The following is a 55225-nucleotide window of genomic DNA, read 5'->3' as shown; positions in this document are numbered from 1 at the left end:
ACGCTCAGGGACGACGGCGTCATCGCCGTTCCGAAGGCGGCGAAGGCCTCCCATGTGCGCGAGAACCAGGCCGCACTCGAGATCCGGCTGGCCGAGGAGGACCTGCTCGTGCTGGACACGGCGTTCCCGCCTCCGCGCGCCGGGCAGCCGCTTGAGATGCTCTGACTCCCGACACGCGATCCCGATCGGCACCCCTGCCCTTCGCCGCGACATCGGCAATGCCATGCTGAGATGTCCCGGCGCCGGTCGATGACCGGCCACGACACACGAAGGAGCACTCCGGATGGCCGACCGTACGGCGCGACCCGCGGACCCGTCCACCGTCAAGCGACGCCTCGGCCGCACGGGAGTGTGGCTGGCCTCGTTCTCCTCTGTGCCCGCGGAGACGGTACGCCGGGCAGCCGCCGAGATCGAGGGCCTCGGCTACGAGGCGCTGTGGTTCGGCGAGACCCCGACGAGCCGGGATGCCCTGACGCAGGCCGCACTCCTGCTGTCGGCCACGCAACGCCTTCAGATCGCGACCGGCATCGCCAACATCTACGCGCGTGACGCGGTGTCGGCGGCCAACGGGGCGAAGACCCTGACGGAGGCGTGGGGAGATCGGTTCGTCCTCGGCCTGGGGGTGAGCCACGCCCCGCTCGTGACCACTCGGGGCCACGACTACAGCCAGCCGGTGGCCACCATGCGCGCCTACCTCGACGCCATGGACGCCACCTCGTTCGGTCTGCCCTCGGTGCCCGAACCGCCGCGGGTCCTCGCGGCACTGCGGCGCAAGATGCTCGAACTGGCGGCCACCAGGGCGCAGGGAGCACACCCGTACTTCACCACCCCGGAGCACACCGCGATGGCGCGTGAGGTCCTCGGGCCCGACCCCGTCCTCGCCCCCGAGCAGGCCGTCGTGGTGACCACCGACGTCGACCACGGCCGGCCCATCGCGCGAAAGTACGCCGCGGTCTACCTGGCCATGCCCAACTACCTCAACAACCTGCGCGAACTCGGCTTCTCCGATCGCGACTTCGAGGGCGGCGGCAGCGACGCGCTCATCGACGCCGTCATCCCCAGTGGAGATCCGGAGACCATCGGCGAGCACGTCCGCGCCCATCACCAGGCAGGAGCCGACCACGTCTGCGTTCAACCAATCGCCGGCACACTCGCGGAGCAACTCGAGCACCTGCGCCTGCTCGCCCCCGTCATCACCGGCTGATCCTGTGAGTACGGCACGGCCTGATGCGGCACCGCACGACCAGGACAGCGAGACGCCGGGCCTCACCCCACCGGACCCGACGGGACTCGAGACGTGGATCCGGCAGGTCCTGGGCCTGGCCGGCCCCCACGTCTCGTCGTTCGCTCCGCTGTTGCCCGAACCCCCCAGACCATCGGCGGAGACGGCGGATCCGCCGTCTCCGCCGGACGGACGGTAGCACCGCCTGTTCTCGGACGGCGGCGGATCCCGCTCAGCCTGTCCGCCCGCGCACCTGCTCCTCCAGCCGCGCCAGGCTCTCGTCGAGGGACTTCTCCACGAGAGCGGCGGGCGGCGTGTGCCCCCGGCCGAAGAACGACAGGTGGACCGTCGCCTCGCTCCCCCGGTCGTCGATTCCGGCCACCTGCAGCCATCCGGCGTACCGGTCGTCGTCACGGGTGCCCCACTCGAGCCGGAGCTGGTCACGGTCCTCCCGGAGCAGCGCGCGGGCGTCGTGTCCGGTCCTGTCCTCGTGGACGGTCACGGCGGGCAGTTCCTCCGGGTGGACGTGCAGGTCGCCTGGCAGCCACTCGTCGAGCCGGTCGAGGTCGCACGCCTGGTCGAACACCTGCTCGGCGGAGGCCGGCATCCTGCGCGACCGCTCGAATTCGCTCATCGGTTCGTCCTCCTCACTCTGGCACGTACCGCGCCCTTACCCTCCGAGGGCCACTCCATCCGGCCCCAGATATTCACGCTTGACTTATATAAGTAGCGGCAACTTCATCGGCCTGTTCCGGGCGCAGGCGCGGGGACCCGCTCGGGAGGGGGCGGGAAGCAGCCGACCTCCGCACTCACCGGCCGGGGACACGGCACCAGGCCCGAGGGACCGCCCGCCATGACCCCGACGCCCGGCGGCACGCCCAGGACGTACTCGGCGCGGCATCCCGTCTCACAGTTCGTTCCGACGTCCAGCATGCTTCCGTCCCGCCAGGACTCCTCGAAACGGCGCCCCGTCTCGCGCCAGGTGAGCGTGCGCTTGATGGACAGCCGTCCGGGCGTGCCCGGCACCAGTTTGACCTCGACGTTCCCGATCGTCCTGACGACGATCATCGGCGTGGAGATCTCGTAGGCGTACGTGGTGATCTCGGTGGTCGGGCCGACGGGACCGTACGCCGAGGACGCGCGGAAGAGGTCGCCGTCGGGCTGGACGCGGATGTCGGTCAGCACCGCGAGGGCCATCGCGACCACGACGACGGCGGTGAACGCGCCGCCCACGACGATCCAGGCGGCTCTGACACTGCTTCGCATCTGCACGCGCCTTTCAGACCTTCAGGAATCGCAGTACGGCCAGGACCCGGCGATGGTCCTTGTCGGCGCTGGGCAGGTCGAGCTTGGTGAAGATGTTGTTGATGTGTTTGCCGACCGCACTCTCCGACACGACCAGGGCCTCGGCGATCCCGGCGTTCGACCTGCCCTCCGCGATCAGCGCCAGCACCTCGTGCTCGCGGGGCGTCAGCCGTTCCAGCGGGTCGCTGTTCCTGCGCAGGAGAAGCTGGGCGACCACCTCCGGGTCGAGGGCGGTGCCTCCGCCCGCCACCCTGCGCAGCGCGTCGTAGAACTCGGTGACGTCGGCCACCCGGTCCTTGAGCAGGTATCCGATGCCGCTCGTCGCCGTGGACAACAGCCGGCTCGCGTAGCGTTCCTCGACCCATTGGGACAACACGACGATCGCGAGATCCGGCCGCTGGCGGCGCAGGACGAGCGCCGCGCGCAGGCCCTCGTCGGTGTGCGACGGCGGCATGCGGACGTCGGTGACGACCAAGTCGGGCTCGTGCCCGTCGACCGCGCGCAGCAGGCCCTCGGCGTCGCCGACCGCCGCCACCACCTCCATGCCTCCGGCGCCGAGCAATCGGATGAGCCCCTCCCGGAGCAGTACGGAGTCCTCCGCCAGGACTACGCGCACGGAAGCTCCGCCTCGATCCTGGTCGGACCGCCGGGCGGACTGTCGATGCGCAACGCCCCGTCGACCGAGCCGACTCTCTGCGCCAGGCCGCGCAGCCCCGTGCCGCCTCCCGCGTCCGGCGCGGCTCCTCCCCTGCCGTCGTCGAGGACCGTGAGGTGAAGGCGGTCGCCCGCACGCCGTACGACGATCTCCGCACTGTTCGCCTGAGCGTGCTTGGAGATGTTGGTCAGGGCCTCGGACACGACGAAGAACGCCACGGCCTCCACCGTAGGCGAGACTCGTTCCGTCACGTCGACGTGGAGCCGTACGGGGAAGGACGCCCGCGCGGCCAGTCCGGACAGCGCGGCGTCGAGACCCTCCTCGGTGAGCACGGCCGGGTGGAGACCACGCACGACGTCCCGCAACTCCTTCAGGACGAGCTTGGAGTCCTCGTGCGCCTGGGCGATCACTTCCCTGACCGGTTCGGGCAGGTCAGTGAGGGTGGCGCGGGCCATGCCCAGGTTCATGGCCAGCCCGAGGAGCCGCTGCTGGGTGCCGTCGTGCAGGTCGCGCTCGATCCGGCGGCGTTCGGCGTCCGCCGCCTCGACCACCTCGGCACGGCTCTCCCGGAGGCTCTCCACCCGCTCGGCGAGCTGGTCGTTGAGGCTGGGCCCGAGCAGCGCCTCCGCCGCGACGACGTCGAGCGAGGTGACACCCTGCACCACCCAGGGGACGACCACGAACACCGCGAACGCGAGCAGGGCGAGCAGGGACCCCGTCCATCCGCTTCCCACCAGCCACAGACGGAGGGCGAGCCCCGCCGCGACCAGGCACGCGGACCAGGCCACGATCACCGCGACGAACCCGGCCACGCTGATCATCGGCGCGATGACGTGGTAGGCGACCTGCCGCCACACACTCCTCGACCGCATGTCGCGGAACAGGCGCCGCACCGGATCGCGGCCGGCGGCGGGGCGCGGCACCGGGGCGATCTCCACACCCAGATAGGCCGCGAAGCGTTTGCGCTGCAACCGGGTGAAGACCGTCACCGACCAGAAGAGCAGCGGCAGGCCGACCAGCGGCGCCACCACGGTCCAGGAGAACACCACCGACACGACGGCCAGCCCACCGATCACACCGACGGCGGCGAGCGCGATCGGAAGACCCGTAGCCACGTGGACGGTGCGAAGCCAGGTCGGTGCGGACCAGTGGACGCGGACCCTGTCCCAAGGAGTGCTCAGGTCGGTGGCGGTCATGATGACAACGGTAGAGATCGCGTCCGCCCGGCGACATGGGCCGACCATCCGAATCCATGGTGGGGTAAACCCCACCATTCGGCGACCGCGTGCAACGTTCTCCGGTGATGAGACGTCTCTGATGTCATGGACGACACCTTCGACGACTTCGTCCGGGGACGCGGCAATGCGTTGTTCCGATACGGATTCGTCCTGACGGGCGACGTGGACGACGCGGCGGACCTCGTACAGGAGGCGCTGCTTCGCCTGGGCGACTCCTGGCACCGGGTGATCCGCAAGGACGACCCGGAAGGCTACGTCCGGACGATCATGGCCCGGCAGCACATCAGCTGGTGGCGCCGCCGTCGGCGTGAGCGTCTGATGGCGGACGCACCGGATCGCGGCTACACCGACGTGCGGCTCGACGGGGACGACGCGTTGTGGGCCGAGCTCGCAACCCTCCCGCCCCGGCAGCGGGCCGTGCTGGTCCTGCGCTACTACGAGGACCTGCCGGACGCGGAGATCGCCGCGATCCTCGGCGTCTCGACCGGAACCGTGCGGAGCCAGGCCTCGCGGGCCCTCGACAAGCTGCGCGTCGGCAGGCGTGCGGCACTGATGGAGGAAGTGTGAGAACCGAACAGGACTTGAGAGCGGCCCTCCAGGAGGCCGCCGCGCGGGCTGTGGATCCTGCCGACATCGCCGACGCCGTGCGCGTCCGGCGCAGAAGGCGGACACACCGTCGCCACCAGGCCGCACTGGCCTCCGCAGTGGTGGTCATCGTCGTGGCCGGGGGATCGGCCGTCCTCCGCGGGGGCGGGGGCGGTTCGACGGACGCCGGAACCACGGCCGCCCCGACCACGCACGCCACGACCGCCTCGCCCGCTTCCGCACCGCCCTCCGCAGGGCCCGCAGGGCCGGACCTCAGAAAGTTCCTGCCGGCGCGCACGGTGTGGCCGGATGCCGTGTTCACGATTCCGGCGGAGGCGCCGGACGGTTCCGGCTACTCCCCTCTCACGGCTCTCAGCCCGACGGAGTTGCTCATGATCGCCAGAACGAAGTTCTCGAAGATCGACCGGCTCGACGTCTACGACACGGGGACGGGCGAGAGCCGCGTCATCACGCGGATGCCCGCCTCCAAGAAGGATTACCACCAGTGGCGCTTCGAGGTGGGTGCGGACTACATCGGCTGGTACGGCACGATGCTCAACGGCAGGAAGGGCGGGTGGGCGGACTTCTGGGTCGCACCGCGCGCGGGCGGTGCGGCGATCAAGGTCGGCGAGGTGACCGGCGACCTGTCCGGTGTCAGCGCGATCGGGGTGTCGTCGGACTCCTTCGTCTGGTCGATCCGGCCCGGCGGGGTCTACCGCATGCCGATCACCGGGGGCTCCCCGGAGAAGCTGGCGGGCACCGACGGCCTGTGGTTGCAGTCCTGGCCGTGGGCCGTGGACGTGCCCCCCATCCGGATCGGCCAGGTGCAGGACCGCAACCAGAGCAAGCTCGTCAACCTGGAGACGGGTGAGACGAGGACCATCATTCCCCCTGCCGGCGTGAAGGGGTTGGGCTGCTCGATCGAATGGTGCCTCGGCCGGATGGGTAACGCGGTCATCGTCATGCGGCCCGACGGCTCGGGGCTCAGCCGGATTCCGGTGCCGTCGTCGTACTTGCTGCCGCCTCTCGGTTCGCACTTCGCCCAGATGTCGGGAGCGGTCGTGTACGACCTGAACACCGGGAAGAAGGCCATCGTCGGAGTGCGTCCCGTCGGGTACTCATGGAGAGCCACCTCGTCGTCCCCGCTGCTCTCCTGGGAGGCCGGGCGCGGCAAGCTCGACGTGCTCAACCTGCTCGCCGTGGACGGATGAGGCTCGCCGTCGGCCGATGACACTCGCCCAGTACGGGCGAGACAGACACGACGGACACGACAGAAGGGCCCGCACCGGCACAGGTGCGGGCCCTTCCTTCAGGTGACCTTCTTCAGGAAGAGATCACTTGTGGTGGGTGAGCGAGGCCACCGCGCCCGTGGTCGGGTTGAGGATGACGGTGTCCGCCTTCGGCTTGCCGAAGTCGAACATGCCCTTCAGCGAGCCCGCGCGCGAGTCGTAGGAGGAGTCGCCGATCCGGCCGAGGTTCCAGTTGTCCTCGATGAACTTCAGGACCGAGGTCTGGTCGGTGAGGGTGTGGTCGACGTGGTTCACCTTGCTGTAAGGCGAGATCACGAGCAGCGGCGTCCGGGGGCCGTAGCCACAACGGTCGTCGTAGCCACCGGCCACCTTGGCCTTGCCGCAGAGCGCGGCGCTGTCCTGCGCCGGGTCGGCGGAGCCGTTGACGATCGGAGCGGCCTTGTGGTCGTACCAGCCGTCCGAGTCGTCGTAGGCGATGATGATCGCGGTCGACGCCCAGTCCTTCGACTTCTGGATCTTGTTGATCGTGTTGACCACGAAGTTCTGCTCGTCCAGAGGGTCGGAGTTGCCCGGGTGACCGTCCTGGTAGGCACTGGCCTTGAGGAAGCTGACCGCCGGCAGGTTGCCCGCGCCGAGGGCGGCATCGAAGTCCGTCAGGTCGTAGTTGTGGTTCGCCTGGTCGGTGTGCCCGATCGCCGCGACCGAGGACGGCGGCAGGTGCTTCGGGTTCGCCGTCGACGCGTAGTACTGGAACGGCGAGTGGTGCGGGCTGTAGTCCACGACCGAGTTGCCGCCGACGTTCTGGTGCGTGGCACCGCACACCACGTAGTTGCCCGACGCGTCGGTCGGCTTGAAGCCGCCCTGGAACCAGCCCCACGTCACGTGGTTCCGGTTCATCAGGTCACCGACGTTGGGGCCGGTGGCCTGCGCGAGGTTGTTCTTCGAGGTGTGGTTGTTGTCCGAGCAGTCGTCGAACGCGGGGTCGGGGTCGTTGATGACCGTGCCGGTGCCGACGCCGTTGGGCGAGGACACCACGCTCGGGTCGCTGACCGCCGTGTGCGTCACCGGGTCGACGGGGTAGACGCCGCTCGTGTTGCCGGAGATGAGGTTCAGCGCACCGGGGGTCGACGGACCGAAGTTGGTGTTGTAGGAGTTGTCGCTCAGCGCGTAGTACTGGGCGTAGTTCCACATACCGGTGACGGTGTTGCCGTCGTAGTAGTCCATGACAATGCCGGGCGTGGTGAAGATGTTGTTGCCACCGCACGTGCTGTGCTCGGTGTTCTCGACGAACTTGTCCATCTTGCCGCCGTTGTAGGCAAGCTGCTCCGCACCGTACGCGTGGCCCTGGCTGCAGGTGAGGGCCTGCTCGTGCGTCAGGCGCTTCGGGTTGTACTGGTTCGGGTTCTTGGTGAGCAGCTTGTTGGTCAGCCCGTCGACGGACGGAGTGCCCTTGGCGGCCTTGAACGTGGTGCCGTCGGTGTTCGCCGCGCTGGGGTACGTGCCGAAGTAGTGGTCGAACGACACGTTCTCGTCGAAGAGCACCACGACGTGCTTGATGGGGGTCGTGGTCTTCGTGTCGTTCTTGTACAGGGCGACCGGAGTCCCCTTGGTCTTGGGAGCCGCCGTCCCGGTGGCGGCGGAGCCGGGCGACATGGTCGTGACGACCAGGACCCCGGCGGCCACCACGCTGGTCGCGACCGCGGACCAGCGCAGTGCCGTCTTCTTGTCTGGGCGAATGCCCACAATGCCTCCTACTGACGATGCCCGAACCAGGTTTCGGCTCGGATGGCACCGGAGACACGCGGCCCCCAGGGTGCCTACGAAATCCCATCGGAGGCGATCGACAAGTATCAGCCAAAAAGGTGACATCCACCTAAACAGCGGATAAAAATGGTCAAACCTTCACAAATCCTGCAAATGACCTGAATGAATCCTGTACGCCCGGAAGTGCGAAGAAATACCCGCCGCCGAACGGCGAGATGTAGTCGACGAGCGGCTCGTCCGCCAGCCGCTTCTGGGTCGCCTCGAACTGCCGCTGGAGATCCTGCTGATAGCAGGTGAAGATCAGGCCGACGTCGAGGTTGCCGACGGAGTCCATGCCCCGGTCGTAGTTGAAGCCCCGCCGCAGGATCCGGCTGTCGTCCGTCTGGGGCGTACGCGGGTTCGCCCGCCGGATGTGGCTGTCGAGCGGGATGACCAAGCCCTCGGGGTCGTTCTGGTACTGGGGTGCGTCCTGCTCGTGAGCGCCGTCCAGCGGGGCACCGGTGTCCTTGGCGCGGCCGAACATCTTCTCCTGCTCGTCGAGCCCGACGCGGTCCCAGAACTCCACGAGCATCCGGATGAGCCGGACGACGAGGTAGCTGCCGCCCGCCGTCCAGGCCGGCTCGGGCGCTTTGCCGCTCGCCCAGACGCGCCGGTCCATCTCGGCGGCCTTCGTGGCGTCCGGGTTGGCGATGCCGTCCTTGAAGCCCAGAAGGTTCCGCTGAGTTCCGGTCGGTCTGGACGGGTTGGAGAACCCGTTCATGCGCCAGCGGACCTGCATCCCGCCGCGCGTGTGCTTGGCGATGTCGCGCAGCGCGTGCAGCAGCGTGTCGTCGTCGTCCGCCTCCAACTGCAGGCTCAGGTCGCCGTGACACCACGCGGGGTCGAGATCGTCGTTGGGGAACGTCGGCATCCGCGTCAGCCGGGACGGCTTGCGCGAGGCCAGGCCGTACCGGTCGTCGAACAGGGAGGCGCCGACGCCCACCGTGAGCATCAGGTCGCCACCCGGGATGTCCGGCCCGAGGATGCCGGAGTCGGACGGCGGTGCGGTGATACCGACCTGCTCAGGTGTTCCCCCCGACGTGAGGGCGCGCGCCCGATCGGTCAGTGTGTGCAACAGGTCCGTGAGCTCGTCGCGGCCGTCCGCCATGACGTCGAAGGCAGCGACGATCGTCCTGCGCCGGGCGGGCGCCAGGATCCCCGCCTGGTGTGGGCCGTGGAAGGGAGGGATCGGCGGCGCACCGGCCTCGGGAGTCGTGGAGGTCTCCGCGAGGGCCTTCCCCGCGGCCACTCCGGCCACGGAGCCGGCGATCCCGGTCGCGAGGGCGCCGCGAAGGAACATCCTGCGGTCGTAGCCGCTCATGAGGTCCGCCTTGGGTAGCAGATGGAGGCGATCGGGGCCAGGCGTTCGAGCAGCTCGCCCACCGCGCCGTCGATGGACTCGCGGTCCGACGTGGCGAGACCCGCGACGGGCGTCCACGAGTCGCCGTGCTTCTGCGCGTCGAGCAGCTTCTGGACCCGGTCCAGATCCGCGTCCATCTGCGGCAGCCCGGTGTAGCGGGACTTGAGCAGCGGCCGCAGGACCTCGACCGCCTGGCGTGTGCCATCGAGGTTCGCCGAAGCCGTGGCCAGCGAGGTGCCGCTGCCCTGGTCGGCCTTCTCGGTGAGCTCGAACTGGAGGGTGTTCTCCATGATCTCGTGCGCGCGCAGCGGGAGGTCGCCGGGCTCCATGTCCTCGTTGGGCAGGTCGGCCTTCAGGCCCTTGACGTCCTTGAGCAGGCGATCGGCCGGCGACCGCAGCGAGGCCGCGGACTCGCCGTGCCACAGGCCGTACTCCACGCGGTGGAAACCGGCGAAGTCCGGATCGTGCACGCCCTTCGCCAGACCCTGCGGAAGGCCGTCGATCGCGTCGCCGAAGTCGCCGAAGGTGTCGTAGGCCGCGCCCAGCTTCTCGTAGGCCAGATGGGCGGGCAGCCAGGCCTTTTTGGCGGCCTTGAGGTCCTTGCGATCGACGGCCGCCACCAGCGTCTTCGTCTTGGCCAGGAGCGTCTTCACTCCGCCGGCCACGTAGTCCTGGTACTCGCGCGTCGGGCCGTACAGGTCGTTGTAGGTGACGGGGACCGCGGCCGGACCGGACTTCGCGGATCCCGCGATGTGGACCGAGGGACCGACAATGGGGTCGCCGTCCTCGGGCTGGCACCGGATGGCGTACGTGCCCTGACCGAGCGTGATGGGCAGGGACCTTGTGACACCGGGCGCCAGCCCTTCGAGCTCGCCGTAGACAGCGCCGCCGGGCACGGCGATCACGTCGGCGTCCGCCGCCGTGGTGCCGGTGTTGGTGATCGACAGTGTCTGCGGGCCGGCGGTGGGATGGGCCCACCCCTCGCCGCAGTGACTGGTCGATAGCTGGATGGGAGGATCGGCCGCCGACTGAGCGGGCGCCGCATTGACACCGGAATTCGAGCATCCGGCCACGAAGAGGAGCGACGATGCGATCACCGCGCTCACCCGCCTGACGTGCACTGATCTCCCCTTACGGAGGACCTGAAAAGGGCAAAAATAGACTAGTCACGCGATCAACCGTAGAAGCCCTAGTAGCTGACATAAGCCACCTTGTTCACGAAGTTCTCACCTGGCGTTCCCTTTTGAAGGGCCGTCCGTGAACTGCGGGCGTGGTCGCGCACGCGCGACACGACCTGACAGCACGTGACCAGGCAGGACGCGACCTCCGGGCCGGGGTCGTCGAGGCCACGCGCATATCCGCGGGCCGAACTCAGCCGTCTCGTCCGGCCTGGTGGAGCCGGTGGTGCCGCTCGGCGCGCACCCGGTCCCCGCAGGTCGTGGAGCACCAGATGCGCCGGGCGTGCTGGCGCAGGAAGATCCGTACGCAACCGGGCGACTCGCAGCGGCGGATCGTCGGCGCGCGCGGTCCGGTGACGACGTCGACGGCGTCGCGGGCGATATGCGCGAGAACCGCGTCGAAACCGCCTGCCCGCTCGGCATGCCAGACCTTCACGGGACCGGTGGACGCCCCACTGCCAGGGGTGGAATACCAGGAGTTGATCAGCGCGAGCGCCACGGAAGCGTCCTCGCCGGGAGCCGGATGCCATGACGTCATCGCCTGATCATCCCCCGCTCCGTGGCGGCCCGTCCTCCGTTCCGCGTCCGTAGCCGATCGGTCGTGCGGTCTCGGCTTTTTCGTTTCTCACGGAAGCCGTCCGAGATTCCATGAGAAACGAAAAAGAAGCCCATTGCCGCCGCATCCACGAGCCTCGGCCTCCTGTGCGATGAGTGGACACGAACACACAGACCCGCCGGGCGTCACGGCGTCAGGACCACGATGCCGAAGTACCGGGGCTCCGTCTCTCCCGTGCGGGTGACCTGGAAGGTCATCTTGTCGAGGCCCTGCGGGGAGAGCTCGACCGTGCCCGGATAGCACCCGGCGGGGCCGCTGACCCGGCCGAGCCGCATGGTCACGGTCGTGGCCGTCTCGCGCACCCGGCTCAGCCGTCCTGAGCACTGAATGTTGGCCCCCCACCTCATGGAGCCTGCCTTGGCCGTGTCCTCGGCAAGGAGCAGTTCCACGGAGAACACCAGGTCGGACGAGGGGTACTCGGCGCTCCCTGTCCACCTGCCCTCGTACGAGAACGCTCCCGGCGAGGAGGGGGTGATGGAGGGGGACACGTAGGCGGGGACGGAGGCGGGCGTGGAGGGGGTGGGGCTCGTCCGGCCGTGGTCCGCCCACCACAGGGTCGCCCCGATGACACCTGCCACCAGGACGCCGACCCCCGCCACGACGGCGGGCCTCCGCAGGAACCATCGCGGGACGACGGCGGGTCGGGTGAGCTCGATCCTCTCCGGATCCGACGGGGCCGCCGCCTCGCCGTCCTCCGCGTTCAGGGGATCGGTGACGGCGTCCGGGGAGACGGCCGCCACCGCTGAGGACTCGCCCGGGGAGACGGCTGCCACCGCTGAGGGCTCGCCGCTCGGTCGTGTGCTGCCGGCCAGGATCGCTCCGGCCTCGAGCACATCGCCGGGCGTCTTGTCCCGAAGGGCGAGCTCTCCGCGGCCGATGAGGTGACGCAGCACCTCGTCCGCCGTCGGACGGCCGGACGGGTCCGCCGCGAGGCAGGCGACGACGATCTCGCGTAACCGCCCGGAGAGAGGTCCGAGGTCGGCGGTGCCGAACAGGATGCGGCCGAGGATCGCCTCGAAGGATTCACCGCTGTATGCGTGGCGCCCGCTCGCGGTGTAGGCGACCGTGAGCGCCCAGCCGAACATGTCGGCCGCGGGACTCGCCCTTTCTCCTCTGAGCTGCTCGGGAGAGATGTACGCAGGCGTGCCGACGGGCGTCAGCGTCACGGTCTCCGTCTTGTCCAGGAACCGGGAGATGCCGAAGTCGATCACGCGCGGCCCGTCGGGGCCGAGCAGGACGTTGCCCGGTTTGAAGTCCCGGTGGACCACGCCGGCCTCGTGTATCGCCGCGAGCGCGGTGGCCGTGCCCACGGCGACCCGATCGAGCGATCCTCCTGAGCGGGGACCCGAGGTCGCGATGTCCTCGCGGAGGGACGGCCCGTCGATGTACTCGCTGACGATGTAGGGACGCTCTTCGTCGAGATCGGCGTCGAGCACCTGCGCCGTGCAGAAGGGCGCGACCCGCCGCACCGCCTCCACCTCGGCGATGAACCGTTTTCTGGCCTTCTCGCCGTCCAACTCCAGGTGCATGCGCTTCACCGCGACCTGGGCGCCGCCGGGGGCGGTGCCGAGGAACACCACTCCCTGTCCCCCCTGGCCGACCCGCCCGGCCAGACGATAAACGCCGAGGCGCCGGGGGTCATCGGCGCGCAGGGGGGCGGGTGGTGCCATGTGCCATGCCTACCACGACCGTGATCGATGTGGCTCGGCCCGGGACCTCAGAGCACGTCTTCGATACGGATCGGCAACCGTCGGTGGCGCCGGCCTGTGGCGTGGAAGACGGCGTTCGCGATGGCCGCGGCCACGCCCACCATGGACACCTCGCCGAGGCCCTTGACGCCGACCGGATTCAGCAGCGGGTCAGGCTCGTCCACGAAACCGACCTCGACCTCGCCGATGTCGGCGTTGACCGGAATCGGATACTCCTCCATGGTCGCGTTGGCGAACCCTCCGTATCGGGGGTCGACCTCGCTCCGTTCCCGCAACGCCCCCCCGATTCCCCACACCACGGCGCCGCGGACCTGGCTCACGGCGGTCACCGGACTGGCGACCCTGCCGCAGTCGACCACGCTGACCACGCGCGGAACCCGGATGCGCCGGGTCGTCGGCTCGATCCGCACCTCGGCGAAGTGCGCGATGAAACTGAAGGCGGTGAAGCCGGGGTAGACCGGGCCGGCGAAGGCGACCAGTCCCGCGCGCGACTGTTCGATGATCTCGGGTGGCTGCCCTGGTGCGACGGTGGTCGCCTCCACGTCGACCGCCGCCTGCCCGGTCGCCGCGACCGCCGCCTCCACGTCGACGGGATCGGAGTCCGCCACGTCGAGGCGCTTGCGCAGGTCGCGCAGCGCGGCGTGGACGGCCTGCAGCGCCGTGGCCGTACCCCACGAGCCGGCGGTGAGATGTTGCGGCGCGACCCTGGTGTCGCCGACGTACACGATCACGTCTTCGGCCGCGATGGACAGGTCTTCGGAGACCAGCCGGACGATCGCGGTGCGGATGCCCTGGCCCATCTCGTGGCCGTCCACCCCGACGGTGACCTTTCCGTCCGCGGCGGCGGACAACCGGGCGACGGCCGGGGCGACTGAAGCGGGGTAGGCACCGGACGCGACGCCCCAGCCGACCTGCGTTCCGTCCGCCCCGCGCATCGAACCGGGCTCGGGGGTACGGCCGGCCCAGCCGAACATGTCGGCCCCGCGCCGCAGGCACTCGGCGAGATGCCGGGACGAGAAGGGCTGGCCGGTGACCGGGTCGACGTCGGCGTCGTTGGCCAGGCGCAGCGCCACGGGGTCCTGCCCCAGGGCGTAGGCGACCTCGTCGACGGCCGACTCGAACGCGAACGCGGCGGGGTGCTCGAACGGAGCACGCATGAAGCCGGGAGTCTGCACGTCGGTGCGGATCAGGCGCTGGCGGCCCCGGAAGTGTTCGATTCCGTAGAGACGACTGGTGATCTCGGTGTATATGGCGGGGAACAGGTCGTGCCGGGAGGTCTGCTGGTCCACCTCGTGGACGGCGGCCAGCAGCCGGCCCGTCTCGTCGGCGCCGAGCCGTACGCGATGGCGGCTCGCCGGCCGGAAGCTGGCCTGATGGAACGTCTGAGTCCGGGGCATGACGAACTTGATCGGCCGGCCGAGCCGGCGTGCGGCCAGGGCGAGTGGCCCCACGTGGGGCTGGAGGGAGTTCTTCTGGCCGAACCCGCCTCCCGTGTAGGGAGAGATGATCTCGATCCTCGCGGGGTCGAGGCCGAGTTGCCGGGCCAGGCCACCGCGCAGCGCGCCGGCGTTCTGCGTGCCCTCGTGCACCACCAGCGTCTCGCCGCGCCAGCCCACCACGCCGCCGATCAGCTCCATCGGCACCTGGTGCTGCTGAGGCAGGTCGTAGGTCGCCTCGATCCGCACCGGGCTCTCGGCGAAGGCGGCGTCGGCGTCGCCCATGACGATGTCGGCGAGGAACGGCAGCGGGATGGCCTCCTGCTGGACGAGTGTCTCGGCGGCTTCCGCGTCGAGACCCACCGCGATCGGCTCGACCTCGTAGTCAGCGCGGACGAGGTTCGCCGCCTCGGTCGCGGCGATGAGCGTGTCCGCCACCACAAGGGCGATGGGTTGCCCGCGATAGGCGATGCGGTCGTCGAGCAACGGCTGCAGGCTCTGGAAGCCGTAGCCGCCGCCCATGACGAAGCCGGGCGAGCCCAGTTCGGACGCGTCGACGCGGGTCAGAACCATCAGCACGCCGGGAACGGCCTCGGCGGCGGCGGTGTCGATGTTCACGACGCGGCCCTTGCCGACGGTGGAGACGGCGAACACGGCGTGCGCGAGGTTCGGAGACGTCAAGTCCGCCCCGTAGCGGACCGTACCGGTGACCTTGTCGTGGGCGTCGACCCGCCGAGTGGGAGCGTTCATCGGACCGCTCGCTCTCCGGCGATCCGCAGCGCGTCGGCCACCGTGCGGACGCCAAGCTCGATCTTGAAAACGTTGTGGGCTCCCGGGCGGGCGCCCGCGAAAGCCGCCTCACCGGCCCGGAGGGCGGACTCCTCGGTCAGCCGTTCGCCGGTCAGGACCATTTCGGCGGCCGGGCACCGCCACGGCAGGGTGGCGACCCCGCCCAGTGCGATACGGCAGTCCTCGACCGCACCCTGATCGTCGAAGGCCACCCCGGCCGCGACCGACACGAGCGCGAAGGCGTACGACTCCCGGTCGCGGATCTTGTGATACGTGGAGCCACGGCCGGCGGACGTGACCGGAACGCGGATCCGGACGATGAGCTCGTCCCCCGCGAGGGTGTGCTCCCGCTGCGGAGTGTCGCCCGGCTCCACATGGAGGTCCGCGATCGCCACGGTGCGCTCACCACGAGGACCGATGACGTCGACCACGGCGTCGAACGCGCGCAGGGCGACCGCCCAGTCACCCGGATAGGTGGCGACGCAGGTGTCACTGCCGCCGAAGATGGCATGGCCACGGTCGAGTCCGCCGAAGGCGGCGCATCCGCTCCCCGGCTCCCGCTTGTTGCACGGGAACGCCGGCCCGCCGCGGAAGTAGCCGCAACGGGTGCGCTGAAGCAGGTTGCCCCCGACCGTGGCCATGTTGCGCAGTTGCTGGGAGGCGGCCTTGGCCAGCGACTCGGCCAGTGCCGGGAAGTCGCGCCGCAGCACCGGGTCGTCGGCCACGTCGGCCATCCGGGCGGCGGCGCCGAAGGAGAACTCGCCGGGACCGGTCGTGTCGATGGCGGCGAGCTCGGTGAGGCGGTGGACGTCGACGACCGCCGTAGGCGCCTCGATGTCGAGCTTCATCAGGTCGTACAGCGTGGTGCCGCCGGCGAGGATCTTCGTGCCGGGGCCGGACGCGGCGAGGACGTCGACGGCCTCGGCGACGGTGGCGGGCGCCGTGTAGCTGAAGGGTCGCATCGGTCAGCCCTCCCCCACGCGCGAGTCCGTGCGGCGGGCCGTCTCCCGGACGGCGGCCAGGATCCCGGCGTACGCGCCGCAGCGGCACAGGTTGCCGCTGAGGTACTCACGGATCTCATCGTCGTCCCCCGCGTGGCCCTCGGCGATGCAGGCGAGCCCGGACATCACCTGGCCGGGCGTGCAGTAACCGCACTGCAGCGCGTCGTTGTCGATGAACGCCTCCTGGAGCGGGTGGAGCGTCCCGTCAGGGGCCGCCACCCCTTCGATCGTGGTCACGGCCTGACCGTTCACCTGGACGGCCGGCGTCAGGCAGGACACGATCCTGCGCCCGTCCAGATGGACCGTGCATGCACCGCACTGGCCGTGGTCACAGCCCTTCTTGGTCCCGGTCAGACCCAGCCGCTCCCGCAGTACGTCGAGCAGCGACTCGCGCGGGTCGAGTTCCATCTGCACGCGCCGGCCGTTGACCGTGAACGTCGTCTCCGTGCGGATGGCGGACGAGAGTGTCGCTTCAGAACTCCCCATGTCGCTCAACGCTAGGCAGAGGCCGCCATCTGGCGCATTCGTAGGATTGCCGCCGGACCGTCGAACAATTGCGGTCATCGCGCGCTCCTCCGTTCAGTCGTCCCGCCCGTGGAGGCCCGGGTCCCGTCCCTGGGCGCAGCGACGGTATGCCGAGGGCGACATCCCCATCTCCCGGGTGAAGACCGCGGACAGGTGCGAGGGGCTGCTGAACCCGCAGATCTGGGCGATCTCACTGATCGAGCGGGTTCCACGAGCCAGTTGCCGGCACGCCGCCTGGATACGCAGCCGGGTGAGATAGCGATGCGGGGTCTCCCCCGTGGTCGCCTTGAAGACCCGCACGAAGTGGAAGGTGCTCAGCCAGACCTGGCTCGCGATGTCGGTCAAGGTCAGCGGCAGGTGCAGGCCGTCCCGCATGATCTCGATGGCCTGCCGTATCCGGGCGTCCTCATGCCGGGACGATCGCGGGACGGGCATCCCGCAGTGCCGGGTCAGCAAGTGGACGGCGAGGAAGTGCGCGGCGGACTCGGCGTAGAGGTCGTCCATGGCCGCAGCGGCCGCGGCGTCCAGAGCCAGCATGACCTGCTCGACGACGGGATCGGTGAGCGCCAGCGCGTCCAGCCGGCTCGACGCGGCCTCCTCGCTCCCCCACAACTCCCGCCCGGCGCGGGCCATCAGGCGGGCGGGCAGGTGAAGGTGGAGTGTTCGCGGGGAGACGTCCGACCGCCATCGCAACCGGGTCGGCACGCCCGGCGGAGTGAGCCCGATCTGCCCCGGGACGTACTGGGCTCGGCGCCGGCCGCCCACCCCGAACGACTCGATCGTGGATTCGCCCGCGGTGACGAGGACGAGATGCTGGTCGTCCGTGGGGGGGAGATAGACGTCGTCGGCGACGGGATGATCGTCGAAGCGCCGTAGCAGGATCGACCGCCAGCCGGCCTCGTACCAGCTGCAGAATGTACGGTCCGCGTAGGCGCTCTGATCGAGATCGAGCGACTGGAACGGGTGGGTCTCGTTCACGACACCGGTCAGCCGAGGAGCGTCTCGGCGCGCTCTCTCTTGGCCGCGTCGCTCATGATCGGGACGGGTGGGTCGATTCGGATCATCACCGTCTCCCTGTCACGGCGTGTCGGCTACCTGCCACTTCTGTATTCAACCCGCCTCCCCCTGGCCGCCCCACAGGGGGTCGCGACTTCGGTCAGGATCCGCGCTCAGGCCGTTCGTGCGGGCACGGCGAATCCCGGCGGCTCCGCTCAGTCCCGGCCCTCAGGCGAAGGCGGTGCGGTCGCCGCGAGGACGATCTCATCGATCACGTGCAGCGGTGCGACCGCCTCGGCGGTCAGCCCGAAGGCGGCGGCGAGCAGTTCCGGCCGCCGGTACTCGACCAGCACCTCCGGACCGGCCTCACGGACCAGGACCCTCAGGGGCAGGTCGTAGGCGGCCGCCGGGGCGCTCTGCATGATCAGCGTGCCGCCCCGCGGGTTGCCGAAGATCAGCACCACGGTCGGCGGCATCCGCATCCCCGCGGAGACCGCGTTGGCGGCGTGATCGACACGTCCGTAGATCGTCGCACCGCGGCTCCCGATCTCCTGTTCCAGCCGCCGCACCGTCTCGGCGTGGCCGTACGCACTGATCCGCTTCTCGAGATCGCTCATCACATGCCCTGCCCATCTGTCCGGGGCCGCCAGGTAGTGGGGCGACCACTCTCCGCGACACTATTCATTCGCCGTGGGGCCGCAGGTCATCGACCATAGGCAGGCGTGTCGCGGCGGCGAATCCCGTGAAACGTCGCAGTCGCCCGTGAGCCGCCCGCCTGCGGACACCCACCCAGCGTGTACGGACCACGTCGGGCGAAGGCGGTGCCAGGGGACCTAGCTGCGCAGGTAGGACGCGCCGTTCAAGTCGATGATCGTGCCGCTGGCCCACTCGGCCGCGGGCGAGGCCAGGTACACGACGGCGGCGGCGATCTCCTCGGGCATCGCGACCCGTCCGAACGGGCTCTGTGCCCGGATGGCGTCGCCTCGCGGCGCTTTGAGGTGCTCGTTCGTCATGTCGGTCTCGACGAAGCCCGGCGCCACGGTGCCCACGGTGATGCCGTGCGGAGCCAGGGCGATCGCGAGCGACTGGCCCATGGCGTTCATGCCGGCCTTGCTCGCGCCGTAGGCGGGGCTGTCCGGCTCACCGCGGAAGGCGCCGCGCGAGGAGACGTTGACGATCCTGCCGCCACGGGTCATGTGCTGCACGGCACACCATGCGACGTTGGCCGCGCCCAGGAGATTGATGTCGAGGGTGTCGTGCCACGCGGTCTGCCACTCCTCGTAGGAGACCTCGGTTATCGCATGGTGGAAGAAGACGCCCGCGTTGTTGACCACGACGTCGAGCCCGCCCAGCGCGTCGGCGGCCTCGTCGACCATGCGGCGTACCGCGGCGGGGTCGGCGATGTCGGCCTGGACGACCACGTGGCCCTGTCCGGGCAGCTCGGCGTGCAGGCCTTCGGCGAGGTCCGGCGAGGACCGATGGTGGATGGCGACGCGATCGCCCTCGGCCGCGAACGCCGTCGCGACCGCCCGTCCGATTCCCCGCGACGCCCCGGTGACCAGCACTGCTCGTCCACTCACGTGCGGGAGACTAACAGGTGCGAATGCCGCGTATTCGCCCCGTCCCTCGGACGTCCGGGAAAGGCGCCAGACCAGACATGGTCCGCCACGTCGGCGAAGACGCCGCGGCCCGGCCCCGCCCTTCCCTTCGGCGGGGGTGAGAGCGAGACTCAGGAGACATGAGCCTCGACATTTCACGCATTCGTGCTCTCTATCCCGCCCTTTCTGACGGATATGCCTGGCTGGACGCGGCCGCGGGCACCCAGGTGCCCCAGCCGGTGATCGATGCCATCGGCGCCGCGTACGCCCATGGCATCGGCAACACGCATGGGGCCTTCCCGGCCAGCGCCAGGTCCGACGAGATCGTCTCGAAGGCCCGCCAGGCCGTCGCCGACCTCGTGGGTGGCGACCCGGGCGGCGTGGTCTTCGGCCCCAACATGACCACCTTGACCTACCGGTTCGCCTACGCCCTGGCGAAGGACTGGGGGCCGGAAGACGAGATCGTGGTCTCCCAGCTCGACCACGACGCGAACGTCAGGCCGTGGGTGCAGGCGGCGACCCGCGCCGGCGCCCGCATCCGGTGGGCGACCGTCGAGGTGCCGAGCGGCGAGTTGCCCGCCGGCCAGTACGACGAACTCGTGAACGAGCGCACGCGGCTCGTGGCCGTCAGCGCGGCGAGCAACGTGCTGGGGACCATGCCCGACGTCCGGCGGATCACCGACCGGGCGCACGCGGTGGGGGCCCTCGCCTACGTCGACGGCGTCCACGCCACCCCGCACACCCCGATCGACATGGTCGCGCTCGGCGCGGATTTCTACGCGACCAGCGCGTACAAGTGGTCGGGCCCGCACATCGGAACCGTCATCGCCCGGCCTGAGCTGCTGGAACGGCTCTCGCCCGACAAGCTCGCCTCCTCCTCGGACGAGGTGCCGGACCGGTTCGAGACGGGGACGCCGCCGTTCGCGGACCTGGCCGGGGTCGCGGCCGCCGTCGACCACCTCGCCGGCCTGGACTCCGAGGCGACGGGCGACCGGCGCGCACGACTGCTCACCTCGATGACGGCGGTCGAGGCCCACGAACAGGCCGAGCTCGCCTACCTGCTCAAGGGGCTGTCGTCCCTGCCCTACGTTGACCTCGTCGGCTCACCCGCCCGTCGTACGGCCACCGCCTACTTCAGGGTGACCGGGCACTCGCCGCAGCAGGTAGCCGAGCACCTCGCGGCCCAGCAGGTCAACGTCTGGGACGGCCACTGCTACGCGTGGGAGCTCACCAAGGCTCTCGGCATCCGCGAGTCCGGCTCGGCCGTACGCGCCGGGCTCGTCCACTACAACGACCGTTCGGATGTCGACCGTCTCCTCAACGGGCTCGAGGAGTTGTCGCCTCGCCGCTCCGAATGACGGCCGGCACCGCCACGGCCCGCTCCGGCGCGGGGGGACCTCAGGCGCTGCGCCAGCGGGCCTGGTCCCGGCCGCGCGAGGTGCAGCGCATCGGCGTGCCCTTGCTCGTCGTGCCGTAGGCGCCTTCCGGCGAGCAGAACGCGCCGGGATGGACGCCGGCTCGCACGGCCGGCGGCTTCTTGGCGGGCTTGGGTACCGGCTTCCTCGTCGGCTTCGGCACCGGCTTTCTGACCGGCTTCTTCGTCACCTGCGGCTTCGGAGCCGTCTTCTTGCTCACCGGCGGGGTGACGGACGGGGTGGCCGAGGGAGTGGCCGACGGGGTGGGCGTGGCGGACGCGTCTGTGGGCTGCGCGGCGGCCTCGGCGGTCGTCGTCTCCGGCGTGGGCGTCGCCGAGTCCGAGGAGAGTGCTGAGAGCGAGGCGGGTTCCGTCGTCGCTCCGCAGGCGGTGGCGAGGGCCAACGCGGCGACGAGCGCGGCGCGTGCGAGGTATCGGGGCATGAGGGCCTCCGGTGGCTGACTGTGTCGCACGAGAAGACGACCGGTGCGGTGACGGGGATGACTCACCGCCACAGGTCGATGCCGGATCGTTAGTCCCGGCTCTTCAGGTCTCCGTCGTCCACACCAAGTGCGTCGACGTCGGCGCCGGGCTTGACGGCTCCGCGGGACGGGTGATGAGGTTCTCGTCAGCGTCGCGGTGCACCCGGTGAAGAGACCGCCGAGGGCATGGAGGCGCCGGACCATGGGAAGCCCATGGAATCACCCATAGAGCCGGACGACCGTGTCAGGGCGTTCGGCAATCAGTTGATCGGCGTGCACCTCTGGCTCCGCGAGGAGCTCGCCCGGCTCCGCGAAGACGTCGACTCCCACCTCGACGGTCACTCCGAACGGCCTCGGGAGCTGCGGGCCCACTGCCTGACCTTCTGCTCGGCGCTGAGCCGGCACCACGAGGGCGAGGACGAGGGGGCGTTCCCCGTTCTCGCGGAGCGTTTTCCAGAACTGCGCCCCGTCCTCGACGAGCTGCGGCACGACCACCAGGTGGTGGCCGACATCCTGCGCAGGCTGGAGGAACTGATCGGCGGCGTCGACGCCGCCGATCCCGCCGAGGCCGGGCGCGTGCGAGCCGAGCTGGACGGCCTGTCCGCCCTGCTGGAGTCGCACTTCGTCTACGAGGAGAAACGGATCGTGGAGGCGCTCAACGGCCTCGACGTCCCGGGCTGGAGCGGCTCAGTTCCCCCCTTCCTGTCGACCACCGCGGATGGCGAGCCGAGCGGCTGACGTCACGGAATCACCGGATCCCGTGTGGTCACCTCCGGGAGGTGCCCAGCGCCAGGAGGCGGCTGACCCGGCCGACGCGCAGTGGCGAACGCCCCGCATCTCCTAGAGATGCGGGGCGCTTCCTGCGTCAGGTATTCGCTTGACCAGCGACTTACCCGATCGCTTTGAACGAAACAATAAGCTCGGTTTCCAGAGCGCGGGCCAGCCGGTCCAGCAGTTTGAAGGTAGGCGAGACACCGCCGGCCTCCAGTCGGGAGAGCTGGGGCTGAGTCATTCCCGCTCGGGCCGCAAGGTCTGCCTGAGACAAGCGCAGCTCCAGGCGTCTATGCCGTACGAGCTCAGCGAGTTCGTACGCGCGCTTGGCCTCTTGATATTCCGGGCTGTTCCGATCTTCATCTGTGATGCGGAACTGGGAGTGGGTCATGCTCGGTCCAATTTTTTCGATCGCTGGTGGGCGATCTAGGCACGGAGGGTCGCCGAGTCTTCGCCGATATCAGGGAGGGATGCACCTGATATTCGCGTAGTTCCCGAAGTTTTCCTCCCAAGTGCCGCGTGTACGGCTCGGCCAGCGTTTCGGCGTTATCTGCTAGCAGGTCGGCATAGAACATCACGCGTCGGTAGTCCTCAAGCGACAGAGAGCCGAGCCAGTCCTTGACTTCGGACTCGAGCTCGATGTCGTAGCGCGTGCCGTGCATGCCCCGGACGCTATATGCATTCCATGGTATGTGACGTTAGAAACATCACAGAACCCGGGGTGCCAACTCTGGCCTATGCGCGCGCACGCCCCGCACCTCCGCCGGGAGGTGCGGGACTCTCGGCGTTTCTGCGGAGTCCGCGGGTCTCCTGTGTCACTTCCGGGAGGCGAGCACGCAGAATTCGTTGCCTTCCGGATCGGCGAGCACCACCCACGACGAGGCGCCCTGACCCACGTCGGCGTGGCTGGCGCCCAGCGCCAGAAGGCGGCTGACCTCGGCCTCCTGGTCGTCCGGACGGAAGTCGAGATGGAGGCGGTCCTTCACCTTCTTCTCATCGCCGACCGAGACGAAGATGATGCCGGGCAGGATGTCGGGAGCCATCCGGATCTCGTACTCATCCTCGGCGTCGTTGACGACGGTCCAGCCGAGCGCCTTGGTCCACCACTGCCCGAGCCGTACCGGGTCGGCCGCGTCGATCACTACTTGTTCCCATATGAGAGTCATGACGGCCACCTACCCAGCGAGGCGCGCGTAGGCCCTCCACGAGACCGAGCCGTTATCGGCGGCGGGAACGCGGCGTCGGCGAGCAGTATCGGGCCGAGGGGGGAATCAGCGGCCGCGTTTCCGGCACTGAATCGCCCCTGGCAATCGACTCTCATCGCGCCGGACGGGTGAATGCGGATTGCCTCGGCACCGCGATGGCATTACTGTGATGATCGTGACTGCCGGGTCGGCCATGGGCCAAGAGCGAGTGGGGCACCCGGCCACGGCGTGAGCGCCTGGCGGGCGAGAGGCCCGCCTTTGCTTTTCATCCGCCGTATCCGTGCGTTTCGTGTGACGTTTCCACGCGCTTCTTTCCGCCGGTCGGCACATCTTGGACATTCACGAACCGGCCCCGCCTTTCGCCATTCCCGAATCATGGTCGCGGCCGTCCTGTGCACATTTCGTCCGGCACGCCGGACGATTCTTCGCCATGCCCGAAAATCCGTGCCACCCGAACAATCATGGAGTAGAAAAAACAATGCCGAACGATTTCAACCGGCAGATCATCGAGGAGTTCCGCGCCAACGACGGGCGGGTCGGCGGTCCCTTCGAAGGAGCCCGCCTGCTCCTGCTGACCACCACCGGAGCGCGATCCGGCGCCCCGCACACGACGCCGGTCGGCTACCTTCCCGACGGCGGCGAACGGGTCCTGGTCATCGCCTCGGCCGGCGGCGGGCCGAATCATCCGGACTGGTTCCACAATCTGCTGGCCGACCCCCACGTCCAGGTCGAGGACGGCACCTTCACCTACGACGCGGAGGCCGTCGTACTGGAGGGCGACGAGCGAGACCACGCCTTCGCCCGCGCGGTCGAGGCCGACCCCGGATGGGCCGCCTATCAGGCCAGGACGGCGCGGGTGATCCCCGTGGTCGCTCTCCGCGCGGTCACGGGTGGACCGCCACGAGCGGCGTCCCTGGGCGCGGCCCTCAAGATGATCCACGACGCGTTCCGGCGGGAGCTCACTCTGATCCGCAAGGAGATCGCCGAGTCGGGTCCCGGTCTGGGCGCCCAACTCCGGGTGAACTGCCTGACCGTCTGCAACGGACTGCATCTCCACCACACCTATGAGGACCGCGGCATGTTCTCTGCCCTCGGGGACAGTCGCCCCGAACTCGCCCCGACTCTGGACCGGCTGGGCCGGGAGCACCGGACGATCGCGGCGCTCGTCGACGAGTTGCGGAAGGTCGTCTCGGCCGAGGGGGCGGATCCCCTCCTCGTGCTCCCCCAGGTCGAACGGCTCACCGACGAACTCGAACTCCACCTGACCTATGAGGAGGAACAGTTGATCCCGATCCTTGACGCGTCGGCCTGACCCCGCTCCTCATACTCAGGCCGGCGTGGGCGTGCCGCGGCGGAGGCGCGGCACGAACAGGACGACGCCGCTGGCCAGGCCGATCGCCGCGAAGACCCACCATGTGCGGTGGAAGGCGTCCAGTGCCGTACCAGGCGCGGGCGCTCCCAGCACCGCGACGAAGACGCTGATGCCGAGCACGGCGCCCAACTGCCTGAAACTCGAGGAGACGGCCGAGCCGATGGCGTAGTGGGCCGGTGGCAGCGACTCGACGGCCGCACTGGACTGGACGGGAAGGGTCAGGCCGATGCCGAGCCCGACGAGCAGGTTCCAGGGGAGCCAGTGGGTGGCCCAGTGCGGCGCCGAGCCGACCATGAGCGCGTAGGCCACCGAGCCTGCCGCCCAGCAGACGGCTCCCGCGAGCAGGACGGGACGGTACCCGATCCGGGCCGCCAGCCTGCTCGCGGGACGGGCGACCAGGGTGACCACCAGGGGGCCGGGAGTGCTCGCGAGCGCGGCCGTCAGCACTGAGTAGTGCCACACGGTCTGCAGGAAGATGATGTTGCCGAGCATCAGCCCGTAGAACGCGATCGCGAACAGCAGGGTGGCGGCGTTGGCCAGGCGGAACTGCCTGACCCTGAACAGGGCGAGGTCCATCACCGGTTGAGCGGCGGCCGACGAACGCCACAGGAATGCGGGCAGCAGCACCGCGGCCAGGACGAACCCACCGATCACCCAGGGGTCCGACCAGCCCCAGGCCGGCCCCTCGATGATGGCGAAGCTCAGCAGCGCGGGAACGGCGGCGACGAGCACGACGCCGAGGGGGTCGGGGAGTCCGTCGGCGTGCTGGTCGCGGGATTCCCGCAGCAGACGCACGCCGAAGCCGACGACCACCGCGCAGATCGGGACGTTGACCAGGAAGATCCACCGCCACGAGGCGTACTCGGTGAGCAGGGCGCCGAGAGTTGGACCGCAGGTGGCCGCCGCCGCTCCCATCGCCCCCCACGTGCCGACCGCGACGTGGCGCCTCGCGGCCGAGAACTCGGGAAGGATCAGGGCCAGCGAGGTCGGCACGATCAGAGCCGCGAAGACCGCCTGCAGCGCCCGGCCGGCGATCAGCACGCCGGTCTCCGGCGCCGCGCCGCACAACGCACTCGTCACGGCGAACCCGGCCAGCCCGATCAGGAACACCCGCTTCCTGCCGTATCGGTCGGCCACCCGTCCCGCCGGGATCAGCATCGCCGCGAAGACCAGGCTGTAGGCGTTCAGCACCCAGGCCAGATGGCCGGTCGTGGTGTGGAAGCTCCGGCTGATCGTCTCGAAGGCGACGTTGACGATGGTGGTGTCGAGGAACACCACGAAAGCGCCGAGACTCCCGAGCATCAGCACCCACAGCGCACGCCGTCCGGCCGTGGACGGGTCAGGCGCACCCGGCGCGCCAGGCGCGCCTCGCTCCGCCTGGCCGGCGGCGGCCGGCTCTGAGATGGACATACGTCTCCCGATCGAGTGAGTTGTGACTTCCAACTGACCGGATGACGCTAACAGTAGCGTGTAGTGAAAGACAACCGACTAGGCTGGGAGGCATATGGAGAACAACGTTGGGCTGTCCGTCATGGCGGACCAGCCGGTCAAGGTACGGCCCTGCTCGCTCGCCGCCTCGCTCGAGATCCTGGGCGAACGGTGGTCCCTGCTGGCGATCCGGGAGATGGGGTACGGCGTGCACCGCTTCGCGCAGATCGCCGGCTTCACCGGTGTGTCGCGCGACATCCTCGCCGACCGGCTGCGCAAGCTCGAAGCCGCCGGAGTCGTCGAGCGGCGGCAGTACAGCGAGCACCCCCCGCGGTTCGAGTACCACCTCACCGAGGCCGGCCGAGACCTGCTTCCCGTGCTGCTCGCGCTGAGGCAGTGGGGCGACAAGTGGGCCGTGGAGCGACCCGCGCTGGTCCTCCGGCACGACTGCGGGCACCGGCTGGAGGTCGACCACGTCTGCCATCACTGCGGTCGCGCCGTGAACCGCGAGGACCTCGAGGTGATGCCCCCAGTCGGCCGTTAAGCCGCCGCAGGCTCGGCGGACAGCAGATCGAGTAGTCGCGCGTGCAGAGCGGGCGGCGCGGCGAGAAAGCTGTCCGAATCCGGCCGCCAAGGCTCGCCTGCGACGTCGGTGACGACCACTCCTGCCTCGCGGGCGACGAGGGAGGGGGCCAGCAGGTTGCCGCCGTCGCGGCCGTACTGCCAGAGGGCGTCGATCCGTCCCGCTGCCACGTCGGCCACCTGCCAGGACGTCGGCCCGAAGTTGCGGACGGCTCCGACGACGGGCAGGAGCAGGGCCATGGCCCGGACGGCTCCCGTGACCGCGTCCGGCTGCCGTCCGACGAAGGGCGGGTGGCTCGTGGCCACGAGCGTCACCCCGATGTCGGACTTGGCCGAAGGTGCGACCGGGACCCCGTCGCGGAAGGCGCCGCCGCCCAGTGCCGCGGTGTAGGTCTCGCCGAGCGGCGCACTGTGGAGGGCGGCGAGGACCGGCGCTCCGTCCCGGATGGCGAACTCGATCATCCGATCGACGAGCCCGTCCCGATCCGCGGCGGGCAGTTCGTAGCCGTCGAGGAACAGCCTCAGCTGCCCGGCACGAGTCGCCCCGTCAGGCAGGTCGTTGCGCTCCGCGACGGTGTCGCCGTGCAGTTGCGCGTGCCACCACGCGCAGGCCACGACCTCGTCCAGACGGTCGACCGGCCCGGCGAGGGTCCAATCGATTAACGCCACGGGCAGGCCGTCGCGAACCACGGTGTGCCACGCCGTCAGGGGCTCGAAGGACGATGGGGAATCCACGATTTCTCCTCGTGTCAGCACGGTGTGATGACACCGGCACCACGGGACGGCGCCGGTGACGGCCGCGGAACATCCGCGGCAGGCAGACCGCTACGAAGCGAGAAGTGACGTCCTGCGCCGGTCATTACCGGCGCCGGCATAGGGACGAATCCGGCTCGTCCGCAAGCGACTCGACGCGCTCAAGAGGCTCCTCGAGCCCTGATCGACACGCCCGGACCTCGATTCCGCCCCTCCAGGCTCATGCCGTAAAACTGTGACGTGAAACTCAGTGAAGAACTGCTCGAACTGCTGCGCAGGCCGAGCCTCTGCTATCTCGCCACCTCGATGGCCGACGGTTCACCGCAGCTGACGCAGACGTGGGTCGACACCGACGGCGAGCACGTGCTCATCAACAGCGTGCAGACCCACGTGAAGACACGGAACATCGAGCGGGACCCACGGGTGGCCCTGACCGTCTCCGACCCGGGCGACCCCACCCGCTACGTCCAGGTGCGCGGCCGGGTCCTCGAGGTCACCACCGACGGAGCGGCGGAGCACATCGACGCGCTCGCCAAGAAGTACCTCGGCACGCCCTACCCCTGGTACGGAGGCCGTGACCAGGTGCGGGTGATCTTCGTCATCGAGCCCGAGAGGGTCGTCGGCATGCGCTGACCCGCCGCAGGCGGGGACGTTCCCCTCCGCGTCCCCGCCGCCCGGCGCCTGGCCAGGACTTGGCGCGGGCGCCGGGAGACCACAGACTGGGGCCTGTCACGGACGGCGGCGGAGGCGGGATGACGGCAACGCCCATCGATCCATCACAGGCGACCAGGCCCGAGCGACGGCCCGAACTGGACGCGATCCGAGCGCTGGTCGTGCTCGGCCTGGTGTTCTTCCATTCCGGGCTGGTCTTCGACTCCCGCGACGACTTCTACGTGAAGAACGCGGAGACGACCGACGCGACCACGATCGTGGCCGGTTTCTGCGTGGTGTGGGCGATGCCGGCGTTGTTCCTCATCGCCGGCCTCGGCTCGTGGTTCTCGCTGCGCCGCCGCGGCGCCGGCGGGTTCGCCGGGGAACGGCTGCTCCGGCTCGGTGTGCCCCTCGTCTTCGCGACCCTGGCGCTGCTGCCGGTGGCTCCGTGGATCCGGCTGCGGGCCGATCCCGCGTACCACGAGTCCTACCTGGAGTTCCTGCCGCGCTTCCTGGCCGTCCGCCTCGATCTGTCCGAGTTCCCCTTCATCCTGCAGGGCGAGCATTTCGAGTCCGGGCACCTGTGGTTCGTCGTGATGCTGCTCGCGTACGCGCTTCTGCTGGCCCTGCTGGTCCTGCTGGTCCGCCGGCTTCCCCGCGACCTCGGCCGCCGGATCCGCGAGCGTCTCGCGGTGACGGCACAGCGGCGCGGCGCCGTGGTGCTGCTGCCCGCCGTGCCGATCGCGCTGATCACCGCCCTCCACGGCATGGAGGAGGCGTTCGCCGGCTGGAGCCGCTGGGCCTACCTGCTGTTCTTCCTGTACGGCTTCGTGCTCGCCTCGGACGAGAGGTTCCGTACGGCGATGCGCCGCGACGCGATCATCGCCCTGGGGTGCGCCCTCGTCCTGCTCGCGATCGGCATGCCGGGCTTCCTGATCGTGGCCGGCGACCCGGGCGCGGACCCCTTCACCGACATGACCGCGTTCGCGATCGGCGTCCGCGTCCTGTACGGCGCGGCTGGGTGGTGCTGCCTGGTCGCCATCCTCGGCCTTCTCGACCGCCGCCGGTCGGCACGCCGGGCCGGCCCGGAGGTCACGTCGGACGCCGGCTCGGGTTCGCGGGGCGGTGTGGGGAAGCGGTTGTACGGTTACCTGGCCGCCGCGGTGTTGCCGCTGTACATCCTGCACCAGCCGATCGTCGTCGCCGTCGCGTACGGCGTGGTCCGCTGGGACGCGCCGATCGGGGTCAAGTACCTCGCGATCGTCGGAGCCTCGCTCATCCTGACCGTCGCCGCATACGACCTGCTGGTCCGCCGCACCCGACCGACCCGCTTCCTGTTCGGCATGCGCGGCCGGCCTGCTCCGGAAAGGGTTCGAACGCGGTCCGGGACGGCGATTCAGAGGGGCGAGCTCTGATTCGCCGGCCGGACCGCGTTCGAGATCTCGGGTGACCCCCGTTCCTCTCCCCACCGGATGACGTCACGAACATCCGGTGGGGCCCCTGTCAGAGGAGTTCACCCCGTCTGATCGCCCCCGCTTCACGAGCCGGGAGCCTGCCTCGGACCTGTTACGGCTTGACGGGCTTCTCGTCCGTCCACGCGGCCTTGGTGATCGCGTTGTAGTTGACGACGGTGCCCGGCTTCAGACCGGCCCACTGGCCGCCGGGGTGGACGGCCACGATCTGGTCGGTCAGCAGAACGCCGGTCTGCGGGTCGACGATGAGCTGCCGCTCGTACTGACCGTTGGGCCAGCTCTCCGACCGGCTGATGCCCTGACCCTTGCGGCCGAGGGCGTCGGTCACCTCGCCCAGCGAGCGCACGTCGCCCAGGCCGGCGAGCACCTGGTAGGCCGCGGCCCGGACCGCCGGCTTCACCGGCATGTCGCTCAGCACGCCGGCGGTCACCTGGAAGAGCCAGGCGTCCGCGTCCTGCGGCTCGTCGGACTCGGTGCCGTGACCGGCGTACCCCTGCATCAGACGCGCCTTCAGCGCGGCCGCGGTCGTGGGCAGCTTCTGGAGCTCGGCGAACGACACGTTCTTCCCGGCCAGGTCGACGATCTTGTCACCGACGTTGATCGTGTTGCCGAAGGGCTTGCCGGCCTTGGAGTCGATCAACAGCTTGCCGGTGGCGCCCCTCTTCGCCACCTTCACCGACCACGTGGTCGGTGAGCCGTCCTGCTTCCAGGCGGCCTCATCGCCGGGGGCGGGCTTGGTGCCCAGGTTCTGCGAGACCCACCAGCTGTCGACCTTCGCCGAACGGGCGAACCACGTGTCGCTGCGGCCCAGGCTGTTCACCGTGTAGTGAACCTTGGTGCCCACCAGCTGGGCGTCGCCGCTCTGGCTCTCGATGTGCCAGTACGCGCCGCTGCCCGCCTTGGCCTTCAGCGACGACTCGGCCGCGACGAGAAGGACCTGCTTGGCGGAAAGCTTGACGGCGGCGGGCTTCGTGCCCTGGGCGACGGCCGGCGCGCTCGGCGCCGAGGTCGTTCCACCGGTCGCGGTGACCCCGACCGCGACGGCGGTCGCCGCGGCGACGCCGGCCAGGCCGAGTCCCCACACGGGCTTGGCGATCTTCCGGGCGCGGGCAGGCTTGGTCTGCCTGAACTGCGCCATTGCGTGGGTGAGCTCGGCGGCCCTCGTTCCCTCGTCCACCGGGGTGTCGAGGTGAGCCGGGCGCGCCGACCGCAGCTGATCCATCGGGTTCATGACCACTCCTCACTGAGATTGCGCACTCGGGACTGGGAACGGGCCACCGGGGCCGTCTTCATCGCCTGGACCAGCCGCTTGCGGGCACGGTGCAGGCGCACGCGAAACGCCGCCGGTGAACAGCCGATGACACGTGCCGCGTCGCGGGGGGTGAGCCCCTGCCAGGCCACGAGAATCAGGAGCTCCCGCTCCTCCTGGGTCAAGGCGGCCAGCGCGTTGACGACGGCCAGTCGTTCGGCCACCAGCTCGGCGTGGTCCTCTTCGGTCCAGGCCCGCAGCTCGGCGGCGAGCGACTCGCGCCTGATCTCGGCGCGGATGTTGTCACGCAGCACGTTGCGGGCGACGCCGAGCAGCCACGGCAGAGCGGGATCGGGCACGTCGTCGAACCGCCGCCAGGCGATCGCGAACGTCTCGCTCACCACCTCGTCCGCGACTTGCCGGCCCGCTTGGCTGACCACGTAGGCCCATACTCGCTGGCGGCACTCGTCATAGATGGTGGTGAACCGTTGAGAATCGTCCGTCACCGCCTGCCCCCTTCGTCCCGGTATTTGTTCCGACAGGAGGAAGTGGGCCGAGACCCCTAAGTGTTACAAACAACTCCAAAAAAGATTTTCGGTCCGGTCACTGACGTGCGCCGATCGCGTCCGCGGGCCGCTGCCGGAGGACGAGCCTCGCCGGGATCGCGGTGGCGGCCAGCGCCAGGATCGCCGCGACGGCGACCACCGCCAGGTAGGTGAACGGCGGAACGTACGGCACGGCCGACCCGGTCATGCCCGAACTGAACGCCGACAGCGTGACCAGTGAGATCCCGGTCCCGAGCGCCACGGCGACCACGACCGCCATGAGCGTCTCCAGCCTCAGCATCCGGAGCACCTGGCGCCGGGTGGTTCCGACCAGGCGGAGCAGCGCGAGCTCACGCGCTCTGTCCGACGTCGACATCGCCAGGGTGTTGACCACGGCGATCGCGGTGAACGCGATGATCAGGCCCATGGCCACGTAGTTGACCTCGGCGTTGGGCGCGGCCGCGTCCGCCGCCTGAGCCTGGTCGAGCACGGCGGCCCCCGGAACGGCCGCGATGATCGCGGCCCGCGGGAGCGTGGGTGCTGAGACGAGCAGGGTGCCGAGCGCGTCGTCCACGTGCGGCGCGACCAGCGCGTGGGCGAGCGTGAGGTCTCCGTATCCCAGACCCCGGGCGTAGATCGCCACGACGGTCGGCGCCACGGGCGTGCCGTCGCCCAGGGCGAGGTGGATCCGCCCGCCCACCGCGACGCCCAGACGGGCGGCCGCGGTCTCGCTCACCGCTACGCCGTCCTGGCCGAGATCCCTGAGCGAGCCCGCCACCACACCCAGGTCGACGGTCCGGTCCAGCCCTTCCGGGGTGACCGCCTGTGCGCCGTACTTCTCCAGGCCGACCCGCACCGACGTGCGCAGCACCTCGGTGACCGCAAGCACACCGGGCGTCTCGCGCAGTGCCTGCGCGGCGGCGCCCGGCAGGTGGGGGCCGAGGACGTAGTCGGCGCGGCCCCCGGCTGCGGCCTCCCGCTCGGCGGCGTGCCCCATCGTGGTCTGGACGAACAGGATCGTGCCGGTCATCGCCACCAGCAGACTGAGCGGCGTGATGACGGACGCCACCCGCCTGGACCCGGTGCGGAGGTTCGCGGCGGCCAGGTGGCCCCCGACCCCGGACAGCCGCAACGGCACCCCGAGCAGAGCGATCGCGGCACGGGCGATGACCGGGCCGAGCAGCGCCACGGCGGTCGTCCAGACCAGTGCGGTGAGCAGGGTCACTGGACTCGACGCGGCCTCCACCGACAACGCCGACAACACGATGGTCAGCGCCACGCCGCCGCCCACACAGACCAGACCGGCGATCATCCGCCCCCAGGACGGCCTGGTCCCCGGCAGGGCCGCCTCACCGAGCGCCTCCACCGGGCGGATCCTGGCGGCCCGGCGGGCCGAGAGCCGGGCCGCCGCCCAGGCGGCCAGCATCGTGGCCAGCAGCGCCGCCAACGTGGGGAACGGGCTGACCACCAGCCGCAGGTGCTCGGGCATCGCGCCCAGCGCGACGAACCTGTCACGCAGCCAGAAGCCCAGCCCGATGCCCGCGACGGAACCGGCCGACCCGGCGACGGCGGCGACCAGGAGGGCCTCGCCGCCGAGCATCCGGCGCACCTGGCGAGGCGTGGCGGCGACGGCCCGCAGCAGGGCGATCTCCCTCTCGCGCTGCTGGATGGACAGGGCGAAGGTGCCCACGACGACGAGGACGGCGACCAGCAGCGACGTGCCGCCCAGGGCTCCGCCGAGACTGATCAGCCGCACCCGCGCCTGCTCCGCGTCGGGGAACTCGATGGCGCCACGGTCGTCACCCGTGTGGGCGAAGGCCCTGGCGGTCTTGAGCACGGCCGACGCGTTCGCCGGCACGGCGGAGACCTCCCCTCGCGAGAAGATCCCGATGGCGCTGACCTGGCCCGGCCTGCCGGCCAGGCGGCGCGCCTCGGCGGTGCTGAAGAAGAGCGTGTCCTGGCTGGGCAGGGACTGTGCGGTGACACCGGTCACCCGGTAGGTCCGCGCCCCCGCGGCGGTCACCGCGTCCAGCCGGGCGCCCACGGAGAGGCCGGAGCGGGCGTCCACGACCACCTCGTCGGCGGCCGCCGGGGCGCGCCCGGCACGTAGCGTGAACGGCGTGAGCCCCGCCGACTCCCACCCGTGCCCACTCGCCCGGCCGTTCCCGACGTAAACGGGGAAGGTCACCTCACTGATCACCTTGGTGACGCCGGCGACCTCGCCCAGCGACGTGGCGAGCGACGCGGGTAGCCACGCGTGCCCGGCCAGCGGCTTGGCCTTGGTCTTCGACTTGCCGCCGGACTTCTGGATCGTCTGCCGGACGAACTGGTCGCCCGCCACGATCACCGGCGTCCCCGCGTAGCGCTCGGGGGCGACGCCGCCGCGCAACCCGGTCTCCAGCAACATCCCGCAGGCGCAGACCAGCATGGCGGCGAACAGCAGGGCGACGAACGAGCCCGCGAACCCGGCCTTGCGGTGCCGCAGGGTCCTGAGAGCGAATCCGATCATCAGTTCCACGCTCCCAGCCGGGTCATCCGCTCGGCGACCTTCTCCGAGGTCGGGTCCGTCATCTCGTCCACGATGCGGCCGTCGGCCAGGAACAGGACCGTGTCCGCGTACGACGCCGCCACCGGGTCGTGCGTCACCATGACGACCGTCTGGCCCATCCCGTCCACGACCTGACGCAGCAGTGCGAGCACGTCACGGGCGGTCATGGTGTCGAGCGCGCCGGTCGGCTCGTCACCGAACACCACCTCCGGCCTGGTGACCAGCGCACGGGCGATGGCCACGCGCTGCTGCTGCCCGCCCGACAGTTGCGCCGGGCGGTGACCGGCGCGGCCGGCGAGCCCCACCCGTTCGACGATCTCCTTCAGCCACGCCCGGTCGACCGCGACCCCGGCCAGCCGCAGGGGAAGCGTGATGTTCTCGAGCACTGTCAGCGACGAGACCAGGTTGAACGCCTGGAACACGAAGCCGACACGACGCCTGCGCAGCTCGGTCAGCCGCGTCTCGTTCATGCCGGCGAGCTCTGTGCCGCCGAGCCGTACGGATCCGGAGGTGGGCGTGTCCAGCCCGGCGGCGCAGTGCAGGAGCGTGCTCTTGCCCGACCCGGAGGGGCCCATCACCGCCGTGAAACTGCCTGCGGGGAAGCCCGCCGACACCTCTCGCAGAGCGGCCACGGCGCCCTGTCCCTTGCCGTAGACCTTGCTCACCGCGTCCAAAGAAACCACGTCTGTCATGGCTTCCACCCTGCTGACCTGTGGAAGGACGAACCAGGGACGCGATCACCGATCAACCATGACGTCATCATGAATCGGACACTGGTAGACATTCCCCTGTGATTCATGTGCTTCTGGCGGAGGATCAGCACATCATCAGGGGAGCGCTGGTCGCGTTGCTCGGTCTCGAACCCGACCTGGAGGTCGTCCATTCGGTCGAGTCGGGCGACGCCGTCGTCCCCGCGGCCCTGGTGCACCGTCCCGACGTCGCGGTGCTCGACATCGACATGCCCGGCACCCTGGACGGCCTGGCCGCCGCGGCCGAGCTCCGCGCGAAGCTGCCCGGTTGCCGGGTCCTCATGCTGACCGGGTACGGCAAGCCGGGGCATCTGCGCAGGGCGCTCAACGCGCAGGTGGACGGCTTCCTGCTCAAGACCGCGCCCCCCGAGCGCCTGGTGGAGGCGATCCGCGAGGTCGCGGCCGGCCGGCGCGTACTCGATCCGTCGCTGGCGCTCACCGCGTGGGACCTGGCCGACAACCCGCTTACCCCGCGCGAGGCGGACGTGCTCCGCCTGGTGGCCGAGGGCGCGGAGGCGACCGAGATCGCCGGGCGGCTCTTCCTCAGCGCGGGAACGGTGCGCAACTACCTCACCACGATCGTCGGCAAGCTCAACGCCCGCAACCGCACGGACGCGGTCCGCATCGCGACCGAGGCCGGCTGGATCTAGCCCGGCCCGCCGGCGGGCACAGGACCGCCCACGTATGACGGTGACACGGGAGCCCAGGCGTCGAGTTCGAACCAGCCGTCATCCGCTCCGGCCGTGAGCGTTCCCCCCAGGGCGGCGAGGCGGACGGTCAGGTTGCCGATCCCGGACGAGCCTCGTCCGCGGGCGGCCGGACGCGCCCCGTCGTTGCGGACCCGGAGCCGCATCCCCCCATCGGCCGGCGTGGTCGAGATCCGGCAGAAATCGGCGGTGCTGTGCCTGAGCACGTTGGTCACCGCCTCGCGCAGCACCACGCCGAGCACGTACTCCACCTCGGCGGGAAGCTCCTGCTCCACGAGGTCGACCTCGGTCTCGATGCCCGCGGCGGACAACACCGACCGAGCCGACCGAGCCTCCGCGTCCAGGGACATCCCCTGCGCCTCGCCCGACACGGCCCGCATGTCCGCCTCGGCCCGCACCGCCATGACCAGCACGTCCTCCAACTCGGCTCGGGCCCGCACAGGGTCCAGGCGACGGGCCAGCTCGCATTTGAGCAGGATCGCGGCGAGGCTGTGCCCGAGCAGGTCGTGCAGGTCGCGGGCGGCGCGCAGGCGTTCCTCGACGACCGCCGCACGAGCGAGCTCCCGCCGTAGGTCCTGCAGTTCCCTCACCTGCCGGGCCAGCCGGATCAGGCCGTAGACGACGAGACCGGTCACCAGCGTGCTCACGGTGTAGTTGAGCGTCACCTCGAGCGGCAGGCCGAGCCGTACCGCGATCAACGCGGTGCTCGCCATCACGCACGCGACCAGCGGCCAGGCCACCGCCCACGGGAAGACGAGCAGCAGGGGACCCGCGAGGAACCCGGCCACGCCGAGCCACGCGCGGCCGAACGCGAGGATCGGCAGGTAGGTGAGCAGTGCCATCAGCGCCAGCGCCACCATGTGGCGCCCGTCGACCGACCTGAGCTGCATGACGACGATGACCGCGAGGCAGACGGCCGCGGCGACGATCTCGACGCCCGGGACGAGGAGCAGCGCCTTGACCGAGAAACCCACCAGCACCGTGGCCAGCAGGGCGACGGAGAGCACGTAGGCTCCCCGCTCCTCAACGGCCTCCACCGGCCGCCGGACCTCGGGGACCACGGCCTCGACGACCAGCCGGCCCTCGGGGGTGAGCCCCGTGGACAAGGTGCCGCCCGCAGCGGCGATCCGGGCGGGCAGGTCGCCGAAGCCCTCGTCCTCGGCGGTCCTGGCGTCGTCGCTGACGACGCGGAGCCGTACCGTCCCTCCTGCGGACACGACCTCGATCGAGCAGGTGCGCGCCACGGCCCGCCGCAGGATCTCGGTGACGGCCTCGCGCAGCACGGTGGCGAGCAGTGCCCCCGTGGGGCCCACCGGCTCGACGTCGCCGGCGCGCACGTCCGTCGTCACCCCCGCGGCCGCCAGCATCGTGCGGGCGGTGGCGACCTCTGGCGCCAGCGACGTCGCGCGGTAGCTCGCGGCGGCGTTCCTTGCGTCGGCGAGGAAGGCGCGAGCGGCACTCGTGACCTCGCCGAGCGTCTCTCCCGCGCGGCCCGGGTCCGCGAGAGCCAGCCGCACGCCCTTGGTGATCTCAACGAGCCCGTTGCCCAGGCCCTGGCTGAGCTCGGCGGAGATCCGCAACCGCTCCTCCGCGACCGCGGCCATCGCCAGGGCCGTCCGCGCGGCGTGCACCTCGTCGACCCGCTCGGTGAGCCTGGTCAGGCCGTAGATCACCAGACTGATCAGCACCATGCTGATCGCCGAATCGGCCGGCCCGATCAGCACGGCGCCGACCGCGACCGGCACGGCGAGCGGCCACCACGAGGTGAGCAGCAGGGACCCGCCCAGGAAGCCGGCGATCCCGACGGAGGTGCCGAAACCGAGTGTCGCGGTGGAGACGACCACAGCCTGTACGGCGAGCAGCCACCACCCCCGCGACTTCCGCAGGCCGGGGAACACGTAGACGAGTTGGAGCCCGAGCACCACGATCGCCAGTGGTGATCCGGCAAGGACGTAGACGCCCGCGAATCCGGCCAGCACGACGGTGACGATCCCCCGCGCCAGGGCGGGCTGCCGATCTCCCCGAATTCGCATACCAGGACAAAATCCTAGTGCTCCGCTCTGTTCCGTGACGGTTCCCGGTGGCGGGGCGGCGACCGGACGCGGGGATTGTCCGGGCACCTCGCATGACTCGCTAGCCTGAGGCGCGATGAACCGTTTGACGACGTCGAGGGGCGAACTCGAACTCGCCCGCTTCCCCGAGGATCCCCGCGACCCGCTGCGCGCGTGGGACGCCGCCGACGAATACCTGCTGCGGCACCTCGACGGGATCGACGGCGAGCCCGCCGACCTGTCGGGCACCGTGGTCGTCCTGGGCGACCGGTGGGGCGCCCTGGTGACCGCGCTCGCCGATCACCGCCCCACGCAGGTCGCCGACTCCTTCCTCACCCAGGAGGCGACCCGGGCGAACCTGGGGCGCAACGGCGTCGACGCGGACGCGGTACGGCTCCTGACGACCCGGGACACTCCCCCGGACCGGATCGACGTGCTGCTGATCCGGGTGCCCAAGAGCCTCGCGCTCCTGGAGGACCAGTTGCACCGCCTCGCACCCCACGTCCACGCGGGCACGGTCGTCGTCGGCGCGGGAATGGTCACCGAGATCCACACGTCGACGTTGCGGCTGTTCGAGCGGATCCTCGGGCCGACCAGGACATCGCTGGCGGCGAAGAAGGCCCGGCTCATCTTCTGCTCCCCTGATCCGCTGCTCGCCAGGGACGCCGACCCGTGGCCGCGAAGCTACGCCCTGCCCACGGGGATCGGACCGGCCTCGGGCCTGACGGTCGTCAACCACGCGGGCATCTTCTGCGCCGACCGCCTCGACGTCGGCACCCGCTTCTTCCTGCGGAACCTCCCGCATCGCAGCGGCCGGGAGCGCGTCGTGGATCTGGGCTGCGGCAACGGGGTGCTCGGGATGTCGGCGGCGCTGGACAACGGAGAGGCGGAGGTGGTCTTCGTCGACGAGTCCTACCAGGCGCTGGCGTCCGCGGAGGCCACGTGCCGGGCCAACCTCGACGCACCGATGGAGTTCCTGGCGGGCGACGGCATGGCGGGCGTCCCTGCCGGGTCGGTGGACCTGGTGCTGAACAATCCGCCGTTCCACACGCATCGGGCGACGACCGACGCGACGGCCTGGCGCATGTTCAACGGTTCACGGGCAGCGCTGCGCCGAGGCGGGGAGTTGTGGGTGGTCGGCAACCGGCACCTCGGCTACCACGCGAAACTCCGCCGGCTCTTCGGCAACTGCGAGGTCGCCGCGAGCGACCCGAAGTTCGTCGTGCTGCGGGCCGTCAAGCGCTAACGCGGCCCCTCGACCGTGAGCAGGTCGCCGGGCTGACACCCGAGAACCTGGCAGATGGCGGTCAAGGTGGAGAACCGGATCGCCCTCGCCCTGCCGTTCTTGAGGATGGACAGGTTGACCACCGTCACCCCCACGCGGTCGGCGAGTTCGGCCAGCGTCATCCTCCGTTCCGCGAGGAGCCGGTCGAGATGGCACGTCACCTCGTGGTGCCCCTTGTCCATTCAGACCGTTCCCACGACGTCTTCGGCGAGCTCGCCCCCGTGGCGGAACGCCTCGGCGAGAACGAGGAGGAGCAGGGCCACGAGAACGGGTTCGAGCGGGATCGACACCCCTGTCACGAAGGACCCGGCGAGATCGAGTCGCCCCAGGACCGAGGACGCCGAGATGTGCGCAAGCACGGCCCCGGCCACCCCGGCGAACGCCACCAGGCCCGCGAGGCCGGCGATGCGTGCGGGGTTGCCCGCGCGGAACGGCTCACCTTCGACGACCGACAGCAGCACCCGCCGCACCAGCACGGCGGCGACGCCCAGGCACACCCCGGTGACCGCGACGCCCCCGCGCGCGAGCAACTGCTCCAGGACGGTCGAGTCCCAGGCGGTCAGGTCCAGTTCACCGGCGGCCGGTCGCAGCCGTACGCCTTCCGGCAGCCGAGGCCCGGTGAGCCCGACCGCGGGCTCGGGATGGTCCAGCGGGTGCTTGTAGGCGACGGGAACGGTGACGTAGGCCGGGGCCTGAGTGGCTCCGTTGATCGCATACGCCACGCCCCAGAACGCGGAGGCGGCACCGATCACGACCGTCGCGGCCGCGAGGAACCGGATGAGACGGGGGCCGGCGTAGGGCCGGTGAGCGGCGGGCATGATGCCTCCCGGCATATCGAATATCGATGCCACGGATTCTACGATCGAATATCGATATGTACCGTGTCCGCCGCGGGACGATTCCGTTCACCTTTCCGCCGACTGCGCACCGCAGATACGGAGGAACCTCCGTTATCGTGGTCCGCGCACTTGTGATGCCGTTGGACAGACCGATCAAATGGAGACCACGATGACCGACCGAGCGGATCAGACGATCAAGGTCCTGCGCTCCGAGCTCGACGAGCTCGCCGCGCTGGTCGCCGGCTTCGGCGCCGACGACCTCGCCCGTCAGTCCGGAGCCGCGGAATGGGACGTCTCCCAGGTGCTGAGCCACCTGGGCAGCGGCGCGGAGATCAGCCTCGCCGCCCTCGAGGGAGCGTTGCAGGGCACCGGATCTCCGAACTTCGAGTTCATCCAGGGCGTGTGGGCGCGGTGGGACGCCATGTCCCGCGCCCAGCGGGCCGAGGAGGTCGTCACCGCGAACGAGGCGCTGGTGCGCCGCTTCGAGGGCCTGGACCCGAAGACCAGGGAAGACCTGCAGGTCGAGCTCTGGTTCCCGGCCCCGCCCGTGGACGTCGCCGGGTTCGCAGGCATGCGGCTCAGTGAGTTCGCCCACCACACCTGGGACGTCAAGGTGGCGTTCGACCCGGCGGCGACGCTGGACCCGGAGGCCCTCGAGCTGCTGATCACCGGCGGCGACGCCTTCGTCGGCTTCCTCGGCAAGCCGGAAGGGCTCGGCGGCCGCCACGCGACCGTCGCCGTGCACGTCACCGCTCCGGAGCGGTCCTTCGGCCTCGACATCCGGGAGGCCGTGGCCCTCGTCGACGTTCCGTCCGAGCCTGACGCCGTCCTGACCGCCCCCGCGGAGTGGTGGCTGCGCCTGGTCTCGGGCCGTCACGCTCCGGAGCACACCCCGGTCGACGTGGAGATCACCGGAGACGCGGTCACCCTGGACGACCTGCGCCGGGTCTTCCCCGGGTTCTGACCGGCGGCCTGGCCCGGCGAGTCGCCGTCATGCCGCGCGGCGGGTCACCGTCATGCCGCGCGGCGGGTCCCGTGATGCCGGGCCGTTCGCCGTCATGCCGCCCGGGCGGAGATCAGCCGGGCCAGCACCACCGCGTGACTGACGTCGAGCGCCTTGACCGCGGTCAACAGCGTCAGCGTCCCCCGGCGGCTGCGCTCGGTGAGCTCGGCCAGCGCGGCCGCCCGCTCAGGCTCGCCGAGCTCGTCGCGGTATCTGCTGACGAATTCGTCGAAGCGGGCGGGATCATGTCCGTACCAGATGCGCAGTTCCGTGGACGGCGCGATCTGCTTGCACCAGTCGTCGAGAGCGGCGGCGTCCTTGGCCAGTCCGCGCGGCCACAGCCGGTCCACGAGCACCCGTGCGCCGTCGTCCGGCCCGGGTCCGTCGTACACCCGCGCCACTCGCACGCCCGGGGACACCTCCATCCGCTGATCGTCAGGCATCGCACGCTCACCCCCTGACATGCCGGGACCGGGACGCGATCACAGGCCGTACCCCTCCAGGAGGTTGAGCCAGACCTCGCTCACGGTCGGGAACGACGGCACGGCATGCCACAGCACGTCGATCGGGACCTCGGCGTTCACCGCGATGGTGGCCGAGTGGAGGAGGTCGACGACCGCGGGGGCGACGAAGGTGACGCCGAGGAGCACGCGGCGGTCCTCGTCGACGACCATCTTCGCCCTTCCGGTGTAGTTCTCGGCCATGAGGTAGGCCCCCTCGACCGCGCTCATGTCGTATTCGACGGTGCGCACGGTGAAGCCGTCGGCACGGGCCTGGGACTCCGTGCGCCCCACCACGCAGACCTCGGGGTCGGTGAAGATGACCTGCGGGGCACCACGATAGTCGGCGGAGTCACGGTGCGACGGCAGGTCGTCGGGCAGCCCCCCGGCACGGGCGGCGATCACGTCACCGCACACCCGGGCCTGGTATTTGCCCATGTGCGTGAGCATGTTGAGGCCGTTGACGTCGCCGATGGCGTAAAGCCATCCGTCGGGGAGTCCCGTCGCCCGCATGCTCGCGTCGACCGCGATCGGACCGTTCGCCTCGAGCCCGATCGTCTCCAGGCCGATGTCCCCCACGTTCACCCGGCGACCGGCGGCGACGAGGATCTCGTCGGCCTCGATCGTCGAGCCGTCGTCGAGGTGGACGGTCACCGGATCGTCCGGCGTCGGCCGCTCGACGCGGGTGGGCGAGCGGCCGAAGCGCACATCGATGCCCGACTCCTGGAACGACTTCACCAGCAGGTCGCCTGCGAAGGGCTCGGTCCGGCCGAGCAGCCGGTCGCCCCGCACGAGCAGGGTCGTCTCCTGGGCGCCGAGGGCGTGCAGGGCCTGCGACATCTCGCAGCCGACGACTCCGCCGCCGATCACGACCAGCCGTTTCGGGACCTGCTGGACGCTGGTCGCCTCCCGGTTCGTCCACGGACGCGCCTCCCGGAGGCCGGGCACATCGGGGATCAGGGGGTCGCTGCCCGTCGCCACGATGACGGCGTGGCGCGCCCCCAGCGTACGGACGCCGCCGTCCGGCGTCGTCACCTCCGCACGCAGCGGACCCGCCAGGCGACCGTGGCCCCGGACGAACGTCGCGGGGACGTTCTCGATCCAGCTCACCTGGCCGCCGTCGTCGAAGCCGGAGACGGTCTCGTCGCGGCGAGCCAGCACCGCGGCGGTGTCGATCGGCCCGCGCAAGGCCAGGCCCGGCATCCGGCCCACCTCGGCCGACAGCCCCACCGGCCGCAGCAGCGCCTTGCTCGGGATGCACGCGTAGTACGCGCACTCGCCGCCGGCCAGGCGCCTTTCGACGACGGCCGCGGTCAGACCACCCCGTACGGCACGTGCCGCGGCGATCTCCCCCACCGGTCCCGCGCCTATCACGATCACGTCGAAGACGTCGTCCGCCATGGAACCTGCACCCCCCGATGTCGCAGGTCACACCGCCGCGTTTCCGATATCTCGGGTCAGTCTTTCATCCCGAGGGGCGGCAGATCGGAAAGTGTCGGATAGCTAAGCATCACGGATGAATTCCGACGCATCACCCCGCGCTCGACGCTATTCCCATATCGGCATATTTCTATAAATCTTTCATTGCCTGGATCAAGCTCCCGGGCGGCGTGACCGGCGTCACGCTCCCGGCTTGTGCAGGGATGACTGATCGAGATCACGCATGTGTCCTTGATTCCAGAAGACGCGGCTTCCCTGCCGTCACGCACTTTTCGGTGCCTGACGACGCCACCGGATTTCTTCCCTTCTTGTGCGTCACGAACAAAAAGGTGCGGCGGCGCCGAAGGGAATTCGAGCCGGACCGGCGTGTTCCCGGTGAGGTCAAACAGTTGTCGTGAAACCGGGGAACCGTCCTTTGAGCGCATCAGATCTCACAGCCACTCACGCCGTCGACACGCCACCACCCGACTGCCCGTCGGTACGTGCCTGGCTGGGGGTGTTCTCGCTCGCGCTCGGCGCCGCCATCATCGTGACCACCGAGTTCACCCCCGTCGGGTTCCTGCCCGACGTCTCCCGCGACCTGGACGTGTCACTCGGGACCGCGGGACTCATGGTGTTCGTCCCCGGTCTGAGCGCCGCCGTCGCGGCGCCGCTGGTCATCGTCGGCGCCGGCCGCCTCGACCGCCGCCTGTTGATCGTCGCCCTCGGCGTCCTCGTCCTGTTGTCGAACGCCGTCGCGGCCGTGGCGCCGGACTTCGGCGTCGTGGTCCTGGCCCGGGTGTTCCTCGGCGTCGCGATCGGCGGGTTCTGGGCCGTGGTGCCCTCACTCGGATTCCGGCTGGCCGGCCCGCAGGCCGGAACACGTGCGACGTCGATCATCCTCGCGGGCCTGTCGGCGGGCACCGTCATCGGTCTTCCCGCCGGGCAGTTCTTCGGCGATCTCATCGGATGGCGGCTCACGTTCGCCGCATCGGCCGTCCTCGCCGTTCTGATCGTCATCGGGCAACTGGCGGTCCTGCCGGCGATCACGGCGGCAGGCCGGATGACCTTCGCCCATCTCGGAGAGGTATTCCGCGTTCCGATCGCGCGAACGATCCTCGTCGCCGGCGGAGTCGCCACTACGGGACAGTTCGCGGCCTCCACCTTCGTGACGCCGTTCCTGCTGCAGAAGGCCCATCTGGGTTCCGGCTTCGCCACCCTGCTCTTCATCGGCTACGGGCTCGCGGGCATCGTCGGCACGCTGGCCGGCCCCGCCCTGGTCGAGCGCAACCGCATGCTGGCGTTCGGCGGCGCCGCCGCCGCGTTCGGCATCGTCCTCGCCCTGCTTCCCGCGCTCGCCGGGGCGCCGGTCGTCGTCAGCGTCCTGATCGGAGCCTGGGGCATCCTCTGGGGCCTCGTCCCGCTCGCACTGCAGACCCACATGCTGACGGCGACTCCGGACACCCCCGAGGCCGCCTCCGCGATCTTCATCACGGTGATGCAACTGGCCATCGCGATCGGCTCTGGCCTCGGCGGCATCCTCGTCGACTCGGCGGGACTGTCCGTCGTGTTCGTCGTCAGCGGCATCACCGCGATCGCGTCGGCCTTCTTCGCCTTCTTCGCCCGCCACGGCGTGTGATCCCCATCAATGAAAGGAGTGCTCCCATGAGCCTCGTCATCCACCAGTACGCCTTCGGCGACGCCGGCACCTTCACCGCGGAGCAGGAGAACGTCGGCGAGCCGGGGCCGGGTGAGGTACGCCTGCGCCAGCGAGCCATCGGCGTCAACTACATCGACCTGGCGTTCCGTTCCGGCGCCGTGGGCGGAGGCGGCTTCCCCGTCACGATCGGACTCGAAGCGGCCGGTGACGTGGAGGCCGTGGGTCCCGGCGTCACCGCCTTCAAGGTGGGCGACCGCGTGACGTACACGTCGATGCCCGGCGCCAACGCGGAGAAGCGGCTGATCCAGGCGTCGTCGCTGTTCCGCCTCCCCGACGGGATCACCTACGAACAGGGCGCGGCCATGACGGCCAAGGGCCTCACCGCCGGGGCGCTGATCACGAAGGCCTACCCGGTCGGCGAGGGAGACGTCATCCTGGTCCACGCCGCGGCGGGCGGCGTCGGGTCCCTGCTGATCCGCTGGGCCACGGCCGCGGGGGCCGCTGTCATCGGCACTGTCGGCTCCACGGCCAAGATCCCCGCAGCCGAGGCGAACGGGGCCGATCACGTCTTCGCCCTGGATTCAGGCCGGGACGTCGTCGCCGAGATCCAGCGGATCACGGGCGGCAGGGGCGTGGACGCCGTGTTCGACGGCGTCGGGCGGGACACCGTCGGCCTCTCCCTCCGCGCGGTGAGGGAGAACGGCACCGTCGTCCTGTTCGGCGCCTCCTCCGGCCGGCCGGCCGTGGACGAAGAGCTGGTCTCCCGCAGGGGAATCACGGTGAGCCGGCCGAGCCTCGACGCGCTCGTGCCCGATCATGACGAACGGCGGTCGCTGGCCGACGACCTGTTCGAGCTTGTCGCCGGCGGTGACCTCGGTGAAACGGTCATCACCACGTATCCGCTCACGGACATCGCACGCGCCCACCGTGACCTGGAGTCGCGGCGCACCACGGGTTCGCTCGTCCTGACGATCTGATCGGCGAAGACATCGATCCCGACAGGGCCGGCTCAGCGTCGAGCGGCCCTGTGGGTTTCGATCTCCTGCTGGTGGTCCTGTGCCCAGGCGACCATGGAGAGGGCGCGGCAGAGAAAGCTCTCGCCCAACGGCGTGAGTGCGTACTCGACGCGCGGCGGTGTCTCCGGATAGGCCGTCCGGCTCACCATGCCGTCGCTCTCCAACGTTCGCAGCGTGACAGTGAGAATGCGATGCGAGATTCCCGGAAGGGCGTTCATGAGCGCCGTGAATCGAAGGGGACCGTGCGCGAGCTCGTCCAGGGCTCGCATCGACCATTTCTCGCCGAGACGCCCGAAGAGGTCACGCACGAACGCGACCCTGCTCTCCTCCGGATCGCATATGTCGCCCATCACATCCGGCAGGGACTTTTCCATCTTCACCAGCTTCCCCGGTGCCCGCAAAACGGCGTCGGGACCTACAAGCGGACGACCTTGGGTCGTATTCCCGCTGCACAGAGCACTTTTTCCGCCGCTGCACTCCGAACGCCGGATTCGGGCACTCCGCTCGCGCACCGAACCCGGATCGGCTCGATCACACCCCGTCGAGCGAAGGGTCCCGCCGCGACGCGGGCCGAGGAGATGGTACGGATGTCCTCATGACGGAAGACAAGCGCGACGTCCGGCTGTTCTCCTACGGCACCCTGCAGGATCCCGCCGTGCAGACGGCCAACTTCGGCCGGCTGCTGGAGGGACGGCCCGACGCCCTGCCCGGCTATCGGACCTCCATCGTGGAGGTCACCGATCCCGAGGTCGTCGCGGTCAGCGGCGTCGCCTGGCATCCGATCGTGACGGCGACGGGAGACCCGGCCGACCAGGTCCAGGGCACCGTCTTCGACATCTCCGCGTCGGAGTTGGCCGCGGCCGACGAATACGAGGTGTCGGACTACACCCGCATCCGGGTGACCCTGCTTTCCGGCCTCGACGCCTGGGTGTACGTGGAGGCGGAGCAGGACGGCGAATGAGCCCCCGGCGAAACGCCACCCGCTCACGAACGCCGACGTGCGGTCATTCTTCCGGCGGCCCCGCCAACCGGCCGGCGATGCCGTCCAGGAGGAAGTCCAGCCCGAGGGCGAACTGTTCGTCGGGGGTGAACCCGGTGGGCCGCGCGAGCCAGTCGGCGAGGTGCGGGACGCCTCCGTCCGCGACGGCCAGTCCGTGGAGGGTCCCGATGGCGGCGACCAGTTTCGCGCCGTCGTCCAGGCCGTAGCGCCGGTCGAGGCGCGCCTCCTCGGCCTCCTGCAGCCCGCTGCCGAGGATGTGCCGGTCGACGAGGACCGCGTAGGTCATCGCCGCGGCGACCGTCGCCCCCTCCCCGGTGAGCACGGTGAGCATGAACTCCAGCCGGCGCATCATGTGCGGGCCCGCCGGGGGACGGGTGTGGACCAACTGCGCGTACCAGGGATGCCTGTGCGTCATCCGCCGGCTGTCCATGGCCAGGCCGTACAGGTCGGAACGCCAGTCGCCACTGGGCCGCGCGGGCAGCGGGATCTCGGCGGTGGCGGCGTCGAGCATCAGGTCGACGAGGCCGTCCTTGTTGTGCACGTAGCGGTACAGCGCCATCGGTGAGTAGTCCCCGAGCCGTACGGCTATCGCCTTCATCGTCATCGCGTCCAGGCCGGCCTCGTCCGCGAGGGCGATCGCCGCGGCGACGATCTCCTCTCTGCCGAGCGCCCGCTGCCGTGGCGGCGGTGGGGCCTGGGTCCAGATCAACTGAATCGGGTCGGGATCGGACTCGCGCATGCGCAGAGTATACGTTATATATTCAACGTATATGACGTAAACTTCCTTCGGAGAGGCTCCCCCATGTCCGACATCACCACCGCCACCGCTTCCTTCGACCCGCCGGGCATCCGGCTGGGCGTCGTCCGCGGCATCAGCTACGGCCTGTTCGGCGAACCCGACGAGTTCGTCCCCCAGGCCCGCTCCCTGGGGGCACAGCTGGTGCGCGTGTATGTGTACTGGGGCCAGGTCGAGCCGGAACCCGGCCGCTACATCTGGGAGACCGTCGACGCGCTGCTGGACCAGCTGGACGGCGACGAGGAGGTGTGGGTCACTCTGTGCTCCAGCTCGCCGTGGGCGACCACGCAGCCGACCGACTTCCTCCCCCCGTCCCCGGCCCACGACCTGCACGCCTATGGCGAATTCGTCCGTCAGGTGGTGCGCCACTGCGCGGGGCGGGTCCACTACTGGCAGTGCGACAACGAGCCGAGCAACACCGACCTGCTGTGGGCCGGCACCTCCGCCGAATACGTCGCGCAGCTCGAGACCATGTACGCCGCCGTCAAGGACGCCGACCCGGCGGCCGCCGTCGTCCTCGGCGGCTGCGGTTACGACGTGTTCAGCAGCGAGGACGGAAGCGCCGCTCGGCGGTTCTTCGATCACGTGGTGTCCGCGGGGCGGGACGCCTTCGACCTGTTCGACGTGCACCTGTACGGCGACGCCTCCACCGTCCCGGCGAGCCTCGACAGCGCCAGGCGGCTGATGCGCGCCCACGGCTATCTCAAACCGATCGTGGTCGGTGAGTACGCCGCGCCGGTGCCGTTCGAGTTCCCCGAGGCCGGAGCGGTCATGTACGAGACGCTCGCGAGCGCGTTCACTGACGTCCCCGCGACGCAGAGCACCGGGGAACTCATCGAACGGGCGGGCCAGGACACTCCCGAGCGGCGTGCCATGACCGCGCTGTACGACCGGATGTCTCAGCTGCCGCCGAAGCTGCAGATGTTCCTGGCCGGTTGCCCCGCCGACCTGGAGGCCAGGCGACACCGGATCAACTGCCGCCAGCTCGTCATGTGCAACCTGCTGACTCTGGCCGAGGGCGTCCGCCGCACCGTGTACTGGAATCTCGCGCCCGAGGTCCCCGGACCGGTCGACTCCCGTCAGGTGATGCACCTGATGTTCGGGAAGCTCGCCCTGCTCGACTACCAGGGCGCCTCACTCAGCGCCCGGCACCCGGCGGCGGACACGTTCGCCCTGCTGGCCGAGCAGCTCGCGGGGGTGCGGCGCGTGACCCGCGTGGAGGTCGCCGACCGGCCCACGCTCTACGCGTTCCAGGTCGATCGCACCGGCCGCGGGCCGCTGCTCGTGCTGTGGGACCACCGGGACATGTTCGACGGGGAGGACGAACCACCGGTCACCGTGACCTGGCCCTGGCCCGCCTCCACCGCCACCGTGATCGACGCGCTCGGCGACACCCCTGCCACCGAGATCCACGACGGGCAGCTGATTCTCCAGGTCTCGCTCACACCGATGTTCGTCCACGCCTGACCCGCTGCCCGCCCGGGCGGCACCCTCGACATCACACCCGCGTCGCCGTCGGAGGCCGTCGTTCATGCCGTTTGAGACGGCCCCAACACACCCGGCGTGAGGTCAGCGTTGAACGTCACGTGCTTCCTCCGACTCCGCGGCGTCCGGCCGCCAGATCCAGTTCCGCCGGACGTACAACTGCCGCATCCCGGCCCTGAGCATGTTGTTCAGCGACGGATTGGTCTCGCCTTCCGCGGGCCGCCCGGTTTCCGCGACGAGCCATCGGCAGCCCGCGTTCGCGGCCTCCTTGGCACGAGCCGCCAGCAGAGCCGACTGCGCCCCACGATTGCGGTGACCGGGCAGTGTCGAGCCGGTGTTCAACGAGCCGACCTCGCCGTCGACGAAGAGGTTGGCGCCGGCGACCAAGGCGTCACCGTCCCAGACCGCGAACGGCCGGAAGTCCGGGTGCCCGACGCTGGCCGTCAGCATCTCGGCGACGCCCTCCGGCGGCATGCCGAACCCGCGCAGGACGACCGAGGCCCACTCCGCCGCGTCGTCGGGACCGACCGGCCCGACGCGCATCCCGGTCTGCCCCGGGCTGAAGGCGTCGACCGGGCACCACAGCTTCACGATCTGCGCCCCCGGTCGCAGATCGTGCCTGGCCCGGATGTCGTCCCAGTCCGGCGGCAACACGGACGGAGCAATCTGGATCCCGGCGCCCCTGCTGCCTTCCCCGCGGTAGAAATCCACCACCCGGTCGACGAGATCGGGGGTGATCGGCTCGTCGAAGCCGAATCCGAGCGCCTTGCTCCAGTAGCCCGTCGGATCCCGGCGCATCGACAGGGCGACGCCTCCGCCGATGCGGGTGGTCGTGACCCCGAACGCGGACCGCGTGGCCGGCGGCATGTTCGACTCGTACTGGTACATGAATTCCGCCTCGGCGCCTTCGGCGAGAGCGGTCGGCTCTGCTCGCGACATGATCTTCCTTGCTGGGTTGCTGCGGCACGTCCCGGATGACTGACGCCCGCCGTGGAACCTGACACCCGCAAGATGCATCGATCAGGCGAAAAGTTCGATTACCGGCGAAATCCGCTGCGATACGGGGGCCTCCGTGGCTCGCCAGGTCGGCGTCGCGACCGTGAGACGCCGTCACCTGACGGGGTGGAACAGCCTGACCCTCCGGACCCGGCCCGCCTCGAGGAAGTTCACCCACACGACCGCGGGCGGGCAGTGGAAGGGATCGTCAGGCGGGTTGATCAGGTCGTTCTCCCAGATGACCATCTCGCGACCGGCCACGACGTTCGCCAGGCGATGCCGTACGCCGTCACCGAGATCGCGTTCCATCGCCGTCACCAGGTAGTCGAAACCTTTCGTGCGCTTGCCCTGAGGCCAGGTCACCTCCACCTCCGGCGACCAGAGCGCCGCCAGCGCCTGGGCGAACGAGCCGTGATGCGCGGCCCGCAGCGTCTCCTCGGCCTCTCTGCGACACGCGTCGGTCAGCGCCGTGACGTCGTCGTGGGCCCGGCTCGCCGTCGCCAGCAGGGCCTCGGACAGCTTGGCCCGCGCCTGACTCAGCCGGCTGCGTACCGTGCCGACGGGAATCGCGCACAACTCCGCGATGTGCTGGTAGGCCGTCACCTCGGTGAAGTAGCGCAACATCATCACGAGCCGGAGATCCGGCGACAGTTCCCCGACGGCGTGCCAGACCCAGTCCCGCATGGCGTACCGGTCCAGGAGGCGTTCCAGATCGAGCTCGTCACGGGGCGGCGCCAGAGCTTCGAGATCTCCGACGGGCACCGGCGTCCTGGTGCGGATCTGCATCCGGCAGGCGTTGCGGACGACCGCCCGCAACCAGGGCGCCAGCGCGGCCGGATCACGGACGTCCCCGATACGGCGTAACGCGATCAGGGCGGCCTCCTGGACGGCGTCCTCCGCGTCGGGGCCGTACCCCAGAATGCTCAGCGCGACCGCGCGCATGCCCGCCTGGTGCCGGGCCAGCAGCAGGCCGAGGGCGTGGACATCGCCAGATTGCGCCTCTCGGACCAGATCGGCATCGGCCGGCACGACGTTCCCCATGGCGCCAAGGCTACAAACACCTTCCGACCTGCGACGACGGGCGCCTGCCGGCCACGGCCGCCCGCGCGCCCGGCGTCGCTCACAGGGCTCACGGGCTCACGGGCTCAAGGAACAATCACGGCCTGTCACGAACGCGAGGGCTGCCCTGTCTTAGCTGGTGACCGTTTCGGACGGGCCGTTCACGCCGATCATCCGGACTTTCGAAGGAGTGAAGATGACCTCGACCGCGCCCACCCGGTGGCCGGCCCAGCAGGACCGGTTCACCGCCGACGCCGCGCACGAACTCTGCACTCCTCTCGCCGGGCTCAGGGCACAGCTGGAGGAGGCACTGCTGCATCCCGGCGAGACCGACCTGCCCCGGCTCCTCGAAGCCGCGCTCCATGACGTCGACCGGCTCGAAGCGATCACCGCCGACCTCCTGCTGCTCGCACAGGTCGCGGCCGGCACCCACCTCCAGCACCAGGCCGTCGATCTCACCGACACGGTCCGCACCCATGCCATCCGGCGGGCGGGCAGCCCCGAGATCCGGCTGCGGACCGCGCCCGCGGTCACCGTCCACGCGGCCCCCTCGTACCTGGGGAGACTGGTCACCAACCTGATCGACAACGCCCGGCGGCACGCCCGGCAGTCGATCCAGGTCCAGGTGCGCCACTACGACGCTCTCGCCGAACTCACCGTCACCGACGACGGACCCGGCATCCCCGCGCAGGACCGCGAACGCGTCTTCGAACGTTTCGCCCGGCTCGACTCCGCCCGCTGCCGCCGTAGCGGAGGCACCGGCCTCGGCCTGGCCATCGCCCGTGACATCGCCCACGCCCACGCCGGCACCCTGCACGTGGAGGACGCCCCCGGAGGCGGCGCGCGTTTCGTGTTGCGGCTCCCCCTGGCCCGCTACGTCGCGGTTCAGCCGTGACGATCCACGGACCATCGTGAGCGGCGATGACCATGCGGGGGCCTTCCTGGCAGGGGGCCGCGCGCACTGCCCCTCCGCGACGGGATTTCCAGGCCCGCCGACGACGCCGGTGAATGTGCACCGTTCCCCTTCCGTAGGCTGGAATGGGCGCGAGAACGGGGGAGGCGGTCGCGATCATGCCATCAGGAGACCCCGAGGCGGAGAGTTCGCTCGATCAGGCCGCCTCGGTCTTCCTCGGCCTGCGTCCTCGGCTCTTCGGCATCGCGTATCGCATGCTCGGCAGTTCGGCGGATGCCGAGGACATCGTGCAGGAGGTCTGGGTTCGGTGGCAGGCCACGGACCGGACGGCGGTGCTGGACCCCGCCGCCTTCCTTGCGACGGCGACGACCCGATTGGCGATCAACGTCGCCCAATCCGCTCGCAAGCGGCGCGAAACGTACATCGGCCCCTGGCTTCCCGAACCGGTGGACACCAGCGCCGACCCCGAAGCCGGGGCCGAGCGCGGCGAGGAGCTGGAACTCGCGGTCATGCTCCTGCTGGAGAGACTTTCGCCCACGGAACGAGCGGCATACGTCCTGCGGGAGTCGTTCGACTACCCGTACGGCCAGATCGCGGCCATCCTCAAGATGAGCGAGCCGAACACCCGGCAACTCGTCAGCCGCGCGCGCAAACGCATCGCCGCCGAGCGCCGCACTCCGGTGAGCTCGGCCGCGCATCGGCGCCTCCTGACGGCCTTCCTGGCCGCCGCCCAGACAGGCGACCTCGCCGTCCTGGAAGAGCTCTTCGCCGCGGACGTCAGCAACTACTCGGACGGTGGGGGCGCCGTCCGCGGTGCTTCGCGGATACCCGTGTTCGGCCGCACCCGCGTCGCCAAGTTCATGAAGGCGTTCGCGCCACGGTTCTGGCCGGGCACGACGATCGATTGGGTCGAGGCGAACGGACGGCCGGGCGTACTGATCTCGCATGGTGACACCGTCACCGCCTTCGTGACCATCAGCGCCTCCGCGCGGGGCATCGAGCAGATCCTGTGGGTCATGAACCCGGCCAAGCTCGCCGGCGTCTCTCCTGGGCCCGTCAGGTGATCCGCCCGCAGTGTCACACCGCTTCCGCCGTCACCTCGCCACTGTGCCGACCGGTGCAGCATCACTCGAAGAGCCGCGCCGAGCATCCGCAGCCGGGCGAGGGGCCCGGGCAGCCGCGTCGGCGTGTGGTCCGGACAGTCCTCGTGCCCGGGGTCCAGAACGAGGAGCCCGGGCCGTCGCTGCCGGCGGTGTCCGGATGAGACGAGCGCGACCGCCACGCCGGTGGCGAAGGACAGGGCCACCGCTCCGCCGGTCTCGGCGGCCTCCGGTTCTGCCGCCATCCGCTGATGCCGATCGCTCTGCTTGTGCCGCATCATGACTCCCTGTGGTGTGAAGGACCGCAGTCCATGACCACTTGGAGTGTCGGCCGCGCGGGTTCTGCGGCACTATCGCCGCACTATCACCGCGGTCTCAGACGCTCGCAGGCCTGAGCGACGGCTCCTCCTCAGCGGCCTACAGCCTGGCCGCGATCCGCTCGACCCCCGGTCCGGACACGCCAGAGAGCCCCGCGGCTCGCCCGGTCGCCAGAAGGAGCAGATCACCTCCCGGCCCTCGGACCTCGTCGGGGCCGTCACCCGCCGACCAGTCCGTGTCGGTGGCGACCAGCCTCGTGCCCCGCAGGCGCTTGGGAGCGCCGTAGAAGCCGGTGCCCAGGACGCGGCCGAGCGCCGCGATCGCCCGTTCCGCGGGCATCTCCCGCACGCGCCCGAGCGGTCGCGCGACGTCCTGCCCGTGCACCAGCGCGTCGACGAGCGGGTCCAGCGGACGGGAACCGGGATCGCGGAGAGGTGAGCCCGCCGTCTCGCGGAACCGCGCGACGAGTTCCGCCGGCCCGAACCTGGCCGCCCGTTCCCGTGCCTGGTCGGCGATCATCCGGTTGAAGTCGCCACGCGCGCGGATCACACCCTTGGCCGTGTCGAGGAGCGCTGTGCGCATCGGCACGGTGCGCGCGGACGTCGTCAGGTGGGCGGCCACGTCGTGCATCGTCCAGCCGGGGCAGAGGGATGCCTGCTTCCACTCGTGATCGTCGAGGTCATCGAGGAAATCGGCCAGGCTGAGCCGTTCGGCCTCCACCCAAGAAAGGATCTCGTCACGGTCCATGTCCAGCTCTCCTCGCCAGATAGTGCGTGTGAAGCCGACGACTGGAGTGTTCCGGCAACGCTCCGTCACGTCGGAATTTCGATCCCCGAGGGCTGCCGCTGTTAACAGAAGGCCTTCATTCAACCCGATGCCCCGGCCGGGCGTACGACGCCGACGGCTCGCTCACGTGCCGCCGTCGGGAGGTCAGCGCTGGATGGATTTGGTCTCGAGGAACTCCTCGATACCGTAACGGCCGAACTCGCGGCCGTTGCCGGACTGCTTGTATCCGCCGAACGGCGCGAGCGGATTCCACTGACCGCCGTTGACGTCGACCTGCCCGGTGCGCAGCCGCCGGGCGATCGAGAGCGCGCGGTCCTCGCTGCCGAACACCGCCCCGGTGAGCCCGTACATCGTGCTGTTGGCGATCTCGACGGCCTGGTCGTCGTCCACGTACGGAATGATCGTCAGGACGGGCCCGAAGATCTCCTCCTGGGCGATCACCGCGTCCGGGGCCACATGAGTGAAGATCGTCGGCCGGACGTACGCGCCCTCGTGAAACCCGTCGGGCTTCCCGGGCCCGCCGAACGCGAGCGTGGCCCCGTCGGCGACGCCCCGCCGGATGTAGCCGTCGACCCGCCGGCGCTGCGCCTCCGAGGCCATCGGGCCGAGGCGGGTGGCCTCGTCGGCCGGGTCTCCGACGGTGTACTCGGCGGCGGCTGCCACGGCCAGCTCGACGATCTCGTCGTGCAGCGACGCCGGGACGAGCATCCGCGGCCAGCCGCCGCACACCTGCCCCCCGTTGGAGAAGGCGAACGCCACGCCGTGCTGTACGGCCTGGGCCAGGTCGGCGTCGTCGAGGATCACATTGGCGGACTTGCCGCCGAGTTCCAGCGCGACCCGCTTGACGGTCTCCGCCGCGACGGCCGAGACCCGCCTGCCCGCCCGGGTGGAGCCGGTGAACGACACCATGTCGACACCGGGGTGCGCCGCGATCGCCTCGCCGACGACCGGCCCCGTGCCGTGGACGACGTTGAACACGCCCGCGGGCAGTCCCGCCTCGGCGGCGACCTCGGCGAGGATCCCCGCCGTCAGCGGTGCGATCTCCGACGGCTTGAGAACCGCGGTGTTACCGGCCAGCAGCGCGGGCGCCGCCTTCGAGACGATCTGCTGCAAGGGGAAGTTCCACGGCGTGATGGCTCCGACGACGCCGATCGGCTCGCGCACCACCAGCGAGTTGCCGATCTCCTCCGTCCAGTTGAAACCGGCGGCGAGTCCGGCGAAGGTGGCGGCCACCATGATCGGCAGACCTGCCTGCCCTTGCCGGGACAGTGTGATGGGAGCGCCCATCTCGCTGGTGATCGTGGTGGCGATCTCCTCGAGCCGGTTCCGCAGGCCTTCGGAGATGCGGCCGACGACCGCGGCGCGTTCGGCCGGGTCCGTGGCGGCCCACCCGGGGAAGGCCGCCGTCGCGGCGGCGACGGCCCGGTCGACGTCGGCGGCGGTGCCCGACGGAACCCGGGACACGACCTCACCCGTCGCCGGGTTGACGACGTCGATCAGGTCGGTGGTTCCGGCGACGGCCTCGCCGCCGATCCAGTGGGTTGACGCACTCAGTGCTTTCGTACTCATGCACCCACCGTCGCGGTCGCGGACGACGGGAGGAATGTCCTCCCGATCCCTGGATACGACCCCCTCTACTTCCCGGGGCGCTCATCCCAGGATCGGCAGTGCATGGATGGGAGGTCCCGGTCCCGTCACGCTTGGCACTGCGGGTGACGTTGCGGGTGGGCACTGCGGGTGGGCACTGCGGGTGGGCACTGCGGGTGGGCACTGCGGGTGGGCACTGCGGGTGGGCACTGCGGGTG

56 protein-coding genes (1 of these 56 cut by a window edge) are annotated in these 55225 nt (G+C 70.2%); 19 read left to right on the top strand and 37 right to left on the bottom strand.

The genetic code is table 11. The features are described from left to right. Both Psi02_RS26575 and Psi02_RS26570 read left to right on the top strand, forming a co-directional pair. Window positions 1-165: the 3' portion of an aldo/keto reductase gene (locus Psi02_RS26575; RefSeq protein WP_308442272.1), read on the top strand. 663 nt of this gene lie to the left of the window's left edge; only the last 165 of its 828 coding nucleotides appear in the window; the start codon falls outside the window, past its left edge; its stop codon occupies window positions 163-165. Window positions 166-283: 118 nt separating this feature from the next. Continuing rightward, window positions 284-1204, top strand: coding sequence for a TIGR03620 family F420-dependent LLM class oxidoreductase (locus Psi02_RS26570; RefSeq protein ID WP_203978388.1), 921 nt, complete (start codon window positions 284-286; stop codon window positions 1202-1204). A gap of 250 nt (window positions 1205-1454) precedes the next feature. Here Psi02_RS26570 and Psi02_RS26565 read toward each other — a convergent pair whose 3' ends face one another. The 4 genes from Psi02_RS26565 to Psi02_RS26550 all read right to left on the bottom strand — a co-directional run bounded on the left by Psi02_RS26565 (window position 1455) and on the right by Psi02_RS26550 (window position 4378). After that, complete coding sequence (locus Psi02_RS26565; RefSeq protein WP_203978387.1) at window positions 1455-1856, bottom strand: SRPBCC family protein; 402 nt, start codon at window positions 1854-1856, stop codon at window positions 1455-1457. 104 nt (window positions 1857-1960) lie between these two features. Beyond that, on the bottom strand, window positions 1961-2488 hold the full coding sequence (locus Psi02_RS26560) for a hypothetical protein (RefSeq protein ID WP_203978386.1): 528 nt from the start codon (window positions 2486-2488) through the stop codon (window positions 1961-1963). Between the two features lie 13 nt (window positions 2489-2501). Beyond that, window positions 2502-3143, bottom strand: coding sequence for a response regulator (locus Psi02_RS26555; RefSeq protein WP_203978385.1), 642 nt, complete (start codon window positions 3141-3143; stop codon window positions 2502-2504). Continuing rightward, the gene (locus tag Psi02_RS26550) at window positions 3134-4378 is read right to left on the bottom strand and encodes a sensor histidine kinase (protein ID WP_203978384.1); all 1245 of its coding nucleotides are present in this window, start codon (window positions 4376-4378) and stop codon (window positions 3134-3136) included. The genes Psi02_RS26555 and Psi02_RS26550 overlap by 10 nt, the downstream gene beginning before the upstream one ends. 126 nt (window positions 4379-4504) lie before the next feature. Here Psi02_RS26550 and Psi02_RS26545 point away from each other — a divergent pair, with 126 nt between their 5' ends. Together Psi02_RS26545 and Psi02_RS26540 are read left to right on the top strand one after the other, a co-directional pair. After that, window positions 4505-4987: a SigE family RNA polymerase sigma factor gene (locus Psi02_RS26545; protein WP_203978383.1), complete on the top strand. Its 483-nt coding sequence runs from the start codon at window positions 4505-4507 to the stop codon at window positions 4985-4987. Next, the gene (locus Psi02_RS26540; protein WP_203978382.1) at window positions 4984-6216 is read left to right on the top strand and encodes a hypothetical protein; all 1233 of its coding nucleotides are present in this window, start codon (window positions 4984-4986) and stop codon (window positions 6214-6216) included. The genes Psi02_RS26545 and Psi02_RS26540 overlap by 4 nt, the downstream gene beginning before the upstream one ends. 123 nt (window positions 6217-6339) lie before the next feature. Here Psi02_RS26540 and Psi02_RS26535 read toward each other — a convergent pair whose 3' ends face one another. The 11 genes from Psi02_RS26535 to Psi02_RS26485 form a co-directional block, all read right to left on the bottom strand. Further along, a complete protein-coding gene (locus Psi02_RS26535; RefSeq protein ID WP_203978381.1) occupies window positions 6340-7998 on the bottom strand; it encodes a phospholipase C in 1659 nt (552 codons plus the stop codon). 151 nt (window positions 7999-8149) lie between these two features. Continuing rightward, window positions 8150-9379, bottom strand: coding sequence for an iron uptake transporter deferrochelatase/peroxidase subunit (gene efeB, locus Psi02_RS26530; RefSeq protein ID WP_239095172.1), 1230 nt, complete (start codon window positions 9377-9379; stop codon window positions 8150-8152). Next, window positions 9376-10539: an EfeM/EfeO family lipoprotein gene (locus Psi02_RS26525; protein WP_203978380.1), complete on the bottom strand. Its 1164-nt coding sequence runs from the start codon at window positions 10537-10539 to the stop codon at window positions 9376-9378. Before Psi02_RS26525 ends, efeB begins: the two co-directional genes overlap by 4 nt. A 250-nt stretch (window positions 10540-10789) precedes the next feature. Beyond that, complete coding sequence (locus Psi02_RS26520) at window positions 10790-11134, bottom strand: CGNR zinc finger domain-containing protein (RefSeq protein WP_203978379.1); 345 nt, start codon at window positions 11132-11134, stop codon at window positions 10790-10792. A gap of 203 nt (window positions 11135-11337) precedes the next feature. After that, entirely contained in the window at window positions 11338-12882 is a 1545-nt protein-coding gene (locus Psi02_RS26515; RefSeq protein ID WP_203978378.1) for a serine/threonine-protein kinase, read from the bottom strand. Window positions 12883-12929: 47 nt separating this feature from the next. Continuing rightward, the gene (locus tag Psi02_RS26510) at window positions 12930-15107 is read right to left on the bottom strand and encodes a xanthine dehydrogenase family protein molybdopterin-binding subunit (RefSeq protein ID WP_203978377.1); all 2178 of its coding nucleotides are present in this window, start codon (window positions 15105-15107) and stop codon (window positions 12930-12932) included. Further along, window positions 15104-16108, bottom strand: a complete 1005-nt coding sequence (locus tag Psi02_RS26505) for an FAD binding domain-containing protein (protein ID WP_203978376.1) — start codon at window positions 16106-16108, stop codon at window positions 15104-15106. The genes Psi02_RS26510 and Psi02_RS26505 overlap by 4 nt, the downstream gene beginning before the upstream one ends. Window positions 16109-16111: 3 nt before the next feature. Next, entirely contained in the window at window positions 16112-16633 is a 522-nt protein-coding gene (locus Psi02_RS26500; RefSeq protein WP_203978375.1) for a (2Fe-2S)-binding protein, read from the bottom strand. A 93-nt stretch (window positions 16634-16726) separates the two neighbouring features. After that, window positions 16727-17650 carry an AraC family transcriptional regulator gene (locus tag Psi02_RS26495; RefSeq protein ID WP_203978374.1) on the bottom strand — a complete coding sequence of 308 codons (924 nt, stop codon included), beginning with the start codon at window positions 17648-17650 and terminating at the stop codon, window positions 16727-16729. Between the two features lie 233 nt (window positions 17651-17883). After that, window positions 17884-18285 carry a DUF302 domain-containing protein gene (locus tag Psi02_RS26490; RefSeq protein WP_203978373.1) on the bottom strand — a complete coding sequence of 134 codons (402 nt, stop codon included), beginning with the start codon at window positions 18283-18285 and terminating at the stop codon, window positions 17884-17886. A gap of 216 nt (window positions 18286-18501) precedes the next feature. Further along, window positions 18502-19248: an SDR family NAD(P)-dependent oxidoreductase gene (locus Psi02_RS26485; RefSeq protein WP_239095171.1), complete on the bottom strand. Its 747-nt coding sequence runs from the start codon at window positions 19246-19248 to the stop codon at window positions 18502-18504. 158 nt (window positions 19249-19406) lie between these two features. Between Psi02_RS26485 and Psi02_RS26480 the strand changes: the two genes are divergently transcribed. Beyond that, the gene (locus tag Psi02_RS26480; RefSeq protein WP_203978372.1) at window positions 19407-20624 is read left to right on the top strand and encodes a cysteine desulfurase-like protein; all 1218 of its coding nucleotides are present in this window, start codon (window positions 19407-19409) and stop codon (window positions 20622-20624) included. Between the two features lie 40 nt (window positions 20625-20664). On the opposite strand, the gene Psi02_RS40800 is transcribed toward Psi02_RS26480, so the two are convergent. Further along, entirely contained in the window at window positions 20665-21123 is a 459-nt protein-coding gene (locus Psi02_RS40800; protein WP_203978371.1) for a hypothetical protein, read from the bottom strand. Window positions 21124-21375: 252 nt separating this feature from the next. Between Psi02_RS40800 and Psi02_RS26470 the strand changes: the two genes are divergently transcribed. Then, window positions 21376-21900 (top strand): hemerythrin domain-containing protein, encoded by a 525-nt coding sequence (locus tag Psi02_RS26470; RefSeq protein WP_203978370.1) that lies wholly within the window; start codon window positions 21376-21378, stop codon window positions 21898-21900. Window positions 21901-22051: 151 nt separating this feature from the next. Here the strand turns inward: Psi02_RS26470 and Psi02_RS26465 are convergent, their stop codons facing one another. The 3 genes from Psi02_RS26465 to Psi02_RS26455 form a co-directional block, all read right to left on the bottom strand. Then, on the bottom strand, window positions 22052-22324 hold the full coding sequence (locus Psi02_RS26465; protein WP_203978369.1) for a helix-turn-helix domain-containing protein: 273 nt from the start codon (window positions 22322-22324) through the stop codon (window positions 22052-22054). Then, window positions 22293-22595, bottom strand: coding sequence for a type II toxin-antitoxin system RelE/ParE family toxin (locus tag Psi02_RS26460; RefSeq protein WP_203978368.1), 303 nt, complete (start codon window positions 22593-22595; stop codon window positions 22293-22295). The genes Psi02_RS26465 and Psi02_RS26460 overlap by 32 nt, the downstream gene beginning before the upstream one ends. Window positions 22596-22748: 153 nt before the next feature. Further along, window positions 22749-23099 (bottom strand): VOC family protein, encoded by a 351-nt coding sequence (locus tag Psi02_RS26455; RefSeq protein WP_203978367.1) that lies wholly within the window; start codon window positions 23097-23099, stop codon window positions 22749-22751. Window positions 23100-23616: 517 nt separating this feature from the next. Here Psi02_RS26455 and Psi02_RS26450 point away from each other — a divergent pair. Beyond that, window positions 23617-24450, top strand: coding sequence for a nitroreductase/quinone reductase family protein (locus tag Psi02_RS26450; protein ID WP_203978366.1), 834 nt, complete (start codon window positions 23617-23619; stop codon window positions 24448-24450). Between the two features lie 15 nt (window positions 24451-24465). Here the strand turns inward: Psi02_RS26450 and Psi02_RS26445 are convergent, their stop codons facing one another. Beyond that, window positions 24466-25920 carry an MFS transporter gene (locus Psi02_RS26445; RefSeq protein ID WP_203978365.1) on the bottom strand — a complete coding sequence of 485 codons (1455 nt, stop codon included), beginning with the start codon at window positions 25918-25920 and terminating at the stop codon, window positions 24466-24468. A gap of 94 nt (window positions 25921-26014) precedes the next feature. On the opposite strand from Psi02_RS26445, the gene Psi02_RS26440 reads away from it, so the two are divergent. After that, complete coding sequence (locus tag Psi02_RS26440; protein WP_239095170.1) at window positions 26015-26482, top strand: winged helix-turn-helix transcriptional regulator; 468 nt, start codon at window positions 26015-26017, stop codon at window positions 26480-26482. Here Psi02_RS26440 and Psi02_RS26435 read toward each other — a convergent pair. Then, on the bottom strand, window positions 26479-27255 hold the full coding sequence (locus tag Psi02_RS26435) for an inositol monophosphatase family protein (RefSeq protein WP_203978364.1): 777 nt from the start codon (window positions 27253-27255) through the stop codon (window positions 26479-26481). The genes Psi02_RS26440 and Psi02_RS26435 overlap by 4 nt on opposite strands. A gap of 258 nt (window positions 27256-27513) precedes the next feature. On the opposite strand from Psi02_RS26435, the gene Psi02_RS26430 reads away from it, so the two are divergent. Both Psi02_RS26430 and Psi02_RS26425 read left to right on the top strand, forming a co-directional pair. After that, complete coding sequence (locus tag Psi02_RS26430; RefSeq protein ID WP_203978363.1) at window positions 27514-27906, top strand: PPOX class F420-dependent oxidoreductase; 393 nt, start codon at window positions 27514-27516, stop codon at window positions 27904-27906. A 119-nt stretch (window positions 27907-28025) separates the two neighbouring features. Further along, window positions 28026-29339, top strand: coding sequence for an acyltransferase family protein (locus Psi02_RS26425; protein ID WP_203978362.1), 1314 nt, complete (start codon window positions 28026-28028; stop codon window positions 29337-29339). A gap of 151 nt (window positions 29340-29490) precedes the next feature. Here the strand turns inward: Psi02_RS26425 and Psi02_RS26420 are convergent, their stop codons facing one another. The 4 genes from Psi02_RS26420 to Psi02_RS26405 all read right to left on the bottom strand — a co-directional run bounded on the left by Psi02_RS26420 (window position 29491) and on the right by Psi02_RS26405 (window position 34430). After that, on the bottom strand, window positions 29491-30627 hold the full coding sequence (locus Psi02_RS26420) for a CU044_5270 family protein (RefSeq protein WP_203978361.1): 1137 nt from the start codon (window positions 30625-30627) through the stop codon (window positions 29491-29493). Continuing rightward, window positions 30624-31151 (bottom strand): RNA polymerase sigma factor, encoded by a 528-nt coding sequence (locus Psi02_RS26415; protein WP_239095169.1) that lies wholly within the window; start codon window positions 31149-31151, stop codon window positions 30624-30626. Before Psi02_RS26415 ends, Psi02_RS26420 begins: the two co-directional genes overlap by 4 nt. A gap of 97 nt (window positions 31152-31248) precedes the next feature. After that, complete coding sequence (locus Psi02_RS26410; RefSeq protein WP_203978360.1) at window positions 31249-33699, bottom strand: ABC transporter permease; 2451 nt, start codon at window positions 33697-33699, stop codon at window positions 31249-31251. Continuing rightward, window positions 33699-34430 carry an ABC transporter ATP-binding protein gene (locus Psi02_RS26405; protein WP_203978359.1) on the bottom strand — a complete coding sequence of 244 codons (732 nt, stop codon included), beginning with the start codon at window positions 34428-34430 and terminating at the stop codon, window positions 33699-33701. Before Psi02_RS26405 ends, Psi02_RS26410 begins: the two co-directional genes overlap by 1 nt. 98 nt (window positions 34431-34528) lie before the next feature. Between Psi02_RS26405 and Psi02_RS26400 the strand changes: the two genes are divergently transcribed. Then, window positions 34529-35137 (top strand): response regulator transcription factor, encoded by a 609-nt coding sequence (locus Psi02_RS26400; protein ID WP_203978358.1) that lies wholly within the window; start codon window positions 34529-34531, stop codon window positions 35135-35137. Here the strand turns inward: Psi02_RS26400 and Psi02_RS26395 are convergent. Continuing rightward, window positions 35134-37227, bottom strand: coding sequence for a sensor histidine kinase (locus Psi02_RS26395; protein WP_203978357.1), 2094 nt, complete (start codon window positions 37225-37227; stop codon window positions 35134-35136). The two genes, Psi02_RS26400 and Psi02_RS26395, sit on opposite strands and share 4 nt — an antisense overlap. A 115-nt stretch (window positions 37228-37342) precedes the next feature. Here Psi02_RS26395 and Psi02_RS26390 point away from each other — a divergent pair, with 115 nt between their 5' ends. Further along, entirely contained in the window at window positions 37343-38491 is a 1149-nt protein-coding gene (locus Psi02_RS26390; RefSeq protein ID WP_203978356.1) for a methyltransferase, read from the top strand. Here Psi02_RS26390 and Psi02_RS26385 read toward each other — a convergent pair. Next, the gene (locus Psi02_RS26385) at window positions 38488-38712 is read right to left on the bottom strand and encodes a helix-turn-helix domain-containing protein (protein ID WP_203978355.1); all 225 of its coding nucleotides are present in this window, start codon (window positions 38710-38712) and stop codon (window positions 38488-38490) included. The two genes, Psi02_RS26390 and Psi02_RS26385, sit on opposite strands and share 4 nt — an antisense overlap. Further along, a complete protein-coding gene (locus Psi02_RS26380; protein ID WP_203978354.1) occupies window positions 38713-39348 on the bottom strand; it encodes a DUF2975 domain-containing protein in 636 nt (211 codons plus the stop codon). Between the two features lie 190 nt (window positions 39349-39538). Between Psi02_RS26380 and Psi02_RS26375 the strand changes: the two genes are divergently transcribed. Then, window positions 39539-40333, top strand: coding sequence for a maleylpyruvate isomerase family mycothiol-dependent enzyme (locus Psi02_RS26375; protein WP_203978353.1), 795 nt, complete (start codon window positions 39539-39541; stop codon window positions 40331-40333). Window positions 40334-40425: 92 nt separating this feature from the next. Here Psi02_RS26375 and Psi02_RS26370 read toward each other — a convergent pair whose 3' ends face one another. Genes Psi02_RS26370 through Psi02_RS26360 form a run of 3 tightly spaced genes read right to left on the bottom strand, consistent with a single transcriptional unit; the run spans window position 40426 to window position 42737 of the window. Continuing rightward, window positions 40426-40815 carry a DUF488 domain-containing protein gene (locus Psi02_RS26370; RefSeq protein WP_239095168.1) on the bottom strand — a complete coding sequence of 130 codons (390 nt, stop codon included), beginning with the start codon at window positions 40813-40815 and terminating at the stop codon, window positions 40426-40428. A 39-nt stretch (window positions 40816-40854) separates the two neighbouring features. Then, window positions 40855-42273, bottom strand: coding sequence for a dihydrolipoyl dehydrogenase family protein (locus Psi02_RS26365; protein WP_203978352.1), 1419 nt, complete (start codon window positions 42271-42273; stop codon window positions 40855-40857). 56 nt (window positions 42274-42329) lie between these two features. Then, the gene (locus Psi02_RS26360) at window positions 42330-42737 is read right to left on the bottom strand and encodes a hypothetical protein (protein ID WP_203978351.1); all 408 of its coding nucleotides are present in this window, start codon (window positions 42735-42737) and stop codon (window positions 42330-42332) included. Here Psi02_RS26360 and Psi02_RS26355 point away from each other — a divergent pair. Both Psi02_RS26355 and Psi02_RS26350 read left to right on the top strand, forming a co-directional pair. Beyond that, the gene (locus Psi02_RS26355) at window positions 42728-43930 is read left to right on the top strand and encodes an MFS transporter (protein ID WP_203978350.1); all 1203 of its coding nucleotides are present in this window, start codon (window positions 42728-42730) and stop codon (window positions 43928-43930) included. The two genes, Psi02_RS26360 and Psi02_RS26355, sit on opposite strands and share 10 nt — an antisense overlap. 26 nt (window positions 43931-43956) lie before the next feature. Continuing rightward, window positions 43957-44928: a quinone oxidoreductase family protein gene (locus Psi02_RS26350; protein ID WP_203978349.1), complete on the top strand. Its 972-nt coding sequence runs from the start codon at window positions 43957-43959 to the stop codon at window positions 44926-44928. A gap of 32 nt (window positions 44929-44960) precedes the next feature. On the opposite strand, the gene Psi02_RS26345 is transcribed toward Psi02_RS26350, so the two are convergent. Beyond that, window positions 44961-45341: a winged helix-turn-helix transcriptional regulator gene (locus Psi02_RS26345; protein WP_203978348.1), complete on the bottom strand. Its 381-nt coding sequence runs from the start codon at window positions 45339-45341 to the stop codon at window positions 44961-44963. A 221-nt stretch (window positions 45342-45562) separates the two neighbouring features. Here Psi02_RS26345 and Psi02_RS26340 point away from each other — a divergent pair, with 221 nt between their 5' ends. Then, window positions 45563-45928, top strand: coding sequence for a gamma-glutamylcyclotransferase family protein (locus Psi02_RS26340; RefSeq protein ID WP_203978347.1), 366 nt, complete (start codon window positions 45563-45565; stop codon window positions 45926-45928). Window positions 45929-45971: 43 nt separating this feature from the next. Here the strand turns inward: Psi02_RS26340 and Psi02_RS26335 are convergent, their stop codons facing one another. Continuing rightward, window positions 45972-46706 carry a TetR/AcrR family transcriptional regulator C-terminal domain-containing protein gene (locus tag Psi02_RS26335; protein ID WP_203978346.1) on the bottom strand — a complete coding sequence of 245 codons (735 nt, stop codon included), beginning with the start codon at window positions 46704-46706 and terminating at the stop codon, window positions 45972-45974. 63 nt (window positions 46707-46769) lie between these two features. Here Psi02_RS26335 and Psi02_RS26330 point away from each other — a divergent pair, with 63 nt between their 5' ends. Then, window positions 46770-48230, top strand: a complete 1461-nt coding sequence (locus Psi02_RS26330) for a hypothetical protein (RefSeq protein WP_203978345.1) — start codon at window positions 46770-46772, stop codon at window positions 48228-48230. Window positions 48231-48332: 102 nt separating this feature from the next. Here the strand turns inward: Psi02_RS26330 and Psi02_RS26325 are convergent, their stop codons facing one another. Both Psi02_RS26325 and Psi02_RS26320 read right to left on the bottom strand, forming a co-directional pair. Beyond that, the gene (locus Psi02_RS26325; protein WP_203978344.1) at window positions 48333-49187 is read right to left on the bottom strand and encodes a GNAT family N-acetyltransferase; all 855 of its coding nucleotides are present in this window, start codon (window positions 49185-49187) and stop codon (window positions 48333-48335) included. A 171-nt stretch (window positions 49188-49358) separates the two neighbouring features. Further along, on the bottom strand, window positions 49359-50285 hold the full coding sequence (locus Psi02_RS26320; RefSeq protein WP_203978343.1) for an RNA polymerase sigma factor: 927 nt from the start codon (window positions 50283-50285) through the stop codon (window positions 49359-49361). 214 nt (window positions 50286-50499) lie between these two features. Here Psi02_RS26320 and Psi02_RS26315 point away from each other — a divergent pair, with 214 nt between their 5' ends. Both Psi02_RS26315 and Psi02_RS26310 read left to right on the top strand, forming a co-directional pair. Continuing rightward, window positions 50500-51198: a sensor histidine kinase gene (locus Psi02_RS26315; RefSeq protein ID WP_203978342.1), complete on the top strand. Its 699-nt coding sequence runs from the start codon at window positions 50500-50502 to the stop codon at window positions 51196-51198. Window positions 51199-51374: 176 nt separating this feature from the next. Continuing rightward, the gene (locus tag Psi02_RS26310; protein WP_203978341.1) at window positions 51375-52280 is read left to right on the top strand and encodes an RNA polymerase sigma-70 factor; all 906 of its coding nucleotides are present in this window, start codon (window positions 51375-51377) and stop codon (window positions 52278-52280) included. 453 nt (window positions 52281-52733) lie between these two features. Here the strand turns inward: Psi02_RS26310 and Psi02_RS26305 are convergent, their stop codons facing one another. Together Psi02_RS26305 and Psi02_RS26300 are read right to left on the bottom strand one after the other, a co-directional pair. Beyond that, complete coding sequence (locus tag Psi02_RS26305; RefSeq protein ID WP_203978340.1) at window positions 52734-53381, bottom strand: maleylpyruvate isomerase family mycothiol-dependent enzyme; 648 nt, start codon at window positions 53379-53381, stop codon at window positions 52734-52736. A 183-nt stretch (window positions 53382-53564) separates the two neighbouring features. Next, complete coding sequence (locus tag Psi02_RS26300) at window positions 53565-54989, bottom strand: aldehyde dehydrogenase family protein (RefSeq protein ID WP_203978339.1); 1425 nt, start codon at window positions 54987-54989, stop codon at window positions 53565-53567. Between the last annotated feature and the right edge of the window lie 236 nt (window positions 54990-55225).

It is taken from the genome of Planotetraspora silvatica (assembly GCF_016863315.1).
GTDB classification, from domain to species: domain Bacteria; phylum Actinomycetota; class Actinomycetes; order Streptosporangiales; family Streptosporangiaceae; genus Planotetraspora; species Planotetraspora silvatica.
This window is presented reverse-complemented; position numbering and strand designations above follow the sequence as displayed.

Bases quoted from the DNA above. Each gene is read 5' to 3' on its own strand.
- Psi02_RS26570 (WP_203978388.1), top strand. From the start codon at position 284: ATGGCCGACCGTACGGCGCGACCCGCGGACCCGTCCACCGTCAAGCGA.
- Psi02_RS26565 (WP_203978387.1), bottom strand. From the start codon at position 1,856: ATGAGCGAATTCGAGCGGTCGCGCAGGATGCCGGCCTCCGCCGAGCAG.
- Psi02_RS26560 (WP_203978386.1), bottom strand. From the start codon at position 2,488: ATGCGAAGCAGTGTCAGAGCCGCCTGGATCGTCGTGGGCGGCGCGTTC.
- Psi02_RS26550 (WP_203978384.1), bottom strand. From the start codon at position 4,378: ATGACCGCCACCGACCTGAGCACTCCTTGGGACAGGGTCCGCGTCCAC.
- Psi02_RS26545 (WP_203978383.1), top strand. From the start codon at position 4,505: ATGGACGACACCTTCGACGACTTCGTCCGGGGACGCGGCAATGCGTTG.
- efeB (WP_239095172.1), bottom strand. From the start codon at position 9,379: ATGAGCGGCTACGACCGCAGGATGTTCCTTCGCGGCGCCCTCGCGACC.
- Psi02_RS26520 (WP_203978379.1), bottom strand. From the start codon at position 11,134: ATGACGTCATGGCATCCGGCTCCCGGCGAGGACGCTTCCGTGGCGCTC.
- Psi02_RS26515 (WP_203978378.1), bottom strand. From the start codon at position 12,882: ATGGCACCACCCGCCCCCCTGCGCGCCGATGACCCCCGGCGCCTCGGC.
- Psi02_RS26510 (WP_203978377.1), bottom strand. From the start codon at position 15,107: ATGAACGCTCCCACTCGGCGGGTCGACGCCCACGACAAGGTCACCGGT.
- Psi02_RS26505 (WP_203978376.1), bottom strand. From the start codon at position 16,108: ATGCGACCCTTCAGCTACACGGCGCCCGCCACCGTCGCCGAGGCCGTC.
- Psi02_RS26500 (WP_203978375.1), bottom strand. From the start codon at position 16,633: ATGGGGAGTTCTGAAGCGACACTCTCGTCCGCCATCCGCACGGAGACG.
- Psi02_RS26490 (WP_203978373.1), bottom strand. From the start codon at position 18,285: ATGAGCGATCTCGAGAAGCGGATCAGTGCGTACGGCCACGCCGAGACG.
- Psi02_RS26480 (WP_203978372.1), top strand. From the start codon at position 19,407: ATGAGCCTCGACATTTCACGCATTCGTGCTCTCTATCCCGCCCTTTCT.
- Psi02_RS40800 (WP_203978371.1), bottom strand. From the start codon at position 21,123: ATGCCCCGATACCTCGCACGCGCCGCGCTCGTCGCCGCGTTGGCCCTC.
- Psi02_RS26470 (WP_203978370.1), top strand. From the start codon at position 21,376: ATGGAATCACCCATAGAGCCGGACGACCGTGTCAGGGCGTTCGGCAAT.
- Psi02_RS26465 (WP_203978369.1), bottom strand. From the start codon at position 22,324: ATGACCCACTCCCAGTTCCGCATCACAGATGAAGATCGGAACAGCCCG.
- Psi02_RS26460 (WP_203978368.1), bottom strand. From the start codon at position 22,595: ATGCACGGCACGCGCTACGACATCGAGCTCGAGTCCGAAGTCAAGGAC.
- Psi02_RS26455 (WP_203978367.1), bottom strand. From the start codon at position 23,099: ATGACTCTCATATGGGAACAAGTAGTGATCGACGCGGCCGACCCGGTA.
- Psi02_RS26450 (WP_203978366.1), top strand. From the start codon at position 23,617: ATGCCGAACGATTTCAACCGGCAGATCATCGAGGAGTTCCGCGCCAAC.
- Psi02_RS26445 (WP_203978365.1), bottom strand. From the start codon at position 25,920: ATGTCCATCTCAGAGCCGGCCGCCGCCGGCCAGGCGGAGCGAGGCGCG.
- Psi02_RS26440 (WP_239095170.1), top strand. From the start codon at position 26,015: ATGGAGAACAACGTTGGGCTGTCCGTCATGGCGGACCAGCCGGTCAAG.
- Psi02_RS26425 (WP_203978362.1), top strand. From the start codon at position 28,026: ATGACGGCAACGCCCATCGATCCATCACAGGCGACCAGGCCCGAGCGA.
- Psi02_RS26420 (WP_203978361.1), bottom strand. From the start codon at position 30,627: ATGAACCCGATGGATCAGCTGCGGTCGGCGCGCCCGGCTCACCTCGAC.
- Psi02_RS26410 (WP_203978360.1), bottom strand. From the start codon at position 33,699: ATGATCGGATTCGCTCTCAGGACCCTGCGGCACCGCAAGGCCGGGTTC.
- Psi02_RS26405 (WP_203978359.1), bottom strand. From the start codon at position 34,430: ATGACAGACGTGGTTTCTTTGGACGCGGTGAGCAAGGTCTACGGCAAG.
- Psi02_RS26395 (WP_203978357.1), bottom strand. From the start codon at position 37,227: ATGCGAATTCGGGGAGATCGGCAGCCCGCCCTGGCGCGGGGGATCGTC.
- Psi02_RS26390 (WP_203978356.1), top strand. From the start codon at position 37,343: ATGAACCGTTTGACGACGTCGAGGGGCGAACTCGAACTCGCCCGCTTC.
- Psi02_RS26385 (WP_203978355.1), bottom strand. From the start codon at position 38,712: ATGGACAAGGGGCACCACGAGGTGACGTGCCATCTCGACCGGCTCCTC.
- Psi02_RS26380 (WP_203978354.1), bottom strand. From the start codon at position 39,348: ATGCCCGCCGCTCACCGGCCCTACGCCGGCCCCCGTCTCATCCGGTTC.
- Psi02_RS26375 (WP_203978353.1), top strand. From the start codon at position 39,539: ATGACCGACCGAGCGGATCAGACGATCAAGGTCCTGCGCTCCGAGCTC.
- Psi02_RS26370 (WP_239095168.1), bottom strand. From the start codon at position 40,815: ATGCCTGACGATCAGCGGATGGAGGTGTCCCCGGGCGTGCGAGTGGCG.
- Psi02_RS26365 (WP_203978352.1), bottom strand. From the start codon at position 42,273: ATGGCGGACGACGTCTTCGACGTGATCGTGATAGGCGCGGGACCGGTG.
- Psi02_RS26360 (WP_203978351.1), bottom strand. From the start codon at position 42,737: ATGCGCTCAAAGGACGGTTCCCCGGTTTCACGACAACTGTTTGACCTC.
- Psi02_RS26350 (WP_203978349.1), top strand. From the start codon at position 43,957: ATGAGCCTCGTCATCCACCAGTACGCCTTCGGCGACGCCGGCACCTTC.
- Psi02_RS26345 (WP_203978348.1), bottom strand. From the start codon at position 45,341: ATGGAAAAGTCCCTGCCGGATGTGATGGGCGACATATGCGATCCGGAG.
- Psi02_RS26340 (WP_203978347.1), top strand. From the start codon at position 45,563: ATGACGGAAGACAAGCGCGACGTCCGGCTGTTCTCCTACGGCACCCTG.
- Psi02_RS26335 (WP_203978346.1), bottom strand. From the start codon at position 46,706: ATGCGCGAGTCCGATCCCGACCCGATTCAGTTGATCTGGACCCAGGCC.
- Psi02_RS26330 (WP_203978345.1), top strand. From the start codon at position 46,770: ATGTCCGACATCACCACCGCCACCGCTTCCTTCGACCCGCCGGGCATC.
- Psi02_RS26325 (WP_203978344.1), bottom strand. From the start codon at position 49,187: ATGTCGCGAGCAGAGCCGACCGCTCTCGCCGAAGGCGCCGAGGCGGAA.
- Psi02_RS26320 (WP_203978343.1), bottom strand. From the start codon at position 50,285: ATGGGGAACGTCGTGCCGGCCGATGCCGATCTGGTCCGAGAGGCGCAA.
- Psi02_RS26315 (WP_203978342.1), top strand. From the start codon at position 50,500: ATGACCTCGACCGCGCCCACCCGGTGGCCGGCCCAGCAGGACCGGTTC.
- Psi02_RS26310 (WP_203978341.1), top strand. From the start codon at position 51,375: ATGCCATCAGGAGACCCCGAGGCGGAGAGTTCGCTCGATCAGGCCGCC.
- Psi02_RS26305 (WP_203978340.1), bottom strand. From the start codon at position 53,381: ATGGACCGTGACGAGATCCTTTCTTGGGTGGAGGCCGAACGGCTCAGC.
- Psi02_RS26300 (WP_203978339.1), bottom strand. From the start codon at position 54,989: ATGAGTACGAAAGCACTGAGTGCGTCAACCCACTGGATCGGCGGCGAG.